55 protein-coding genes and 1 pseudogene (2 of these 56 only partly in view) are annotated in these 56,901 nt (G+C 57.1%); 26 read left to right on the top strand and 30 right to left on the bottom strand.

Features of this window, described 5'->3' with window-relative positions; all coding sequences use genetic code 11:
• The 9 genes from LB462_RS04820 to LB462_RS04780 form a co-directional block, all read right to left on the bottom strand.
• Positions 1 to 562 carry the 5' end (the start) of an MmgE/PrpD family protein gene (locus tag LB462_RS04820; RefSeq protein WP_224506222.1) on the bottom strand. Its footprint begins 860 nt before the window's first position, so 562 of the gene's 1,422 nt are visible here — the first part of the coding sequence; its start codon is at positions 560 to 562; the stop codon falls past the left edge of the window.
• A 138-nt stretch (positions 563 to 700) separates the two neighbouring features.
• Positions 701 to 2,023 (bottom strand): NAD(P)/FAD-dependent oxidoreductase, encoded by a 1,323-nt coding sequence (locus LB462_RS04815; protein ID WP_224506221.1) that lies wholly within the window; start codon positions 2,021 to 2,023, stop codon positions 701 to 703.
• A gap of 13 nt (positions 2,024 to 2,036) precedes the next feature.
• Complete coding sequence (locus LB462_RS04810; protein ID WP_224506220.1) at positions 2,037 to 2,924, bottom strand: ABC transporter permease; 888 nt, start codon at positions 2,922 to 2,924, stop codon at positions 2,037 to 2,039.
• Positions 2,925 to 2,934: 10 nt separating this feature from the next.
• Entirely contained in the window at positions 2,935 to 3,885 is a 951-nt protein-coding gene (locus LB462_RS04805) for an ABC transporter permease (protein ID WP_112551378.1), read from the bottom strand.
• Positions 3,886 to 3,957: 72 nt separating this feature from the next.
• Entirely contained in the window at positions 3,958 to 5,634 is a 1,677-nt protein-coding gene (locus LB462_RS04800; protein WP_224506219.1) for a peptide ABC transporter substrate-binding protein, read from the bottom strand.
• A 107-nt stretch (positions 5,635 to 5,741) separates the two neighbouring features.
• The gene (locus LB462_RS04795; RefSeq protein WP_224506218.1) at positions 5,742 to 7,073 is read right to left on the bottom strand and encodes an NAD(P)/FAD-dependent oxidoreductase; all 1,332 of its coding nucleotides are present in this window, start codon (positions 7,071 to 7,073) and stop codon (positions 5,742 to 5,744) included.
• A complete protein-coding gene (locus tag LB462_RS04790) occupies positions 7,074 to 7,772 on the bottom strand; it encodes an SDR family NAD(P)-dependent oxidoreductase (protein ID WP_224506217.1) in 699 nt (232 codons plus the stop codon).
• A gap of 1 nt (position 7,773) precedes the next feature.
• Entirely contained in the window at positions 7,774 to 8,271 is a 498-nt protein-coding gene (locus LB462_RS04785) for a MarR family winged helix-turn-helix transcriptional regulator (protein ID WP_224506216.1), read from the bottom strand.
• A 214-nt stretch (positions 8,272 to 8,485) separates the two neighbouring features.
• Positions 8,486 to 10,135, bottom strand: coding sequence for an ABC transporter ATP-binding protein (locus LB462_RS04780; protein WP_224506215.1), 1,650 nt, complete (start codon positions 10,133 to 10,135; stop codon positions 8,486 to 8,488).
• 273 nt (positions 10,136 to 10,408) lie between these two features.
• Here LB462_RS04780 and LB462_RS04775 point away from each other — a divergent pair, with 273 nt between their 5' ends.
• The 3 genes from LB462_RS04775 (at position 10,409) to LB462_RS04765 (ending at position 15,793) form a co-directional block, all read left to right on the top strand.
• Positions 10,409 to 12,931 (top strand): EAL domain-containing protein, encoded by a 2,523-nt coding sequence (locus LB462_RS04775; RefSeq protein WP_224506214.1) that lies wholly within the window; start codon positions 10,409 to 10,411, stop codon positions 12,929 to 12,931.
• A gap of 199 nt (positions 12,932 to 13,130) precedes the next feature.
• A complete protein-coding gene (locus tag LB462_RS04770) occupies positions 13,131 to 14,780 on the top strand; it encodes an FAD-binding dehydrogenase (RefSeq protein ID WP_224506213.1) in 1,650 nt (549 codons plus the stop codon).
• Between the two features lie 95 nt (positions 14,781 to 14,875).
• Entirely contained in the window at positions 14,876 to 15,793 is a 918-nt protein-coding gene (locus LB462_RS04765) for a bifunctional helix-turn-helix transcriptional regulator/GNAT family N-acetyltransferase (RefSeq protein WP_224506212.1), read from the top strand.
• Between the two features lie 365 nt (positions 15,794 to 16,158).
• On the opposite strand, the gene LB462_RS04760 is transcribed toward LB462_RS04765, so the two are convergent.
• Complete coding sequence (locus tag LB462_RS04760; protein ID WP_114430524.1) at positions 16,159 to 16,434, bottom strand: helix-turn-helix transcriptional regulator; 276 nt, start codon at positions 16,432 to 16,434, stop codon at positions 16,159 to 16,161.
• Between the two features lie 120 nt (positions 16,435 to 16,554).
• A complete protein-coding gene (locus LB462_RS04755) occupies positions 16,555 to 17,052 on the bottom strand; it encodes an arsenate reductase ArsC (RefSeq protein ID WP_224506211.1) in 498 nt (165 codons plus the stop codon).
• Between the two features lie 279 nt (positions 17,053 to 17,331).
• On the opposite strand from LB462_RS04755, the gene LB462_RS04750 reads away from it, so the two are divergent.
• On the top strand, positions 17,332 to 17,685 hold the full coding sequence (locus LB462_RS04750; RefSeq protein WP_224506210.1) for a hypothetical protein: 354 nt from the start codon (positions 17,332 to 17,334) through the stop codon (positions 17,683 to 17,685).
• 3 nt (positions 17,686 to 17,688) lie between these two features.
• On the opposite strand, the gene LB462_RS04745 is transcribed toward LB462_RS04750, so the two are convergent.
• The 3 genes from LB462_RS04745 to LB462_RS04735 all read right to left on the bottom strand — a co-directional run bounded on the left by LB462_RS04745 (position 17,689) and on the right by LB462_RS04735 (position 20,414).
• Complete coding sequence (locus LB462_RS04745) at positions 17,689 to 19,602, bottom strand: ABC transporter ATP-binding protein (RefSeq protein WP_224506209.1); 1,914 nt, start codon at positions 19,600 to 19,602, stop codon at positions 17,689 to 17,691.
• 90 nt (positions 19,603 to 19,692) lie between these two features.
• Positions 19,693 to 20,055: a DUF6481 family protein gene (locus LB462_RS04740; protein ID WP_114430528.1), complete on the bottom strand. Its 363-nt coding sequence runs from the start codon at positions 20,053 to 20,055 to the stop codon at positions 19,693 to 19,695.
• A 149-nt stretch (positions 20,056 to 20,204) separates the two neighbouring features.
• Positions 20,205 to 20,414 carry a cold-shock protein gene (locus LB462_RS04735; RefSeq protein ID WP_112528883.1) on the bottom strand — a complete coding sequence of 70 codons (210 nt, stop codon included), beginning with the start codon at positions 20,412 to 20,414 and terminating at the stop codon, positions 20,205 to 20,207.
• Between the two features lie 278 nt (positions 20,415 to 20,692).
• On the opposite strand from LB462_RS04735, the gene LB462_RS04730 reads away from it, so the two are divergent.
• From LB462_RS04730 to LB462_RS04705, 6 genes are all read left to right on the top strand, one after another.
• Positions 20,693 to 21,859 (top strand): diphosphate--fructose-6-phosphate 1-phosphotransferase, encoded by a 1,167-nt coding sequence (locus LB462_RS04730; RefSeq protein WP_224506208.1) that lies wholly within the window; start codon positions 20,693 to 20,695, stop codon positions 21,857 to 21,859.
• A 97-nt stretch (positions 21,860 to 21,956) separates the two neighbouring features.
• Positions 21,957 to 22,463, top strand: a complete 507-nt coding sequence (locus LB462_RS04725) for an Lrp/AsnC family transcriptional regulator (protein ID WP_112528879.1) — start codon at positions 21,957 to 21,959, stop codon at positions 22,461 to 22,463.
• A 43-nt stretch (positions 22,464 to 22,506) separates the two neighbouring features.
• Positions 22,507 to 23,298 (top strand): ABC transporter substrate-binding protein, encoded by a 792-nt coding sequence (locus LB462_RS04720; RefSeq protein WP_224506207.1) that lies wholly within the window; start codon positions 22,507 to 22,509, stop codon positions 23,296 to 23,298.
• 76 nt (positions 23,299 to 23,374) lie between these two features.
• Positions 23,375 to 24,052 (top strand): amino acid ABC transporter permease, encoded by a 678-nt coding sequence (locus LB462_RS04715; protein WP_224506206.1) that lies wholly within the window; start codon positions 23,375 to 23,377, stop codon positions 24,050 to 24,052.
• Positions 24,049 to 24,723, top strand: a complete 675-nt coding sequence (locus tag LB462_RS04710; RefSeq protein ID WP_224506205.1) for an amino acid ABC transporter permease — start codon at positions 24,049 to 24,051, stop codon at positions 24,721 to 24,723. The genes LB462_RS04715 and LB462_RS04710 overlap by 4 nt, the downstream gene beginning before the upstream one ends.
• Before the next feature lie 34 nt (positions 24,724 to 24,757).
• Entirely contained in the window at positions 24,758 to 25,486 is a 729-nt protein-coding gene (locus LB462_RS04705) for an amino acid ABC transporter ATP-binding protein (protein WP_224506204.1), read from the top strand.
• Positions 25,487 to 25,539: 53 nt separating this feature from the next.
• Here the strand turns inward: LB462_RS04705 and LB462_RS04700 are convergent, their stop codons facing one another.
• Entirely contained in the window at positions 25,540 to 26,280 is a 741-nt protein-coding gene (locus LB462_RS04700) for an SDR family oxidoreductase (protein ID WP_224506203.1), read from the bottom strand.
• Positions 26,281 to 26,456: 176 nt separating this feature from the next.
• Between LB462_RS04700 and LB462_RS04695 the strand changes: the two genes are divergently transcribed.
• Positions 26,457 to 27,356: a LysR family transcriptional regulator gene (locus tag LB462_RS04695; protein ID WP_224506202.1), complete on the top strand. Its 900-nt coding sequence runs from the start codon at positions 26,457 to 26,459 to the stop codon at positions 27,354 to 27,356.
• Between the two features lie 119 nt (positions 27,357 to 27,475).
• Positions 27,476 to 27,976, top strand: coding sequence for a DedA family protein (locus tag LB462_RS04690; RefSeq protein ID WP_224506367.1), 501 nt, complete (start codon positions 27,476 to 27,478; stop codon positions 27,974 to 27,976).
• A 1-nt stretch (position 27,977) separates the two neighbouring features.
• Here LB462_RS04690 and LB462_RS04685 read toward each other — a convergent pair whose 3' ends face one another.
• The 3 genes from LB462_RS04685 to LB462_RS04675 are packed head-to-tail and all read right to left on the bottom strand — an operon-like array spanning position 27,978 to position 30,680.
• Entirely contained in the window at positions 27,978 to 28,874 is an 897-nt protein-coding gene (locus tag LB462_RS04685) for an NAD-dependent epimerase/dehydratase family protein (RefSeq protein WP_224506201.1), read from the bottom strand.
• Positions 28,875 to 28,895: 21 nt separating this feature from the next.
• Positions 28,896 to 29,894, bottom strand: a complete 999-nt coding sequence (locus LB462_RS04680; RefSeq protein WP_224506200.1) for an ABC transporter permease — start codon at positions 29,892 to 29,894, stop codon at positions 28,896 to 28,898.
• A gap of 42 nt (positions 29,895 to 29,936) precedes the next feature.
• On the bottom strand, positions 29,937 to 30,680 hold the full coding sequence (locus LB462_RS04675; protein WP_114430538.1) for an ATP-binding cassette domain-containing protein: 744 nt from the start codon (positions 30,678 to 30,680) through the stop codon (positions 29,937 to 29,939).
• Between the two features lie 385 nt (positions 30,681 to 31,065).
• On the opposite strand from LB462_RS04675, the gene LB462_RS04670 reads away from it, so the two are divergent.
• Positions 31,066 to 32,055 (top strand): substrate-binding domain-containing protein, encoded by a 990-nt coding sequence (locus LB462_RS04670; RefSeq protein WP_224506199.1) that lies wholly within the window; start codon positions 31,066 to 31,068, stop codon positions 32,053 to 32,055.
• Positions 32,056 to 32,103: 48 nt separating this feature from the next.
• On the opposite strand, the gene LB462_RS04665 is transcribed toward LB462_RS04670, so the two are convergent.
• On the bottom strand, positions 32,104 to 32,868 hold the full coding sequence (locus LB462_RS04665) for a dienelactone hydrolase family protein (protein WP_224506198.1): 765 nt from the start codon (positions 32,866 to 32,868) through the stop codon (positions 32,104 to 32,106).
• 136 nt (positions 32,869 to 33,004) lie between these two features.
• The gene (locus LB462_RS04660) at positions 33,005 to 33,622 is read right to left on the bottom strand and encodes a TetR/AcrR family transcriptional regulator (protein WP_224506197.1); all 618 of its coding nucleotides are present in this window, start codon (positions 33,620 to 33,622) and stop codon (positions 33,005 to 33,007) included.
• Between the two features lie 154 nt (positions 33,623 to 33,776).
• On the opposite strand from LB462_RS04660, the gene LB462_RS04655 reads away from it, so the two are divergent.
• The 5 genes and pseudogenes from LB462_RS04655 to LB462_RS04635 all read left to right on the top strand — a co-directional run bounded on the left by LB462_RS04655 (position 33,777) and on the right by LB462_RS04635 (position 38,009).
• Positions 33,777 to 34,025 carry a hypothetical protein gene (locus LB462_RS04655; RefSeq protein WP_224506196.1) on the top strand — a complete coding sequence of 83 codons (249 nt, stop codon included), beginning with the start codon at positions 33,777 to 33,779 and terminating at the stop codon, positions 34,023 to 34,025.
• Between the two features lie 327 nt (positions 34,026 to 34,352).
• A pseudogene (locus tag LB462_RS04650) lies at positions 34,353 to 36,266 on the top strand (PAS domain-containing sensor histidine kinase); the annotation flags it as partial.
• Positions 36,263 to 36,928, top strand: a complete 666-nt coding sequence (locus LB462_RS04645) for a response regulator transcription factor (protein WP_224506195.1) — start codon at positions 36,263 to 36,265, stop codon at positions 36,926 to 36,928. The pseudogene LB462_RS04650 and the gene LB462_RS04645, both read left to right, overlap by 4 nt.
• Positions 36,907 to 37,284: a response regulator transcription factor gene (locus tag LB462_RS04640; protein ID WP_224506194.1), complete on the top strand. Its 378-nt coding sequence runs from the start codon at positions 36,907 to 36,909 to the stop codon at positions 37,282 to 37,284. Before LB462_RS04645 ends, LB462_RS04640 begins: the two co-directional genes overlap by 22 nt.
• Before the next feature lie 14 nt (positions 37,285 to 37,298).
• Positions 37,299 to 38,009 (top strand): response regulator transcription factor, encoded by a 711-nt coding sequence (locus LB462_RS04635; RefSeq protein WP_224506365.1) that lies wholly within the window; start codon positions 37,299 to 37,301, stop codon positions 38,007 to 38,009.
• Positions 38,010 to 38,033: 24 nt separating this feature from the next.
• Here LB462_RS04635 and LB462_RS04630 read toward each other — a convergent pair whose 3' ends face one another.
• Positions 38,034 to 39,230: an MFS transporter gene (locus LB462_RS04630; RefSeq protein ID WP_224506193.1), complete on the bottom strand. Its 1,197-nt coding sequence runs from the start codon at positions 39,228 to 39,230 to the stop codon at positions 38,034 to 38,036.
• 829 nt (positions 39,231 to 40,059) lie between these two features.
• Between LB462_RS04630 and LB462_RS04625 the strand changes: the two genes are divergently transcribed.
• The gene (locus tag LB462_RS04625) at positions 40,060 to 40,881 is read left to right on the top strand and encodes an alpha/beta fold hydrolase (RefSeq protein WP_224506364.1); all 822 of its coding nucleotides are present in this window, start codon (positions 40,060 to 40,062) and stop codon (positions 40,879 to 40,881) included.
• 143 nt (positions 40,882 to 41,024) lie between these two features.
• Positions 41,025 to 41,792 carry an SDR family NAD(P)-dependent oxidoreductase gene (locus tag LB462_RS04620; protein WP_224506192.1) on the top strand — a complete coding sequence of 256 codons (768 nt, stop codon included), beginning with the start codon at positions 41,025 to 41,027 and terminating at the stop codon, positions 41,790 to 41,792.
• A gap of 180 nt (positions 41,793 to 41,972) precedes the next feature.
• On the opposite strand, the gene LB462_RS04615 is transcribed toward LB462_RS04620, so the two are convergent.
• From LB462_RS04615 to dapA, 6 genes are all read right to left on the bottom strand, one after another.
• A complete protein-coding gene (locus LB462_RS04615) occupies positions 41,973 to 42,503 on the bottom strand; it encodes a hypothetical protein (RefSeq protein ID WP_224506191.1) in 531 nt (176 codons plus the stop codon).
• A 117-nt stretch (positions 42,504 to 42,620) separates the two neighbouring features.
• The gene (locus LB462_RS04610) at positions 42,621 to 43,391 is read right to left on the bottom strand and encodes an amino acid ABC transporter ATP-binding protein (RefSeq protein ID WP_224506190.1); all 771 of its coding nucleotides are present in this window, start codon (positions 43,389 to 43,391) and stop codon (positions 42,621 to 42,623) included.
• Position 43,392: 1 nt separating this feature from the next.
• Positions 43,393 to 44,055, bottom strand: a complete 663-nt coding sequence (locus LB462_RS04605) for an amino acid ABC transporter permease (protein WP_224506189.1) — start codon at positions 44,053 to 44,055, stop codon at positions 43,393 to 43,395.
• Between the two features lie 57 nt (positions 44,056 to 44,112).
• Positions 44,113 to 44,955 carry a transporter substrate-binding domain-containing protein gene (locus LB462_RS04600; protein WP_224506188.1) on the bottom strand — a complete coding sequence of 281 codons (843 nt, stop codon included), beginning with the start codon at positions 44,953 to 44,955 and terminating at the stop codon, positions 44,113 to 44,115.
• A 34-nt stretch (positions 44,956 to 44,989) separates the two neighbouring features.
• The gene (locus tag LB462_RS04595; protein ID WP_224506187.1) at positions 44,990 to 46,408 is read right to left on the bottom strand and encodes an FAD-binding oxidoreductase; all 1,419 of its coding nucleotides are present in this window, start codon (positions 46,406 to 46,408) and stop codon (positions 44,990 to 44,992) included.
• Positions 46,409 to 46,424: 16 nt separating this feature from the next.
• Entirely contained in the window at positions 46,425 to 47,324 is a 900-nt protein-coding gene (dapA, locus tag LB462_RS04590; protein WP_224506186.1) for a 4-hydroxy-tetrahydrodipicolinate synthase, read from the bottom strand.
• A gap of 277 nt (positions 47,325 to 47,601) precedes the next feature.
• Here dapA and LB462_RS04585 point away from each other — a divergent pair, with 277 nt between their 5' ends.
• From LB462_RS04585 to LB462_RS04575, 3 genes are all read left to right on the top strand, one after another.
• Complete coding sequence (locus LB462_RS04585; protein WP_224506185.1) at positions 47,602 to 48,261, top strand: helix-turn-helix domain-containing protein; 660 nt, start codon at positions 47,602 to 47,604, stop codon at positions 48,259 to 48,261.
• Between the two features lie 19 nt (positions 48,262 to 48,280).
• On the top strand, positions 48,281 to 49,465 hold the full coding sequence (locus LB462_RS04580; protein WP_224506184.1) for an alpha-hydroxy acid oxidase: 1,185 nt from the start codon (positions 48,281 to 48,283) through the stop codon (positions 49,463 to 49,465).
• 116 nt (positions 49,466 to 49,581) lie between these two features.
• A complete protein-coding gene (locus tag LB462_RS04575) occupies positions 49,582 to 50,778 on the top strand; it encodes an aromatic ring-hydroxylating oxygenase subunit alpha (protein ID WP_224506183.1) in 1,197 nt (398 codons plus the stop codon).
• A 61-nt stretch (positions 50,779 to 50,839) separates the two neighbouring features.
• Here the strand turns inward: LB462_RS04575 and LB462_RS04570 are convergent, their stop codons facing one another.
• Positions 50,840 to 52,261, bottom strand: coding sequence for an aminotransferase (locus LB462_RS04570; RefSeq protein WP_224506182.1), 1,422 nt, complete (start codon positions 52,259 to 52,261; stop codon positions 50,840 to 50,842).
• 250 nt (positions 52,262 to 52,511) lie between these two features.
• Here LB462_RS04570 and LB462_RS04565 point away from each other — a divergent pair, with 250 nt between their 5' ends.
• Genes LB462_RS04565 through LB462_RS04555 form a run of 3 tightly spaced genes read left to right on the top strand, consistent with a single transcriptional unit; the run spans position 52,512 to position 55,328 of the window.
• Positions 52,512 to 53,429 (top strand): ABC transporter permease, encoded by a 918-nt coding sequence (locus LB462_RS04565; protein WP_224506181.1) that lies wholly within the window; start codon positions 52,512 to 52,514, stop codon positions 53,427 to 53,429.
• Positions 53,426 to 54,247: an ABC transporter permease gene (locus LB462_RS04560; protein ID WP_224506180.1), complete on the top strand. Its 822-nt coding sequence runs from the start codon at positions 53,426 to 53,428 to the stop codon at positions 54,245 to 54,247. The genes LB462_RS04565 and LB462_RS04560 overlap by 4 nt, the downstream gene beginning before the upstream one ends.
• Before the next feature lie 7 nt (positions 54,248 to 54,254).
• Positions 54,255 to 55,328 carry an ABC transporter ATP-binding protein gene (locus LB462_RS04555; RefSeq protein ID WP_224506363.1) on the top strand — a complete coding sequence of 358 codons (1,074 nt, stop codon included), beginning with the start codon at positions 54,255 to 54,257 and terminating at the stop codon, positions 55,326 to 55,328.
• Here the strand turns inward: LB462_RS04555 and LB462_RS04550 are convergent.
• Both LB462_RS04550 and LB462_RS04545 read right to left on the bottom strand, forming a co-directional pair.
• Complete coding sequence (locus LB462_RS04550) at positions 55,292 to 56,602, bottom strand: flavin monoamine oxidase family protein (protein WP_224506179.1); 1,311 nt, start codon at positions 56,600 to 56,602, stop codon at positions 55,292 to 55,294. The two genes, LB462_RS04555 and LB462_RS04550, sit on opposite strands and share 37 nt — an antisense overlap.
• On the bottom strand, positions 56,599 to 56,901 hold the 3' portion of the coding sequence (locus tag LB462_RS04545) for an extracellular solute-binding protein (RefSeq protein WP_224506178.1). 780 nt of this gene lie beyond the right edge of the window; 303 of the gene's 1,083 nt are visible here — the last part of the coding sequence; the start codon falls outside the window, past its right edge; its stop codon occupies positions 56,599 to 56,601. The genes LB462_RS04550 and LB462_RS04545 overlap by 4 nt, the downstream gene beginning before the upstream one ends.

Raw genomic sequence — 56,901 nt, 5'->3', positions numbered from 1 at the left:
CTCCGGCCAATCCTAGAAGCTTGGCAGCGGCAACTGCCGCGCCAAAGGTGCCGACTGTACCGCTCGTATGATGTCCGCGGCGATAGTGACGCGGCTTCATCCACTCGGCAATCTTGCACTCGACTTCAAATCCGAGCTGGAAGGCGAGCATGAGGTCCCGACCATCCACATTGCCTTTTTCACTGGCAATGATCAGCGCAGCGGTAAGGGGTGGAACGGAGGGGTGGGTCAGCAGACCATAGATATGAGCCGGATCACGGGAGACCTGTGTATCGTCCCAATCGTGAGCATGCCCGGCAGTCCCCCAAACGCGAGCGGCCAGTGATGCAGGCACCCTCGCCGATCCGTTGCCCGGCAAAGGCGCATCTTCGCGCCCTCCCTGAGCAAGGGCGTCTTCGATAAGAATGCGCACCGATGCTTCTCGACTGCCGGCGAGATAGAGGCCAACGGTGTCAACCATGCAGCGGCGGCCGACGACAAGCGCTTCTTCCGGCAGGTCCTCATAGGTCGTGCGTTCGATAAAACGTATGGCCTGTGCCGTGATGTCGGAAGATAAATTCACGCGTCTTGTCTCCTGATGAATATGCAAAGTTTGGCGAGATATTGCGCCGTCAGAAAACTAGGATGTAGAATGTAAATTGTCAACAATCATTGTAAATTGTCGACAATTAAGCCCGGCCGAATGCCGATGCGGCCTGCGTCAGGCGTGCGGTGGCAGTGCGGCGCGGTCCCGCTTCGCGGTGAGCCAATCCCTGACGCGGTAATAGCGTAGCGTCAGTTGCGGTCCAAAATTCATGTAAAACGGCGCCGCCGTCAGCGGCTCAAGCTTGAGCGCCAAATCCCTGTCAGGCACACCCAGGGCCCATTCCGACAAAATGCCGCCTAGCATGCTCCCGGTCGGCACGCCGCGCCCGGACAGTCCGGTCAGCGCGACGACACCCGGAGCCAGATCGTAGAGGCGCGGAATGGTGCGGTATTGCATATCGAGTTCGCCAAACCAGAAATAGTCCCAGCGGATGTCTTGATCGATTTGTGGATGAAGCCATTTGAGCCGGTCAGCCATCACCTGCTTGGTATAGGGCATGTCCCTACCCCGTCGCCCCATCGGGAACATCGACGCAACAATGCGGCCTTCGGCGTTGTATTTGTAGACGAAAATGTCGCCGCGCCCATCGTGGATGGTCGTGTTCTGGGGTAGGATGGTTCTACGTGTATCTTCACTCAGGGGCTGTGTCGCGGCCACGAACACCCGCTGAATCTTGAATGTGTTGTCCAAGCCTGGCCAGCCATCGACCGTATAGGCGCCGGTACCAAAGATAACCTTGTCTGCAATGACGCGGCCTCCGGGCGTTTTAACCGCCCATCCTCCACCCTCGCGCTCAACCTTTGCCACAGCCGAATGTGTATAAATCGCACCGCCTTCCGAGATCACGGCGCGTGCCAGTCCACGTGCATATCCAAGTGCATTGAGATGCCCGGCTTCGGAATGAAACCAGCCGCCATGGAACCGCGGGCTGCCAGTGACTGCTTCGACCTCGCGTTTGTCGAGCACGCGAGTCTTCGCACCCACGGTGTTATAGTCCCGCGCCTTTTCTTCGATGGTTGTCATGGCACTCGGCGTATGCGCGCCCATCACGTAGCCATTTTGCTGCCATTCGCAGTCGATGCCATAACGCGAGATCATATCCGCCACGCGATCATTCGCGCGAGTTTGACGCTGTATCAACCGTTCGGCCCAAGGCTCGCCCAGCATCTTGCGAAGTTCCGGCAAGCTATAATGCGTGAACGTCGGGGTACAGTGTCCCGCATTCCGGCCAGAGCCGCCAAACCCGATCTCCTGTGCCTCAAGGAGCACAACCTTCACACCCGAACGCGCAAGTTGCAGCGCGGTCGTCAAGCCCGTGTAACCCCCGCCGACGATGCAAACATCAGCCTTGATTGTGCCCCCCAACTTCGATGTCTCCGGCGCAGGTGCCGCCGTCGCATACCAGAGCGTCGCTTCGAAGGGAGAGAATTTCGGCACTATCCGTCTTCCCCTAGTTCAAGTCGCTGCGGGCATCGAGCGCGTCGCGGAGGCCATCGCCGATGAAATTGAAACTGGTGACCGCGAGCGTTATCGCCACACCCGGGATGATGGCCAGCCAAGGAGCGGACTGCAGATATTGCTGCGCTCCATTGAGCATATTGCCCCAGCTCGGAAGCGGCGGCTGAATGCCATAGCCGAGGAAACTCACATAGGCTTCAAGAAGTATGGCTCTGGCTACGGTCAGCGTAGCGGCGACGATGATCGGTCCCATCGCATTCGGCAGCAACTCGCGAAACATGATCCACCGATTGCTGAGGCCAAGCATCCGTGCGGCCATGATAAAATCGCGCTCACGCAGCGAGCGCACTTCCGCCTCGACGATGCGGGCAACTTCCATCCAGCTGGTGATCGCGATGATCACGGTGATCATGATAGGACTGGGTTTGATGAAAGCAGCCAGCGCCAAAAGCAGAAAGATGCTGGGAAAAGACAGGACCGCATCAACGAACCGCATCAGGACGGTGCCGATCCGCCCACCGTAGTATCCTGCGACGACACCGATCGTTGCGCCAATCATTGTGCTCAGGATCATTGCGGCAAAACCGACAAGCATCGAGATCCTGCCCGCCATCAGAAGGCGCGCAGCAATGTCACGACCCAGCGGGTCCGTGCCGAGAAAATGATAGCCGGTAAGCGGTGGAGAAAAGCGCGCGCGAAGATCGATATAAAGATCATTGTATGGGAGGAGATATGGCCCGATGACGCAGACCAGCGTCAACAGGATCACCATCACGACACCAAGTGCCGCGAGCCGGTGCCGAACGAACCGCCGGAAGGTCCGGCTGTTCCACCAGCCGGATTTTATGGGGCGATTGATGGGTGTTGAGGAAACAGACATCGCGATCTCCCTATGTCAGCCGAATGCGCGGATCGACGAATGCCGTAAGCAAGTCTGCCGCAAGGTTGCTCAGAAGAACGAGAATCGCCGAGAACATCAGCAGCCCCATCACCACCGGGTAATCCTGATAGCCGAGGCTATCGAGGAAAAGGCGTCCCATGCCCGGCCAGGTAAAAACCGTCTCTGTGACGAGCGCTCCGCCGAGGAGCGTTGGAACTTGTAATCCCGCCAAGGTTATCATCGGCAGCAGAGCGTTGCCGACGACATGCTTCATCAATACGCGCCGCGGCGTCATGCCTTTGGCGCGTGCCGTACGGACGAAATCCTGATTGATCACATCGAGCGTCGCGGTGCGCATGTAGCGGCTCCATACCGCCACGTCGACCAAGGCCAGAACCATGGCTGGCATGATCAGATGAATGGCATAATCCAGAAAGGAGCCGTTGCCGATCGTATACATATTGCCCGCCGGCAGCCAACCGAGCTTCAATGAGAAAATGTAGATCGCGACGAGACCGAACCAGAACGTCGGGATGGACAGTGCAACCATGGCGCCGACTGTCGCCGCGTAGTCAAAAATGGAATAGCGCTTGGTCGCTCCCTTGATACCGACCCAGGTCCCGATAGTGACCGAAATCACCGTTGCTGTGCCCATGAGCAGCAAAGTAGCGCCGAAGTGACCACCAATGACATCAAGAACAGGGCGGCTGTCTCTGAACGACCTGCCCCAGTCTCCGCGTAACAGGCGCCAGAACCAGTCCGCATATTGCACGACCAGTGGCCGATCGAGGCCCATTTGCGCAGAGATTCGATCAAGGTCTGCCTGCGTCATGCCAGGCGTCAGCGCAAATTGCGACAACGGACCTCCCGGTGCCAGATTCAGTACGGCGAAGCCGATCATGGATACCAGTACGAGCAGCACAAGGCTTTGTCCGAGCCTGTTCAATATGTAGCGTGTCATTGCGTCGATCTCCGATAGCGGTTCGAAGGCAGGACAGGGCCAGGCAGCGTCGCCGCCCTGGCCCTGCAGATCCTATGCCTGCTCCCAGTACCAGGTCCCGACGTTCCAGGAGTCGATCCGATTGTTCACGTTTGGCGCAAAACCGGTCATGCCCTTCTTGCGGCCTCGGACCGTGGCGTACTGGAAGATCGGCAAAAGAGGCAGATCATTGCGAATGATCTCCTGGATCTTGAGGTAGGCCTTCTTGCGTTCTTCTGGAACGAAGACGCGCCCGCCTTCACCAAGCAGCTTGTCGACTTCCGGACTGGAATATTGCGAGGTGTTCTGGCCTGCACCACCCTTGGCGTTGATGGATGTCGAAAGGAAATAATCCGACGAATCTGGATCTGCTCCGGTAAGGAAATTAATACCGACGACCACGGAATCGAATTTCGATTGCATCCAGTATTCACCCCACATGACCGCAGGCGGCAGATTTGAGATGGTCATCTCGACGCCGATATCCTTGAAGGACTGCTGCATGAACTGCTGGACCTGTTCGCGGATATGGTTGCCAGCCGTCGTCGAATTGGTGAACGAGAGACGCACGCCATCCTTGGCGCGAATACCGTCCTCACCCGGCTTCCAACCGGCATCGTCGAGGAGCTTTTTGGCCTTCTCGATATCAAACTCGTGCTTCGGCAAGTCTGTATTGAAGTAGAAGGATTGCTGCGGCATGTAGGTTTCGGTTGGAGCCGGCAAGCCATAGTAGAGCGCATCGATGATAGTGGTCTTGTCCAGCGCGTAATAAAGCGCCTGACGCACGGCAGGATCCTTGAACTGTGGCTTCTCCATGTTGAACGTGACCGATTCCACAGTGGCGCCTGGAACGACCTGAACCTCCTTGCCTTCCAGCGCTTTCGCCTCGTCGTAGTGATCCGGCGTGATCCATTGCAGGCCGGTCACATCAATATCGCCCGTCTTGAACTGAGTGTAGAGGACGGTGAGATCTGGAATATATTTGTATATGACCCGTTCGAGATAAGGACCGTCGCCATAATAATCCGTGTTGGCCGCAAGCTCGATGTGATCGCCTGCGACGCGTTCGACCCACTTGAATGGTCCTGTACCAACAGGTGCGTTGTTGAACAGTGCGGTGTTCCTGTCCTTTTCCGGCTCCAGGATGTGTTTCGGCACGATAAACGTCGCCGCTAGGATGGAAGCATAAGGCGCGTAAGGCTTTTCCATTCGCCAAGTGATTTCTGTTGGCGAAACAACCTTGATGTCACGTACCTGGTCGTGGCCGGCGCGCCGCGCGCTACGGAAATCCTTGTCGACGACGAGATCGAGCGTGAATTTTACATCGTCGGCGGTGAAGGGCTTGCCGTCATGCCACTTCACGCCGTCGCGGAGTTTCACCTTCCAGTTGAGGCCGTCGGCGGAGATGCCACCATTCTCGACTGTCGGAACTTCAACCGCCAGGGCGGGCGTAAACTTCCCTTCCGGGTCGACGTTGAATAGCGGATCGAAGACGCTGAAATGGATACCCTCATCGACCTCGATATGCAGCATATGCGGATTGAATACTGTAGGTTCCTGCGAGAAGCCGATGATCACCTGTCCCTTGGGTGCTGAGGGCGGAGCGGCATAGGCTTTATCTCTTCCAAGGATCCCCGGCATGACCAGGCCGGTTGCACCAACCATGCCCATCATGGCGAGTGCCTGACGCCGGTTGGGGTGGAGAATTGCATTTCGATGCTTATCAGACATTGTCGTTTCCCTTCTTTATTGGTTTGTGTTCAATGTTCCTGTTTGCATTCTATCTGCCAGTCGGCAGAGCATTCTCATTACGGCGTGGCTCCTCAACCGCGCCGATCTTAGAAACCACTGAGTGGCCGCACCTTCGATCCATCGCTGAAGCGGGAAAAACGAAAATCTGTGGGATCGACGACCGGCGCGCAGCCGGTCACGATATCGGCCATCAGTCGACCTGCCGCCGGACCAATGCCAAAACCATGGCCCGAAAACCCGGTGGCGATGTGAAAGCCCGGTATCTCATCCACTGCGGAAATCACAGGAATTGCATCCGGCGTAACATCGATGTAGCCCGCCCAACGCTGTGCAATCTCCGCCTTGTTGAAGACCGGAAAGGCCGCCTTCAGATTGTTGAAAGCCTTGTTGGACATGTCCAATGAAGGCTTCGGATCCAGCACGCGATTGTATTCGAAAGGGCTGGCCTCATCCATTTTCCAGTGCGTCGGGAGCCGCGCCTCGTCGAAGAAACGGCCACCGAAGCGAAACGACAGCGAACCCCATTCCATCTTGAGCGCCGGAAGGAATTTGAATGCATAGCGAAAAGATTTCGGCACGATGTCGACAATGTTTTCGTGGCCGGAGGCAATCGTATAACCGCCATCCTGGCGTTTCCGTATGGCAAAATCCTTGGACCAAAGCGCCGATTCCGGACCGCCTTCCAGCGGCTTCGTGCGCATGACGGTATTCATCACCTTCAGCTGCGGCAGGTCGATCCCGTAAAGCCCGCAGAAGAGATTGGACCAGGCGCCGCCCGCCAGTACGACAGCGTCGCAGGCGATGCGTCCGCGCTCGGTGACAACACCCGAAACCTTGCCGCCGGTCGTCTCGATGCCTCGCACGGCACATTCCGTCAGGATTGCCGCGCCTTTGTCGCGCGCGGCTTCAGCAACTGCGGGCGCGGCCTTTTGCGGTTCGGCGCGACCATCAGCGGGCGTGTACAAAGCGCCCTTGAGTTTCATGCTACCGCCCGGCAAAAGGTCTTCGAGTTCCTTGCCACTCACCATTCTGCTCGGCAGCTGATAGCCCTCGAGATTGTGGCCCCAACGTTCATGCTCGTCGTAGGACTTATCGTCGGGGCAGGCGAATATGATGCCGGCGCGTTTGTAACCTGTGTCACGGCCGAGCCTTTTGTCGAAGCCTGACCAGATGCGCAGCGCCTCGGCCATGAGCGGTACTTCGCGCGGGTCACGGCGGGAGATGCGCACCCAGCCCCAATTGCGGCTCGACTGTTCCTGACCGATGCCTCCTTTTTCACACAAAGCAACCTTATGACCGCGCTCGGCAAGTTCCAGCGCCGTGGACGTTCCGATAATGCCGCCGCCGATGACAACCACATCGACTTTTTCAGGCAGATTTTCATCGCCGTGCACGCGCACGACATAGGGACCGGGCATTTAATAGGATTCCTCTAACTGGCAGTTGATGGTGAATTCGGCGACGCTCGCCTCATTCGGAAGATCGAGAAGCATTGCCGTGATACGGGCGATGTCGTCGGGATCGGTCAGGAGATTGTCAGCACGGTTGGTAAGAGCTCGCGCCATGTCCGTTGCGACAAATCCGGGACAAAGAGCGGTTGCGCGTATACCGAGGTCCCAACCCGTATGGCGAATGCCATGAGCCAGAGCCACGGCCGCAAACTTGGAGATTGAATAGAGGCTGGCGGTCGAAGATTTCACACGCTTGCCGGACAGCGAGCCAAGGATGATAACGCGTCCTCGCCCGCTTTTGCCAAGCGCGTCCCAAGTCGCGGCCGCGAGCCGGCGCGGCGCCTTCACATTGATTGCAAGCATGGCATCGAGATCAGCATCATCAGCCTCAATCACGTTTTTCGGGATCATGATGCCGGCATTGGCGATGATCGCGTCGATACGGCCGAACCTCGCCAATGCCTGTTCTGTCCATGCGGCTTCTGCCGATGGATCGCTTGCATCGTAGGCAACGACCTGGACACGATCCGGATCAGCCCAGTCGGGCAATTGCGGGCTGCGCATGCCCAGTGACAACCGCCATCCAGCAGCACCAAGAAAGCGCGCAATCGCCTCCCCTATTCCTCTGTTTGCCCCCGATATCAGGACGACACGTTCTTCCGTCATATCAACAACGTTTCTCCCCGGTCATGCCGACCATCTTCCGGTATGCCCGGCGCAAGATATCCATCACCTGAGCCTGCTCTTCTTCCGCAATGAACGAGAAAAAATCCTTAGACTGCTTCGTGACAATTGGCCGGATCACGGCAGCAAGCTCAGCACCTTTCGGAGTAACGTAGAGCTCCTGCGCCCGCCGTTCACTGGCAGAGGTTTGCCGCCTGAGAAGATCATGTTCAATCATCTGCTCTATGAGACGTCCCATTGCCGAGCGGTCTTTCATGATGATCTGCGCGATTACGGACGGGCGGATTCCCGGGTGACTATCCACGAGCAGCAGCGTTGTAATCTTGCCGGTTCCACGCGCCACGTCGCATCCGTCGAGACGAGCATCAAGATCGCGGGAAACCGCAATGTTCATGGTGCGGATGTAGAAGCTCAACGTGTCTTCGAGCACGTCGAGATTGACATGTTCAATCGTGGTCGGCTTCGACATCATCTTCGGCATTCGGGCAAATTCCTTCCGCCCCCGATACGATGCATTGCGCCGGGGTTCCAAGGCTTCTGAATTTGTTATGCAGCTTTCAATTTTGCATGCTTCGGCAAATAGTGGACAAATGCAACTATTTTTTTATGTGAGATTGCAGGAATACCGAGCAAACAAAGAAATTGCCCGTTTGACGAGCCAAACGGGCATCAAAAAAGCACTCCAAGCCCAAAAATCAGGCAGCGGGTTCCCACTGGCTGCCTGGAATTGCCGAGACCAGTCGTTGAGTATACGCGTGCGCCGGACTGCGGAAGATTTGCGAGGGCGGTCCGAATTCTACGATCTCGCCGCGATACATGACTGCGATGTCATCGCAGATCTGGCTGGCTACGCGCAAATCATGGGTGATGAAGATCATCGCCACGTGGAGGAGTTTTTGAATTTTCGTCAGTAGTTCCAGGATTTGAGCCTGGATAGAAACATCAAGCGCCGACACCGCCTCATCTGCGACCAGAAGCACTGGATCGAACATCAGGGCGCGGGCGATGCCGATGCGTTGTCTCTGCCCGCCTGAAAACTCATGCGGGTAGCGATCGTACGCGCCTTCATCCAAGCCAACAAGTTCAAGGAGTTGCACCGCCTTCGCCCTTGCATCTGCGGCGCTGACACCGTGCGCCATCGGTCCGACGACCAATATTTGTCCGATGGTGTGGCGGGGATTGAGCGACGCAAAGGGATCCTGGAAAATCATCTGGATATAGGGGCGCATCGACCGGAATTCCTTGGCGTCGAGCGGTGCGATATCCTGACCGTTGAACAATATCTTGCCGCCATCGGCATCCATCAGCTTGAGCAGCACCCGCCCAAGAGAGGACTTTCCAGAACCGGACTCTCCGACGACGCCGAGCGTACGGCCCTTGCGGATCGTAAAACTTACGTCATTGACCGCATGCACCGTGCGGCCCTTCGTAAAGAAGCTCCCGCCGCTCGTATAGATTTTGTTCAGCTTTTGCACGTCGAGCACGACCGGGGTTTCTGTATTGCTCGCTCTGTCCTTGTCGCGCATTCGCGGCACAGCTGCTGTAAGGCGCTGCGTATAGGGATGCGATGGATGGTTGAGCACGTCGTCGGCTTTGCCCTGCTCGACTATCTTGCCCTTTTCCATGACGACGACACGATCGGCAATCTCTGCCACGACACCGAAGTCGTGCGTGATGAACATGACGCTCATGTGCTTGTCGCGCTGAATCTTGCGGATCAATTCCAGGATCTGCGCCTGCGTTGTCACATCGAGTGCCGTCGTCGGTTCATCGGCAATCAATACATCAGGACCAAGAGCCAGGGCGATCGCGATCATCACACGCTGTCGCTGTCCGCCGGACAGCCGAAAAGGATATTGGTGCTGCATAAGCAGTGGGTCTGGCAGACCTACCTCATCGAGCAGATCCAGCACCGCTTTTGCCCGCGTTTCGGGAGTGCCGATATTGTGCACTTCCATGACCTCGGCGATCTGCGCGCCGACCGTCATCAAGGGATTGAGCGCAGAGAGAGGATCCTGGAAGATGATCGAAACAGCACGCCCGCGCAATCCGCGCACATATTCGTCCTTGGCCTCAAGGATATTGACGCCTTTGAAGCGGATCGCGCCTTTGCTTGCTCGAATGGACGATGGCAGCAGGCCCATGATTGCGTTTGCGGTGACGGACTTTCCCGATCCAGACTCGCCGATGATGCAGAGAATTTCGCCAGGTCGCAGTTCAAAAGAAATATCTTCCACAGCGTAGCGCCGCTCCATGCCCAGCGGCAGATCCACCGTCAGATTTTCAACGGAAAGAATTGCATCTCCATTGACGACTGTGCTTCCTTTTTCAACTGCGCTTGTCATAACACCAGCGATCCTTCCGGCTTTGAAACATCAATTCAGTCATCTTTCCATTCGATGTCTGCAATGACAAGCAAGCAATTTCGATGCCAGCTCAACCTGAGACACTTGCCTTAGGCCACGGATCGCGAAGATCCCATTATTGGTGGATACATCTTTTTACTGGCTATAATATTGGAGCTGAAGCCGATAATTGTCTCCAATGACGAACACTTCGAGCCGTATTCCTGCGAAGACATTAACTGTATTTTTCTGCTTTTCATGTTAGCTTCAGGCATGACAGACGTTCGGAATATGCGCCTGCACTCAAGACCTTCCTTAACGCCCGCCGATGCCGAGGCCAACCGGTGGAGCTTCGCGCTTGAATCCGCCGGCCTCGGTGTTTGGGATTCCAATCTTACCACCGGACAGTGCTATTATTCGGCTACATGGAAGAAAATGCTGGGCTATCGTGAAGACGAGCTCGGCGATAGCAGCGATCTTTGGCTGGCACTCATACATCCTGATGACAAACAGCGTGCCATCGAAAGCGGTGAACGGCATATTTCCGGCGAAACATCGCAGATTGAGACCGAGTTCAGACTGCGCCACAAGGATGGTCACTGGGTGTGGGTTCTCGACCGAGGCCGTGTTGTCGAATGGGACAAAAATGGTCACCCATCGAGAATGATCGGCGTCCAGACGGACATAACCGATCAGAAGAACGCCGAACTGGAACTGACATTGCTGAACGAGCGCATTCAACTCGCGCTCGACGCTGGCCAGGTTGGGCTATGGCATTTCAACAGCGAGACCGAGATCGTCTTATGGGATCGCCGCATGCGCGAGATCTTCGGTATAGGCCCAGGTCCCGATGAAGTACCCCGCGCCACGTGGCACAATCTTTTGCACCCGGACGATGCTGCGAGAGCCGAGCGTGAGATAGAATCCACGTTTGAGACCGGCGAGCCCATGAAGACGAGCTACCGCATCATCAAACCTGATGGTCAAATCCGCCATGTGTTCGCTCTGGCGCGGCGTGTCCGTCACGAAACGATGCCCGACATGTTGATGGGCAGCATCTGGGACATAACAGAAGAGGTCCTGAACGCAGAGGCGCTTGCCCGGGAAAAGGACCTCTATCGCATTACACTCCAATCCATTGGTGATGCGGTTCTTACTACTGATGTTGAGAACAATATTACGTTTGCCAATCCAGCGGCGGAACGATTACTGTTGCTTAATACTCAGGAACTCATCGGTTCACGACTGGAAGATGTACTCAATCTCATCGATGAAGGAACCGGCACGACGCTTCTCTCTACGACCAGCCGTGCAATGCAAATTGGCCAGACAGTGGAGAGCGCTGAAAACGCGCTCTTTGTCCGGTCGGATGGAGGACGGCGTTCTCTGAGGGATATCGCCTCCCCGCTCTTCGATCTGACAGGCGCGATAACCGGATCTGTGCTGGTGATCCAGGATGTCACGAGCGCTCGAAACCTTCAAAGAGAGCTTTCCCACGCGGCAACCCATGATGCATTGACGGGCCTTTTGAACCGGACGGCATTCGAATCGGCGGTGTCGGCGCTGATCGAAAAAAGCGGCGACAGAGCTCCGCATGTGCTGCTTTACATAGACCTCGACCGCTTCAAGATGGTCAATGATACGCTTGGTCATGCGGCCGGCGATGCTTTGCTGAAAATGGCAACGTCCAGCATGAACAATGCTTTGCCCGAATCCGCCATCATTGGACGGCTGGGAGGCGATGAATTCGCCGTTCTCCTTCCGATCGACAAATTTGAGGAGGCAGAAGAGGCCGCCGAGCGCTTGATAAGCGAGATCAGAACCATTCAGCTGCCTTGGGACGGGAAAATCCAGAACATTGGCGCCAGCGTTGGAATAGCGGCACTCGATGAACCGGGCGTCACCCTCGCCGAGGCAATCGCCCGCGCCGATGCTGCCTGTTACGCCGCAAAGGCGGAAGGCCGCAATCGCAGCGCCATCTACAATATCAATACTGGCGCGGCCCGACAGAATCTTGCAAGTATTCAGGCCGCCTCTGGAATTCTGGAAGCATTGTCCGAAGGAAGACTTCAAGTTTACGGCCAGGAAATCAGAGCAATCTCCAATACAGACGACCACAGCATCTGCATCGAAATACTATCGAGGATGACCGGAATAAACGGGGAAATCATTGCGCCCGCCGAGTTCATTCCCGCTGCGGAACGCTTCGGCCTCATGGGTATAGTCGACCGCTGGATTATCCAGCACACGCTCGAGACCTACGGCCCAAAATTGATGCAGATGAAGAATGTGTCGCTCGCAATAAATCTGTCGGCGAATACAATAAGCGATCCCACACTCTGGCCATTTTTACAGTCAACGATTGAAAAAACCAAAGTTTCTCCGTCTCGCTTGATATTCGAGATTACGGAAACGACTGCCGTCAATAATTACGAGGCGGCAGAACACTTCGTTAGGGAGGCACGCGCAGCCGGATGCCGTATAAGTCTCGATGATTTTGGCACCGGCCTCAGTTCATTCGGATACTTACATCATTTCAAGGTGGACAGTATCAAGATAGACGGGGCATTTATCGAGAAATTGTCCAAAAGCCGGCTCGATCAAGCGGTTGTTGCTTCCATTAACGGTATCGCGCGCGAACTTGGTGTCGATGTTATTGCCGAACATATCGAGGATCTGCAGGCGGTCGACATTCTTAAGTCGCTTGGTATCGGCTATGGTCAAGGCTTTCTGTTTCATCGTCCCCAACCGCTTCAAGCCCTGTTACAGAGTTTGGAAAAGGTGGAAGTCCGATAGCTCGACCAACCAAAACAACCAGCTACACGTAATTTTCAATCTACAGTAGACAAAACCATCCCGGAATCGACGACTCTTGTGCAGGAATCGAAGGTTCTTGCGCCAGATCGGCCTCTTTTTGTCCAAAACTCTTCCGCGATGACAATTTAGCTTTCCCGTTTTTTCTGCTACGCGAATACGCTCGGGAGGAAAGTCGGCAATGGGTTACGATGCGGATGCGATCATCATTGGCGCGGGTCTCGCCGGGCTCGTTGCGGCAACCGAACTCATCGATGCCGGCAAGAAGGTGATCATCCTCGATCAGGAACCGGAACAGACACTCGGGGGCCAGGCCTGGCGATCCTTCGGCGGATTGTTCTTCATCAACTCCCCCGAGCAGCGCCGTCTGCGTATCAAAGATTCGCGTGAACTCGCATTGCAGGACTGGATGGGCTCGGCGGGTTTCGACCGGCCTGAAGATCACTGGCCGCGCAAATGGGCGGAAGCCTATATCGATTTTGCGGCCGGTGAAAAACGCGCATGGCTGTACGCCCAGGGCATGCGCTGGTTTCCGGTCGTCGGCTGGGCGGAACGCGGCGGATCGCTGGCCACAGGACATGGCAATTCCGTTCCGCGCTTTCATATCACCTGGGGCACAGGGCTTGGCGTGGTTGAGCCGTTTATTCGCCGGGCTCGCGAAGCCGAGCAAAAAGGTCTCCTCACTTTTCGCTTCCGGCACCGCGTCACGGCGCTGGTCAAAACCGCCGGGATCCTCGACGGGGTCGAAGGCGAAGTCCTCCAGCCGAGCGAAGTCAGGCGTAGCGAACCGAGTTCCCGCATTGCCACCGGATCGTTCGCCCTGAAGGCACAGGCGATTATTATCTGCAGCGGCGGTATCGGCGGCAATCACGATCTGGTGCGCAAGAACTGGCCGGCGCGGCTCGGAACGCCGAAGCACCTCATCAGCGGCGTGCCGGACCATGTCGACGGGTTGATGCTGGGCGTCGCCGAGAAAGCAGGAGCCCATCTCATCAATGAAGACCGCATGTGGCACTATGTCGAGGGCGTCAACAATTGGGATCCGATCTGGTCCAAGCACGCCATTCGCATTCTGCCCGGGCCCTCCTCGCTATGGTTCGACGCGCGCGGCGACCGCCTGCCCGCGCCATGCCTGCCCGGTTTCGATACGCTGTCCACGCTCAGCCATATCATGAAAAGCGGCTATGATTATTCCTGGTTCGTGCTGAACCAGACGATCGCCAAGAAAGAAATAACGCTTTCCGGCTCGGAACAGAATCCGGACTTCACATCGAAGAGCTGGATGCAGGTGCTGAAGCGCGCGCTAGGCGGTGTCCCCGCTCCCGTGCAGGCCTTCCTCGACAATGGCGAGGACTTCATCGTCGAAAGGGACCTCTCCACACTTGTCCGCCGCATGAACGCGCTGACTGGTGACAATCTGATCCATGAAGACAAGTTGCAGGCGCAGATCATGGCCCGCGACCGCGAAGTCGACAATCCCTATACCAAGGATGCGCAGATCACGGCGATCCGCGGCGCCCGCAACTATATCGGCGATCGCCTCGTTCGCGTGGTGCCGCCGCACAGGATACTCGACCCGAAACATGGCCCCCTGATCGCGGTGCGCCTGAGCATCCTTACTCGGAAATCGCTTGGCGGCATCGAGACGGATTTGAGTGCGCGTGTCTTGAAGGCTGACGGCGAACCGATGGCCGGGGTCTATGCAGCCGGCGAGGCAGCCGGCTTCGGTGGCGGCGGCATGCATGGTTATAATTCGCTCGAAGGAACCTTCCTCGGCGGCTCTATCTTCTCGGGCCGGACAGCCGGCAGGGCAGCGGCGAAGGCCACGTAGTCCTCTTCCCCATTCGTCGTCGTCATCACATTTCCATCTTGCGACCCCAAGTGAAATGCCTATAATGTTGTCACTGACAACATAGAGCGGATAACATGAACGCAGTTGACGAATTTCGTAGTTTCAATCGCTTTTTTACAAGGGAAATCGGACTGCTCGACAAGCACCTGCTTGCCAGCGACTACACTTTGGCAGAGGGCCGCGTATTATATGAACTTGCCAACAATGGCGAACAGACGGCCGCCGATATCGGCCGCAGTCTGCACATGGACAAGGCCCATCTCAGCCGCATCGTCTCACGCTTCGAAAAGCGCAAGCTCGTGCGCGTTCGTGCCAGCTCAACACATGGACGGCAGCGTCTCATAACGCTGACCCCGGCGGGCCAAGAGGTCTTTTCCGGCCTCAATCTGCGCTCGCAGCTTCAGATGGAGCAAATCCTTGCACCCCTGGATGACGATGCCCGCAGGCAGCTGGTATCGTCCATGCGTCAGATCAGAAACCTTATCGATGCCGAAAACCATGTGCCGGACGAGGTGAAATATCGTGGCCTCCAGCCCGGCGATCTCGGCTGGGTCATCCACCGGCAGGCAGTGCTTTATTATCAGGAATATGGCCTGGACTGGACCTATGAAGCGCTGGTCGCTGAAATCCTGTCGAAATTCGTCACCAATTTCAATCCGGAACGCGAAGCAGCGTGGATTGCCGAACATGCCGGTTCGATCGCCGGGTCCATATTCCTCGTCCAGAGCGAGGATCCTGAAGTCGCGAAGCTGCGCCTTCTCTATGTCGAACAGAGCGCGCGCGGTCTTGGTATCGGTCGAACGCTCGTTGCAACCTGTATCGAGCGTGCGAGGGAGGCCGGCTACCGGCAGATCAAACTATGGACAAATGACGTCCTCGTCTCGGCGCGCCGCATATACGAGGCAGCCGGATTTCGCCTGATCGATGAGGAAAAGCATCATTCCTTCGGCCAGGATCTGGTGGGGCAGACATGGGTACGCGATCTTCAATAGTTTGGAGTGGGCTTAATCACCAGAGCACCACCCAATCGTGTGCTGATGCAACCAATGGGCGCTAAACACGTTGCATCTAGACTGATTGCATCAATCTGGCGCTTTGCGCTGCCGCAGCCAACCCATGGACTGCGTCAAATTTCATACAATTTTTTTATAACGAAACCTTAGCCAACGTGGATCCCTTGCGAATCTGCACGGGGGACTGTTCATGAGGAATGACGAAAAAAATTGCGCAGCCGACTATGCGCCTTATCTAACGCCGGTAATGCCATACATAACCCTGCTGATAGTGTGGGTTGCGCTCGTGCTTTGGGCAGGAAAGGCCTACCACTCCTGGCATATCGTGATGTGACGGAGCAAGGCTACGCCGAAGCCTGAAATGTTTCCTGATAGCGCAGCCATCTGGACTGAAGCACAAACCAGAGCTCGGGCATGATGCCAAGCGTTCTGTCGATGCGTGTCGCAATGTCCAGCGTAATCGGATGCTGGCCGGCAATGATGGCGTCGATGATTGCCACGGGCATCTCGACGCGCCGCGCAAAGTCTTCGGTCGAAAGACCGTTGCATTCGATGCACTGACGCAAATGCTCGCCAGGGTGGATCGCCCAGTGCGGCGTCCAGCGATTTGCTGTGTTCATGTGCTTTACCGATCAGGTTTGATTCGCGTACCCGAAAGATAATGGGCGGCCATGTCAGACGGATGAAAAATTCATGGCGCAAAAGCGGCGGCAGCTTTCCGCAAGTCACATTGTGGTTAGTTATGTCGACTTGCCGATTTCATCGACGTGATGCTGGATGCTCATGCGATCGAGCGATTTGAGCGGAAGGTTGACGAAAATCTTCAACCGGCGATCAAGTTCCATCATCGTGCGGGAAAATGCCTGCTTGCGCTCCCACGGCTCACCGGTAGCCTGGACAGGATCGGACGACTCCCAATGGGCCGTGACCGGGACGCCCGGCCATTCAGGCATGGGCTCTCCTGCGGCTTGATCATTCAATGTGAAGACAAAATCGAGGTCACGCGCACCTTCAAGGCCGAACTCGCGATAATGCTTGGGATGCAGGCCATCCACCGTAAAGCCGGTCTGCTCAAGCAATTCCTTCGTTTCAGGATCAATCGCCTCCCCGGGCTCCGTGCCGGCGCTATAGGCTACGAAGTGGGGCTTTCCGATGCGATTGAGAATCGCCTCGGCCATCATGCTCCTTGCAGAATTGCGATGCGAGAGAAACAGGACGTGGAAGACTTTATCATTCACGGCGGGATCTCCTTGTTCTGATTGAAGGCCAGATATTTAACACAGTATGATTCAAAAATGTGACAACCGTCCGCCGAAACGTGCCCGACACTGCGTGAAGGACGACCTCATGCTGGTTAAATGCCCGGATTCGTGTATGATTCGCCAAGTTGTCAAGCGTGCCTGCGTCATGGTTAATCATGGGGGAACAGCATGCCCGACAGACATGAATTTCATAGAGTGGAAATTTGCGGCCGTATCTTCACAGGATCCATTTCTGCTGAGGGTCCGTGTCTGAAAATGCTTGAGAACCGCACCTATGGTCGCGGTGTACCCTTGGGCGCGGCGCTTTCGATCTCCAAAGGTACCGGCAGAACCTATTATGCGATCTGCAAATATACTGAACCGCATATCCTGCTGCCGCGCTTTTCCGATGAAGACATCGAAATTGTCGCCCGGGAATTCGGTATCCCGATTTCGGGAAGGATCCGTCCGCGGTCATTCACGGAAAGTCCCGCCTGGATCGCTTTGAGAAAATGGGCGAAAGAACATCCAGGCATTGCCCGGGCGTGCTCCCATACGGACAGCTACGTCCCAGGGTGGTACAGCATGGTCTCCAGGGAAAACAGCGCAGGCTTGCTGCAGCGCGTTTAGAGGCTAACGGTACCCTGCGGCCTGCAACTCGAAAAGCTCGGCATAGCGCCCGGCCTGCGCGACAAGTTCCTCATGCGTGCCGGCAGCTTCGACCTTGCCATCAGCGAGAACGAGAATACGGTCGGCCATGCGCACACTGGAGAAACGGTGCGAGATGAGAATCGCCGTCTTGCCTTCGCTGAGCTCCTTGAAACGCCGGAACACCTCGAACTCGGAGCGGGCGTCGAGCGCTGCTGTCGGCTCATCGAGGATCAGTACCTCGGCCTCGCGCATATAGGCTCTGGCGATGGCAATTTTCTGCCACTCGCCGCCCGATAGCTCAACGCCGTTCTTGAAACGCTTGCCGATCATCTGCTCGTACTGACCGGGAAGCTTGGCGATGACACCATCAGCCTGGCTGCGCGACGCCGCTTGCGCGATGCGGGGATGATCGTCCCGGTAAGCGATCCTGCCAACCGCAATATTATCGGAAGCACTGAGATTGTAGCGCACGAAATCCTGGAAGATCACACCCATATTGCCCCGTAGCGCCTCAAGATCATATTCGCGCAGATCATGGCCATCGAGCAGGATCCGGCCTTCATCCGGGTCGTAGAGGCGGGTCAGAAGCTTCACCAGGGTCGTCTTGCCAGCGCCATTTTCACCGACAAGCGCCACCACTTCGCCCGCATGCAGGGTGAAGCTGAGGTGGCGGACGGCCCAGCGCTCCGCGCCGGGATAGATGAACCCGACATCGTCGAACACGAAGCCCTGACGGATCGGATGCGGGAAAGGACGTGGATTTTCCGGCGAGAGGATTTCCGGTTTGACCTCGAAGAAGGCGAACAGATCATCAAGATAGAGCGCTTGTCCCGCCGTACTTGAAAAGCTTGTCAGAAGCCCTTCGAGCAGGGTGCGCAGGCGCCGGAACGAGCCGGCGAGGAAGGTCAGATCGCCGATGGAAAACTCGCCGCCCAGCGTGCGCAGGACGATATAGGCGTAGGCAAGATAGTAGCCGACAGTACCCATCGCGGTGAAGAGACCGCCCCAGCTGGCACGGCGCAGCGCGAGTATGCGATTGGCAGCATAGAAATCGGTGGCGAGACGCACGTAGCGGTCTATCAGGAAACTGTGCAGCCCGAAGATCTTGACTTCCTTGGCGGTCTCGACGCTGGCTGCGGTCTGCCGCACATAATCGAGTTCGCGCCGCTCCGGCGTGCGGACAAAATCGAGCGAATAGCTTTGGGCGTTGAAGTGCGCCTCGCCCAGAAAGGCCGGAACCAGAGCCAGAAACAACAGGACGATGAGCCAGGGTGCATAGACGATCAGCCCGGCGGCAAAGCTCGCAACCGTCACCATGTCCTGTGCCTGGCTGAGCAATTGCCCCATCAGCGTCATGCGCCCGCTCGACTGGCGACGGGCTCGCTCGAGCTGATCCTGAAACTCGGCGTCCTCGAAATCCTCCAGATCAAGCGTTGCCGCATGCTGCATCAGGCGAACGCTTGAGCTATTGGACACGCGCTCCGATAGCAGGCTGTCGATCAGGGATACGACCCGCCCAAGAATATCCGACAGAACCGCCAGCGCGAATTCGGCAAGAAGCAGCAGGCCCAGCCAGTTCAGGAGGCCGCTGTTCAGCCACTGCGACAGAGTTTCCGGCTTGTTCGGCGTTTGCACCAGCAAGACCACATCGTCGATGATGAGCTTGCCGACGAACAGCGTTATAACGGGCAGGAGCGCCCGGCCCAGACGCAGGACGAGCGATGCCGCAGTCAGCTGCGGACTTGTCCGCCATACCATCAACAGGAATGGCCAAAGGTTCTTCAGAGCCCCGAAACGTTCCCGGAGGGTATGGACCTCTGGCAAGGGCGGCCCTCCCAGGGCTCGCCCGGGTGCCCCTCGCGGAACCCGTCCGCCACTGCTGTAAGTCCTCGGCATACGAGATAATCCTGTTTTCCGGCGGCTGTTGTCAATCGCGCGAAATTGGGGAGCAAACGGCCAGGGAACTTGGTGAAAAGTAGTCGCGTCTCAGCGTTGCTTCGCCTTGCGGGCAGCATAACGCCGGTCGCGTTCCGCCTTGCGCTCAGCTTCATCGGCAAGGACACGTGCGACATGTCTGTTTGCTTCGACCTTGGCGGCTTCCGCTTCGGCCAAGGCGGCCTCGGCCAGCGCATCGGCTTCTGCCTGCTTGCGGGCCAGTTCTTCTTGCGCCAACCGCTCTTTTTCCGCACGCCGCGCTTCACGCGCCGCTGCGATTGCCTCCCGCTCGGCTCGTTTTGCCTGCATCTCGGGATCAGTCGGCTTGGGTGCACTATCGAACTTCTTGAGAAGCAGTTTCTTCGCCTCGGCTGCAGCAGTGCGGCGCTCAGCCAATTCTTTGAGATTTTTCAACCGGTGGTCATCCTTGTTCGTATATTGAGCGAGCTGCTTGCGCTCGCGACGTCAATTCCATTGAAAAGGCCAGGCATCGGCCTGGCCTCCGTCATATATTTCAGTTTACGCCATGGTCACCCTCTTGGCGACCACAAACTGAACGCTGATCAGGCAGCGCTCAATTGATCGGCTGACATCTTGCCCGACTTCTTGTCGCGCACCAGCTCGTAATTGATCTTCTGGCCATCATTGAGGCTGCGCAATCCGGCGCGCTCAACAGCAGAGATATGCACGAACACATCCGCGCCGCCGTCCTCAGGTTGAATAAAACCAAAACCTTTTGTGGAATTGAACCATTTAACTGTGCCTGTGGCCATATTAAGCCCTCCCTGCCAACTTCAACCTGGATATCGTACACATGCACGATAACCGTTTCTATCGAGTTTTGAAGGAGAAGGTAGAAGCGCTTGCACGCGAAAAACTTCGACAATCAAAAATTCAACGCAGCTTTTATAGAATTGAATTCGAATTGTTTCAACTCGCTTCACGCAAAACAATTTAGGTGAGAAAATTTACGCATGCGGCCAAATATTGTTATCATCCGGTCCAACCCGGCCATCTGGCTTCCGGAAACACGCAAACCGAAAGAATTGATATGACCGAGACGTTCGTAATTGCGCAGGGCGGCGGGCCGACTGCCGTTATAAACCAGACACTGGCAGGCGCCGCGATCGAGATCCGCAAGCGTCACAAGGATGCACGCGTTCTTGGCGCGCTACATGGCGTGCGCGGTATACGCGACGGGAATTTCGTCGATCTTTCCGCTTTGAGCGAACAGGACCTCCGCCGAATCGCCGCAACGCCGAGCGCAGCCTTGGGAAGTACGCGCGACAAACCTGACGCCGCCTACTGCGAGGTCATCCTCAAAGGCCTCCATAAGGCCGGCGCGACCGCGTTCATTTATATCGGCGGTAATGATACGGCCGGTACGCAGCAAATTCTGGCCGACGCCGCCGGCAAGGACATCGCTTTTGTCCACGCCCCGAAGACGATAGACAATGACCTTGTCGAAAACGACCATACGCCCGGATTCATCTCCGCAGCCGAGTTGGTTGCAGGGGCCTTTTTGAGCGTCGATCTCGATTTTCGCGCCTTGCCGGGAATCTATGTCGGCATCGTCATGGGCCGTCATGCTGGTTTTCTCACCACGGCAGCCGCCGCATGGCAGCTTGACGAAGAGAGTGGACCGCATCTTCTCTACGTGCCCGAGCGGGCGTTCTCGCCGGAACGATTCATCGACGACGTGCGCGAAGCCACCTCGCGCCATGGACGCTGCATCGTGGCAATGTCAGAGGGTGTGACGGCCGAAGATGGACGATCGGTCGTCGAAAACCTCGTTCTACCCGACCGGCTCGAGCGCGATGCACATGGGAACGTGCGCCTTTCGGGTGGCGATCTCGGAATGACAATCGAGGAGTTGATCCGAACCGGGCTGCCCGGGGCTCGGGCTCGCGTCGATACATTCGGCTATTTGCCGCGTGGCAATATCGCAACCATCAACGAGACGGACGCGCGCGAAGCTTTTGAAGCCGGTGTTTTTGCGGTGGAAGCTGCGGCCCGCGGGGGTGGATCAGTTGCCTTGCAGTATGAAAATGGAAAAACCAGTCCGCAACTAATACCGCTCGCCAATGTCGCCGGAAAGACGAAGCATCTGCCGGATGATTTCATGCTGCCCGATACAAACCAGATCTCAACGCAAGGCCGAGCCTATCTGGAAAGACTGCTTCCTCGCAAGTTCGACCCGGCAAAGCCATTTGTTTGAGTTTCAAAACCCTTGTGTTCTGCAAAAGTACCGCATAGGATATTCCATATCGGTAAAAATTATCGCTGTATTTTCTCTTTTGTGAAAGTCTAGCCGCTTGCGGGAACATCTGGATCAGACGGATAGGCGGCTTGTCAAACAGCTTTCGCAGGATGCGCAGCCTGGGTTGACGCGTCTTGCTGAAACGATGGCGATGTCCGTGCCAACGGTACGCACCCGCCTTCGCAACTTGCTGGATCGAAACCTCCTGAAGATCGTCGGACTGCTCAACCTGACGGAACGTCCCGAGCTGATCTCGGCCATCGTCGGTGTCAATACACAGGGGCGCGGCCGCGTACGCGAGATCGCGGAACGGATTGCAGCGCTCCCCTTCGTCACGTCGGCATGTGTCGTAACCGGACGGTTCGACATCATCGTCGATGTGGTCATCGCAGGCGACATTGCCGATCTTTACCGGGTTACCAGCGAGTTGATACCCGGGGTCGGCGACCTCGGAGAGATCGTACGAAGCGAGACCTTTGTGGTCATGGCATCGTGCAACAAATGGGTGAGCTTGCCGGAGGGATGCTGGACTGATCCGGCAATGGCACCAAAAACGAATTAAAGAGCCCAATAAAGGGCGGGGAATACCAACGGAGGACACAAGAATGAAAGTTACTCGACTATTCGTCGCAGGGATTGCCCTGCTCGGCATGACTGTCGCAGCAAATGCCGGAACACTCGACGAGATCACCAAGCGCGGCGAACTGCGCGTCGCGGTTCAGACGCAGGGCCCGCCCTTCTCCATGGTCGATGCGGCTGGCAAGCGCACGGGAAGCTCGGTCGAGCTTGCCGAACTGATGGCGAAGGAAATGGGCGTAAAAATCACGTTCCAGGATTATGACTGGGATGGTCTGATCCCGGCACTGCTTTCCGGCAAGGCCGATCTGCTGGTCGCAGACATGACGCCGACGCTGGCACGGGCGATGAAAGTCGCTTTCACCAAGCCTTTCATGTACACGGGAAGCGCTGTCTTTGCCAAGACTGACAGCAAATTCGGCACCATGGATGCTTGCAAGGCCAAGGGCACGAAGATCGCCGTGCTCCTTGGAGCAACGGGCGAAAAAGTGGCAAAGGAGACTTTCCCCGATGCCGAAATCAAGAGCTACAAGGGCGGCGGTCCGCTCCTGCTCGATGCTGTCAACAACGGCCAGGCCGATTGCGGCGTAAACGATGTCTCGGCGGTCAAGGGTCAGCAGGCCGCTTATCCGGCTGGAAGCTTCACCATCATGCCGGAAGTCCTGTCGAAAGAGCCGCTGGCATTCGCCACACGCTATGACGAGCAGGACCTTCTCGTCTGGATGAACCTGTTCCTCGATCAGGTCGCGCTTGACGGCCGTCTGCAGAAGAACCTGGATTACTGGGTCAATTCTGAAGCCTGGAAGAAAGACCATCAATAGCATGTTCTGGGCGTCGCGCGTGGAGCGAAATTTGCTCCACGCATGCCGTCCGGCCGCTTTTTGATAGCTTCCCGGCATGCTTGAAAACTTCAGCTTTCGCACCATCGTCGAATATCTGCCCCTTTTCGGGCAGGGATTTGCTGCGACGCTGTGGCTGTCGATTGTTTCGTTCGCCGGCGCGCTTGCCGTTGGCATCATCCTGTGTGCGATGAACCTGCAGCGCTCGCGGCTTTTACAGCTTCCGGCAAAAATATACATAGACGCGATCCGCGCGACACCGCTGCTGGCACAACTCTATTTCCTATATTTTGGCCTGCCTCGGCTCGGAGTCGTCTTGCCAGAACTCATCGTCGGCATTCTCGCTTTGGCTTTGAATAGCGGCGCCTATATCGCCGAGATCATCCGCGCCGGCATTCTCTCGATTTCGCGTGGACAGGTGGAGGCCGGCATTGCGTCCGGGATGACGTATTCCCAGCGCATGCGCCTGGTGATCCTGCCGCAGGCCATCCGGGTAACCATTCCACCGCTGCTCGGGCAAGCCATCGTTCTGGTAAAGGACTCGGCGTTACTGTCGTTGATTTCCGTTGCCGAACTGACGCGGGCGGGCCAATTGCTGGCGTCGGACAGGTTCATGCCAGCTGAAGGTTTCCTTACGACTGCCGCGTGCTATCTCGTCCTCTACTACGGGCTGAAGTCCCTGGCGGTTTTGTCGGCGCGCTGGCTCGGTGTGCGCCCGATCGGGAGCCGCACATGATCTGGTTTCAGCTCCAAAGCCTGATGGGCAGCTATCCACTGGCATTGCGCGGTCTCGGCATGACCATTGCCCTGTCTGGAATAAGCCTGGTGCTCGGCACCATCCTCGGCTTTGCGCTTGGTGTCTTGCGCACGAGTGGCAGTCGCTTGCTGGATTCTATAATCGGATTGTGGGTCGACCTCATTCGCGGAACGCCATTCCTCGTACAGATATTCCTGATCTTTTTTATCCTTCCTGAACTCGGTGTTGAGCTCGACGCCTTCACCGCAGGGATCATAGCGTTGACCAACCTCGCAGCCTGCTTCATTTGCGAGATCGTCGCAGCCGGCATCCGTTCGGTACCGACCGGGCAGGTCGAGGCGGCGCTCGCGTCCGGCTTGTCGCAGTGGCAGCGGATGCGTCAGGTGGTGCTGCCGCAAGCGATGCGTGTCTCCCTGCCGCCGCTTGTTGGCCAATATGTGCTTCTCATCAAGGATTCGTCGGTCGTCTCCGCTATCGGCCTGACAGATCTTACCCGGGTCGGCTGGCTGGTGGTTCAGCGGGTACCCAATGGGTTGCTCGTGTTCGCCATCGTCGGCATCGGTTATTTTGTCGTGTGCTATCCGCTCATCCTGCTCGCCCGCCGTCTGGAGAGACGCATGAGCGCCGCCCATGGCGAGGTGCAATTGTGATGCATTTCCGTCCCATCAACGAAGGCAGCCAGATATGATCGAGTTTCGCGGCGTCAACAAATGGTTCGGCGCGCTTCATGTTCTCAAAGATATCACGCTCAGTGTAGAGCCACGCGAAGTCGTCGTTGTGTGCGGCCCCAGCGGTTCGGGCAAGAGCACGCTGATCCGCTGCATCAATGGCCTCGAGACCATCAAGGACGGCGATCTTGTCGTCGATGGGCAGCGTCTCGGCGACCGCGCCACCAACATGACCGAACTGCGTACCGAAATCGGCTTCGTCTTTCAGGCTTTCAATCTCTATCCGCACAAGACGGCACTCGAAAACGTCACGCTTGCACCGATCCATGTGCGAAAAATCGCTCGCGGTGAGGCCGAGGCGTCGGGCCGCGAGATGCTGGCGAAAGTCGGCCTCGGCGATAAGTTCAATGCTTATCCTTCCGAGCTGTCCGGTGGTCAGCAGCAACGTGTTGCCATCGCGCGTTGCCTGTGCATGCGCCCGAAAATCATGCTTTTCGACGAGCCCACGTCAGCTCTCGATCCCGAGATGATCAGCGAGGTACTGGACGTGATGGTCGGCGTCGCCGAAGAGGGCATGACCATGATGGTGGTGACGCATGAGATGGGTTTTGCCCGCAAAGTGGCGCAGCGGGTCGTCTTCATGGATGCCGGCGCCGTCGTTGAAACCGGCACGCCCGAAGAGTTTTTCTCCGATCCCAAGACCGATCGAAGCCGCGCCTTCCTGAGCAAGATTCTGCGGCATTGACCGTACCGGTGTGTGATCAAGCGAGAGATCAACCCTCGGCCTGATCACTGAAATCAGGCGACGCCGCCATTGGCGCGCAGGACCTGGCCATTGACCCAGCCGCCGTCAGGACCGACGAGGAACGAGACCACACCGACGATATCATTGGGCTGACCGAGGCGTTCGAGCGGCGGCATTTTGGCAAACGTCGCAATCACTTCCTCGGTTTTGCCCTTGAGAAAGAGGTCCGTAGCGATAGGTCCAGGAGCGACCGCGTTGACCGTAATGTTCCTGCCACGAAGTTCCTTGGAGAGCACATGGGTGAAGGCTTCAACCGCTGCCTTTGTACCATTATAGAGAGCATAGCCAGGCAATTTGATTGCTACGCTCGTCGACGAGAAGTTGACGATCCGTCCACCATCCCTCAAACGCTTGGCTGCTTCACGTAACGTGTTGAAAGTACCCTTGGTATTGATGGCGAAGTGGCGATCGAATTCTTCATCGCTCGTGTCAGCCAGCGGGATCGTCTTCAAAACGCCGGCATTGTTGATCAGGACGTCTACACCCCCGAAAGCCGCTTCAGCGGAATCGAACATGCGCCGCACTGCTGCAGCGTCGGCGACATTCGCCTGTGCAGTCACCGCCTTGCCACCGCTGGCTTCGATCTTGTCAACCAGCTCCTGAGCCTCTTTGGCGCTGCCCGCATAATTTACGACCACGGTAAAGCCATCGCTGGCCAGCCGTTCTGCGATTGCTGCGCCAATACCGCGAGATGCTCCGGTGACGATTGCAACCTTGTTTGTCTGTTGAGTCATGGTCTTGATCCTCTTCATGGGCTGTTCAATGACGAAACAATGCATCATTGCGAAGCGCGGATAATCGTCCATTTCTTGGCATCACTATTCGGAAAATACGAACAATTGTCTTGCGGAAGCTATGCTGGCGTTTCATGATGCTATCCCAGCCGAACTCCAGTAACCGGGACTGCCGAATGGATAGATTTGAAGCGATGCGCGTCTTCGTCCGGGTTGTCGAACGGCGCAGTTTCACGCTCGCCGCCAACGATCTTGGCCTGCCGCGCTCGACCGTGACCGATGCGGTGAAACAGCTGGAAGCGCGGCTCGGTGTGCGGCTGCTGGAACGGACCACACGGCAGGTCAGTCCGACCCTTGACGGCGAGGCTCACCACCGGCGATGCGTCTCGATCATCGCCGATCTCGAGGATGCGGAAGGGGCGTTCGGAGCGGCAAGGCCCAAGGGTTTGCTGCGCCTCGAGGTTCAGGGCACGCTGGCGCGGCACTTCCTGTTACCGGGTCTGCCGACTTTTTTCGAGAAATATCCCGATATTGAAATCAGCATGAGCGAAGGCGAGCGGTGGATCGACCTTATCCGCGAGGGCGTAGACTGCGTGCTGCGGTTCGGCATCCTGCCGGACAGCGACATGATTGCCCGGCGCGTCGCGACGCTGGAGCGATTGACATGTGCAGCGCCCATATATCTCGACCGGTTCGGCACGCCGGCAAGCTGGGATGCGCTGGACGGCCATCGCATGATCGGGCTCCGGTCGCTGACGACGGGTGTCGTGCGGCCACTGGATTTCATGATCGGCGAGCGACTGGAAAATGTGACGCTACCGACAACGATTTCCGTGACTGGCACAGAGAGCTATCTTGCAACCGCACGACTGGGACTCGGTCTCGTTCAGGTGCCGCGCTTCCATGCCGTTGACGATCTTGCACGAGGCACGCTCATCCAGCTTCTGAGCGATTGTCCGCCACGCCCGATGCCAGTCTCCCTGCTCTATCCCCGGAATCGTCAACTTTCACCACGCGTTCGGGTGTTTCTCGATTGGGTGGCGCAGGAGGTGGCATCGAAAAATGCCATGACTTGAACGTTCAGCACGACCAAATATCCTGCATACGTGAGAATCATAATAATTTCGTGCCAATAGGTATGGCGTCCAGCAACGCGTCAACAGAAAGCAAAGCCGTGGAATTCCTGCACACCGGCATTACATTCCTGGAACCGTACATCCAGCAATATGGGCTCTATGCGATCTTCGTCATCATATACCTGGAATCCTTCGGCGCGCCGCTTCCGGGCGAAAGTGCGCTTGTCGCATCGTCGCTCCTCGCGGTGCGTGGTGATCTCTCCGTAACAGACCTGTTTTTCACCGTCTGGATTGCCGCAGTGCTCGGCGACGGTACCGGCTATGCTATCGGGCATTTCGGTGGACGGCCCCTGCTGAAGCGATATGGCTGGCTCGTCAAACTCACCCCTGAACGTCTGGAGAAGCTGGAAGACCTTTTCCGGCACCGCGGACCGATCATCGTCGTCGGCGCACGCTTCGTCGTTGTGCTGCGGCAATTGAATGGACTGGTTGCCGGCTCGGTCGGGATGCCGTGGCACAGTTTCTTTCTGGCAAACCTCCTCGGGGCCGCTTTATGGGCGGCCGTCTGGAGCTTTGGTCCCTACTATTTCGGCGGATTATTCCACGAGTACTGGCGCTAGATCACTTCTGCGGCACATATTTGCGCCAGTCGTGCTCCTCGCGGAAACCAAGCACCTCGCGCGTCTTGCGATTGGAAAGAGGCGCTTCAAATTCACCGAGCTCGCGCCGGATCGGAACGCCGGGACAATATTTCTCGAGGAATTCCCGCGTCGGAAGCTTCGCGGTGATCGTGTCGTTGACGGCATTGAATACCTGGAAGCCAAGGCCATCCTTGCGGATCGCAAGATCGACGATCTGTCCGAGGTCGCGCGCATCGATATAGCTCCAGGCGTTGCGCTTGCGCGACATCGGGTCGGCGAGGAAAGCTGGAAACCGGTCGTACTCGTGCGGTTCGATGACATTGCCGATGCGCAGAGCGTAGATATCGGCGCCATAACGCATGGCAAAGGCGCGCGCGGTCTTCTCGTTCAACACTTTGGAGAGCCCATAGCTGTCCATCGGGTCGGTATCGTAGTCTTCCTCAAGCGGGAAATGATGGAAGTCTTTGTCACCTTCGGCAAAGCACACGCCATAGGTGGTCTCGCTCGACGCAACGATGATCTTCTTTATCCCGAGCTTGACCGCGGCCTCGATGACATTATAGGTCCCGATCGTATTGATGCGGAATGTCTCGTTGTCTGGCTTGATCAACACGCGCGGCACCGCTGCAAAATGCACGACTGCATCGATCGGGGCGGGACCTATGCCGGTCTCGTAGCCCTCGAAACCAAAGTGGCTGGAGAGTACGTCGAACATCTGGCCGCTGTCAGCGATATCGGCATTGATGGTGTTGACGCCGGGATAGTCGAGCGGGGCGAGATCGACGTTCAGGACCTCGTAACCCTTGTCGACGAGATAAGGAACCACGTGACGGCCGGCTTTACCGGTACCGCCTGTGAATACGATCCGCTTCTTCATTTTTGCATTCTCCTTAGGAAATCATTCACTCTGGCGGAATTTGCGCACCCGGTCGAACAGCACCGCGAACAGGATGGCGCCGCCAATGAAACAGCCTTGCCAGAAGGCATTGATGCCAAGCAATCCAAGACTGTTGCGGATCACTTCGATCAATGCCGCCCCGACGATTGCCCCGAGGGCCGTACCCACGCCGCCCGCAAGAGCCGCACCACCGATGACGGCAGCGGCAATGACCTGCAGCTCGAGGCCGGTACCGATATTGGTGGTGATCGCGCCGAGCCAGCCGGTCTGGATGATACCGGCGATGCCAGCCGAAAGCGACGAGATCATATAGACCGCCACCTTGATCTGGCGAACCGGCACGCCGGTAAGGATCGCCGCGTGCTCATTGCCGCCAATGGCATAGATGTACCGTCCGAATCGCGTCCAACGCAAGATAAAGCCAGTAATCAAGGCCAGCACGACCATGTAAACCACGGGGTTGGCGATACCGAAGAACCATGCACCGCCGCCAAGCGCCAAGAGTTTGTCGTGGTCCGGCCCGAACTGGAAAACAACCGTATTGCCGGAGGCAACCATGGCCAAACTGCGTGCGATCGACAGCGTCGCGAGTGTCACAACGAATGGCGGCATGCCTATGTAGGCTATAAGCAGACCATGGCACGCGCCGATGACCAGTGCTGTGGCGATGGACGCTGCTATACCGACTTCGATACTGTAACCGGCATGCATGACGACGCCGAGAATCATGCTGCAAAGACAAAGCACCGAGCCAACGGACAGATCAATGCCGCCTGTGATGATCACGAGCGTCATGCCGAGCGCAATGATCGCGACGAAGGTGACGTTGCGGGTGATGTTGTAGAGGTTTTTAGAGGTCGCGAAGGAATCCGTTGCGAACGACAAGAAGATGCACGCAAGAATGACGGCGACCAGAACCCAGAAAGTCTGGCTGCTCAGTTTTTCCGCAAGCCAGCTCTGCTGCTTGTGCGCAATGGTCTGGTCAAGTGTAATTGCCATAGTCGACCTTCTACCTATCTCTTAGCTTTGCCGACATGCCGGCTACGCAACCTGTTCGATGGCACCGGTGATGAGGCCGGTGACTTCTTCGGGGGAACTCGCCGCAATCCGCTTGTCTGCAACCTTGCGCCCCCGGCGCATCACAATGACCCGGTCGGCAACATCGAAAACATCCGGCATGCGGTGGCTGATGAGCACGACGGCAATGCCCTGATCGCGCAGGTGGCGAATCAAATTCAGCACCTCGGCAACCTGACGCACCGAAATCGCCGCCGTCGGTTCGTCCATGAGCACGATCTTGGCCTCGGAGAGCCTGGTCCTCGCAATCGCCACCGCCTGCCGCTGCCCGCCGGACATCTGCTTGACGAGGTCACGAGGGCGGGTCTCGGATTTCAGCTCGGCGAAAATCTGGCCGGCACGCTTATACATCGACGCGTAGTCGAGAATGCGGAAGGGCCCGACGCCGCGGCGAATCTCGCGACCAAGGAACACATTTGCCGCAGCCGTGAGGTTATCGCAGAGCGCCAGATCCTGGTGAACGATCTCGATGCCGTGACGGCGCGCCTCGACCGGCTTGTTGAGGACAAGCTCGGCCCCATCCATGCGCATGGTGCCATGGCTGGGACTGAAATTGCCCGCAATCATTTTGACGAGCGTCGATTTACCCGCGCCATTGTCGCCCATGAGGCCAACGACTTCGCCCGCCTCGATGGAAAATGAAACATCATTGACAGCCTGGATGGCGCCGAAATGTTTTGAAATGTTGGTGAGTTCCAGAACTGCCACCAGCCGTATGCCTCCCGTGCATGTTTGCTCGCGCTACTCGCATTCTCATTGAGACACGAGGCTTTTTTGCGATCCCGCCCTTCCCTCCCAGGAAGAGCCGTGAAGGGCATTTACGCAAACGCCGCGCGGGGCGTCAATCGGCTTTCCGCCGAATCCGGTCACCATAACGATGAAAAGTCGTTTTATATGACAAATACCCATTGACGGGTGAACTTTGCCAATATTAGCTGGCGATCGGAGGAATGTATTTGTCCGTGGCGCAGCGGATAAAGTTCGGAGGGGACCCAAAATCTGCAGGTTTCAACACCGGCCCTTGCGCACCTATCAACGGTAGAAGACTGAATGGCGGGCATTTCATGTCCGTTTGTTTCCAAGGGAGGAATAAATGAGAAAGTCACTATTGTTAGTCGCCGCGGCCGCTCTTGCACTTGGTGCGGGACCTGCTCTGGCAAAAAAACAGGTCGTCATCGTCGTTAAGGGTCTCGACAATCCGTTTTTCGAGGCAATCAATCAAGGTTGCCAGAAGTGGAACAGCGAGAACGCGAGCTCGGAATATGAATGCTTCTACACCGGCCCCGCATCGACATCGGATGAAGCCGGCGAAGCGCAGATCGTCCAGGATATGCTCGGCAAGGCCGACACGGCGGCGATCGCGATCTCGCCGTCGAACGCCAAGCTGATTGCCCAGACGATCAAGACGGCCAATCCATCGGTTCCGGTGATGACGCTCGACGCTGATCTCGCCGCTGAAGACGCTGCCTTGCGCAAGACCTATCTCGGCACAGACAACTATCTGATGGGTTTCAAGATCGGCGAATATATCAAGAAGGGCAAGCCAAAGGGCGGTACGATCTGCACGATCGAAGGCAATACCGGCGCAGATAATATCCTTCGCCGGGCTCAAGGCATGCGCGATGCCCTGACCGGTCAAAAGGGCCTGGCAGCGCTCAAGGGCGAAGGCGGCTGGACGGAAGTTGCGGGTTGCCCTGTCTTCACCAATGACGACGGCGCCAAGGGCGTTCAGGCAATGACCGACATCCTTGCAGCCAATCCGAAGCTCGACGCCTTCGGGATCATGGGCGGCTGGCCGCTGTTCGGCGCACCACAGCCTTACCGCGACCTGTTTGGTCCCTACAAGGAAAAGATCGCCAGCAATGAATTCGTCATCGGCGCAGCCGATACGATCGGTGATGAAGTGGCGATTGCCGGCGAAGGCCTGGTTACCGCACTCGTTGGCCAGCGGCCTTTCGAGATGGGCTACAAGGCACCTTCGGTCATGATCAATCTGATCGAAGGCAAGCCCGTTGAAGATCCGGTCTTCACCGGCCTCGACGAATGCACCAAGGATACGGTTTCGACCTGCATCCAGAAGTAAGTCCAAAATTTGGGAGCGCCCGACAAAAGGGCGCTTCCAAACACTGAACTATCGCAAATTGCCATGGCTCAACGCCTCATTGAAGAATGTCTTCAGCCGCTTCCAGTGCCTCTCACCGCCGACCGCGTTGTAAACGCCGTGATCCGGCACCGCCCAGCCATGGGCCATGCCTACATAATTCTCGATGATGTGGTCGACTCCGGCGGTCCTTAACGCTTCGGCGAGGCGCGCTGATTGCTCAGGTGGAAAGCTGCCATCAACCCCTGCAACGCCCACATAGACGCGGCCTTTGATGCCGCCTGCCAAACGATGCGGGCTGTCTTCAGCGTCACTGGCGAGATTGCCGCCATGAAAGCTCGCCGCTGCCGCGACCCTGTCCGGAAAGGCACCTGCAGCGGTAACGGCTCGTCCGCCGCCCATGCAATAACCGACGGCGCCAACGGGACCGGTTGCGCCAGCTGCCGCCAGCGTATTGAGAAACGACGCCGTATCCCGCTTGGTCATTTCCTGGGTGGTGCCGCGCACCATGGTCATGATCTGTGCCTTGGCTGTTTCGTCGGAAAAGGATGTTCCGGTAAAAGGGCCATAGGCTCCGAACCGATAGAACAGATCCGGCAGAAGAACCACATAGCCGAAATCTGCAAGACGCTGGGCCATGCCATCCAGTGCAGCCCTCGGACCCATCGCATCCATGTAGAACACCACACCGCGCTCGGCACCGCTGGTCTTTGATGGCGCCGCCGAGGGATCGGCGCGAAAGATCGCCGCTTTGGCTGTGCCATCAGCGGTCTTGATTTCAATGTTCTGTTTCATGGATCTGTCCTGTCGTTTCGGTTCAGACGCCTCCAATCATACGAGGCGCCAGCTCCTCAATATCGATCATCGACAGCCAGGCACAAACACAATCACTTGAATGCTTCGCATTCAGGAATTGTTTCAGAAACATTTATCAGGGTTTGGAAAATGCATCGATCAAGGCTTCGGAGGTCTGCTTCAGCCGCTGTTGCGGGCCTTCGATACCGATGCTCTGACCACAGACGCGCGCACCTTCGACGAGGAGTACGAGCGCCTGAGCGAGCTGTTCGTACTGCTGAACGCCCGCCCTGCGGCAAAGCTCGACCAAATGTTGCACATGCGCTTTCTTAGCGTCCATGATGACTCTTTGGGCCGGATGGCCGGCTTCTTTTAGTTCTACCGCCGCATTGACGAGATCGCAGCCACGCAAATCATTGAAGATACGTTGGGCAGCTTCATCGACCCAACCCCGCAACTGCCTGGCCGGATCACCGGGATAGGCGTCTTCCAGATCGACCCAGATACGCTCCTTTTCGCTCGACACCTGTTTCAGGCACTCGCAAACCAGATCGTCCTTGCAGCCAAAGTGACGATAGAGCGTCATCTTGTTGGAGCCGGCAGCCTCGGCAATAGCATCGACACCGACGCCCTTGATCCCATGCTGGCGAAACAGCTCTATGGCGCTCTTCACGATCCGTTCACGAGGACGTTCCAGCGTGGTCACGAGCTTGTCAGAATTATCTGCTATTGTTTTCGAAGGGGTACTTGACATTGATGTTACCGCTTAGTAACTATTGGGACGTTACTGACCGGTAACACACATTGAATGCCGAAGTCAATTCACTCGTTCGCCACCCTGCCCGTAACCCCCAACGCCGTAATTTTGATCCAATACAGTTTTACTGGTCATCGAGAAGGAGACCAATATGTCCCAGTTTTATTCCGACCTTACCCAGTCACAAGTCCTTTCGGACCCGCTGATCAACGCTGTGATGCGTGCCGATCGCGTCAGCCGAAAAGAGCTCGAGCTCCTTATGACGACAGTGGCGACCAAGAATTTCAGTGATGAGACCGTCAGCGAATGGCGCCGTCCGTTACCGGCTTTCGTCTCAGCGCAGCCGCTGAAAGGCAGCACGGACCTTTTGAGCAAGATGTGCCAAGGGGCTGCTTGCTAACGACTGATTGAGACTCGATCAAAAAACTGCGGTCCTTCTCGGAAGGGCCGCAGTTTTTCGTTTGAGCTCTATCCACGGCTGTCCGGTTGCCTTCTCTCGGAAACTCTCACTGGCGTTCGCCATTCAAGTGGCATGGGGACATATGGCTCATCATGGTTTTCCATGAGGTGCGGCAGGCGCATGGCTGAATTAAACTATCGTATGATTTCGCCAAGCCAGACATCGATTGAGGGTGGTATAAGAAGCGTAGAGGGTCCCAAGGTTTGCTTTGCCGGGCAGGAGCAGCTGATTATGCCAATAGAAATCGAAGACCACAAACCGGTCGAGGAGACGCTGCGCGATCGGGAGCGGGAGCTTTCGCAGCTCATCGACATGGTTCCGAGCCACCTGTGGCGCCTGACTCCGGAGGGGGAGCCGACTTTCTTCAACAAGCGCATGGTCGACTTCCTTGGCCTCGACGTTCCGGATATGGATAAACCGGGTGTCAGCCGATTGGAGGCGATCATTGAGACCGTCCATCCGCGCGATGCAGCGGAGTTCAGGGACACGCTTAACCGCTGCCTCGTCACCGGCGAGCATTTTACCATGAGGTATCGCTTGCGACGCGCCGACGGTGTTTATCGTTGGATGTCGAGCCGCGCCGAGCCGATGCGGGGTCCGGATGGACGCATTATCCAGTGGTACGGCCTCTGTCACGACATCGACGACCAGATGCACGCCGAAGAGGCGTTGCGGCAAAGCGAGCGGCAGCTTCAGCAGATGATCGACGCCGTGCCTCTCCGCATCTGGAGCGTAACATCCATGGATGGGCCGGTGTACTTCAACAAGCGATACCAGGACCATTTCCGCGCCGTGATCGCCGACTTCGAAGCCATCGAGGAGCCGCGCATCGAAACATTGCTGCAAGAACTGATCTATCCCGAAGATGCACCTGAAGTGCAGCGAACATTGCTGAATTGTTTTGAATCTGGCCGCGGCACCGTCATGCGGTTTCGTTGGCTTGAGAAAGATGGCGCCTATCGGTGGGCGGAGTGCAGGGTGGAGCCCCGTCGTGATCAAGACGGAACGATTGTGCAATGGTACGGCGTTTCTCTCGACATTGACGATGAAGTGCGCGCGCAGGAGGCGCTGCGCAATCGGGAACGGGAGCTCTCGTTGCTCGTGGACATGGTTCCCAGTAACCTTTGGCGTCTGACCCCGGACGGGGAGACCACCCTTGCCAACAAGCACATGGCAGACTTTCTCGGTGTGGACCTGGAGGACAAGCGCCAGCTGGCGGTGGTGTTCGACGCCATCTTCCATCCGGACGACGTGGACGCGGTGTCGGATGTTCTCGGGCACAGTCTCAGGACGGGCGAGATCTTCTCCATGAAATATCGTCTGCGCCGGCACGACGGTGTCTACCGCTGGATGTCGGGCCGGGCCGAGCCGCTGCGCGCTCCGGACGGACGCATCGCCCAGTGGTTCGGCCTCTGTCACGACATAGACGATCAGGTGCATGCGGAAGAGGCTCTGCGACGCGCATCCGAGCAACTCGCGCGGGCTACTCAAGCGGCCAGCCTGGCCGAGCTTTCCGCCTCGATTGCGCACGAAGTGAACCAGCCGCTGGCGGCTATCGTCGCCAATTCCCACGCATGTCACCGTTGGCTGTCCGCCGAGCCCCCGAACGTAGAGCGCGCGAAGATTACGGCCGAGCGCATCACCCGCGACGCCAATTCGGCGGCGGATGTCGTCAGTCGCATCCGCGCCCTTTTCCGTCAGGCACCTCGAGCCAGGTCGTCTGAAAATATCAACCACTTGATTGGCGAAGTCTGCCAACTGATGGCTGATGGGACCGCGGCGAAAGGCATCCGCATCGAAACGAATCTCGAGCCGGACCTGCCGTCCGTCGCGCTCGATCGCGTCCAGGTACAGCAGGTGTTTGTGAACCTGGTGCGGAATGGGGTCGAGGCGATGGACAGCGCCATGGTCGACGGCGCGCGTGCGCTCCAGATAAGCTCGCTCCGTGACGGTATTGACGCGATCCGCATCGAGGTTCGCGACGCCGGAACTGGCTTCGAGGAAGCCGAGCGCGTTTTCCAGCCGTTCTTCACAACCAAGCAGCACGGGATGGGTATGGGGCTCGCCATCTGCCGTTCAATCATCGAATCGCATGGGGGCCGACTCTGGATGGCCAACAACGAGACCCGTGGGGCGACTGTCGCTTTCACGCTTCCGTTGGAGGCAAGCGAGGCGCCATGAGCCAGCGCAAGGAGATGGTCTTCGTGGTGGATGATGATGCCAGGGTGCGCGAGGCAATCAGCGAACTATTGGAGTCCTTGGGGTGGCAGGCCGAGACGTTCGCTGCGGCCGCGGACTATGTCGCTTACGCGAAGCCCGATCTCCCTGCGTGCCTGATCCTCGATGTCGAGCTGCCCGACATCAACGGTCTGGAATTCCAGAAGCAGCTATCCGACGATGTCCATCCCCCGATCGTATTTATAACGGGGCATGGCGACATTCCATCGTCGGTACGGGCCATTCAAGGAGGTGCCGTCGACTTTCTGACCAAGCCGGTCGGAGAGAACGATCTGGTTGCGGCCGTTCGGGCGGCGATCGACCGGGATCGCATTCAACGATCGGTGCGCGCGGAGCTGTCCGAGCTTGCTCGCCGCTTGGCGGCTCTTACCCCGCGGGAACGTGAGGTATTGCCGCTCGTGGTCAGCGGCCTGCTGAACAAACAGGCCGCCGCAGAGCTCGGCATCAGTGAGATTACCCTTGAAATCCACCGCAGCAAGATCATGCACAAAATGCGGGCGGAATCGCTCGCCGACCTGGTGCGGATCGCTGAAAAGCTGCGGATTCCAATCACTCATTCCAGACGTTCAGGAAGCTTGCAAGAATGCCCAACCCGCAGTCCGTGATAGCGATCGTCGATGACGACCAGCGCCTGCTCGAATCGCTTGAGAATCTTCTTGAGTCAGCGGGGCACGTCGTGCGGGCATTCTCCTCGGCTCAGACCCTGCTCGACAGTAATACAGTCCCGGAGATAGATTGTCTGATCACAGATATCGGCATGCCCGGCATGGACGGCTTCGAGTTGCAGCGCTTGATGAGCGAGAGACGCCCCGACTTGCCAGTGATCCTGATTACCGCCCGCCATGAAGTAATTGAGCTGTTGCAGGCGAAGCACAACTGGTTCTTCCGCAAGCCTTTCGACGGGCAAGCGTTGCTTGCAGCGATTGGTGACGCTTTGACTGGAAAGGAGAATTCACGATGAGTGTGAGTTATCATATGAGTGAGAGCTACAAGAGCAGCGTGCTCAACAGATCTCAGTCCGCAGGCAACTGGGCCGAAGCGGATCGCCCGCTGGTCATCCTCGTGGACGACGACGCCAGCCTCCGCGAGGCGCTCCAGGAGCTCATGCATTCGGTGGGCATCGACACGATCAGCTTCGCCTCCACGGGCGAACTGCTCGAGGCTGAACTCCCGGATCGGCCAGGCTGCCTCGTCACCGATGTACGGATGCCTGGCCTAAGCGGCTTGGATCTCCAATATCGGCTAGCCGAGAGCGGCGAGGCCAAACCGATCATCTTTCTCACGGCCCATGGCGACATCCCCATGTCGGTGCAAGCGATGAAAGCGGGAGCGGTCGACTTCCTCACCAAGCCGGTGCGCGACCAGACGCTGCTCGATGCAATCGCCGCAGGCATTGAACTTGATATCCAGCGGCGGGCGCACTCTCGGATCCTGAAGGAATACCTAAGCAAGTTCGCGCTGCTCACTCCGCGCGAACGTCAGGTCCTACGCGAAGTCGCGGCTGGCCGGCTGAACAAGCAGATCGCTTTCTACCTCGGCATTAGCGATATTACAGTCAAGCTCCATCGCTGCAACGTCATGCGCAAGATGCAACTGACTTCCGTCGGCGAACTCGTTCGCGTCTGGGAGATGTTGCCTGCCGAGGTACGCAAGACTGTGGAGGCCGCACCGCTTCAAACGCATTGACCGAGCTAAGAAATCATGGGCGGTTCATGCCGGAACGTCGGTAAAGTGCGAGGCACGGCCGATTCCGCTGAGGCGCCGAATAACGACCATGGCGAGCCCCCATGCGGCCGCCGTGATCGCGACGCAGACGGCAGCGAGGCCTGCGTAGCCTACCGCCGCAATCACGGAGCCGGCCATCAGAGGGCCGGCGGCGAAGCCAAACAGATAGGCCGACCCTGCCGCCGCGGCCCAACGCCCGCTGCGGTCGAGCGCGGCGGCAAGGCCGAAAAGGTAGGGAATCGAGAAGTAATAAATGACACCCGACGCGACAAGAGCGACAAGGTAGACTGTCGGATTGCGCGAGAGACAGAGCACCAGGGCGACGAGTGTGAGGCCGACGCAGAACCCCGAGAAAGGAATTGTTCGTCCCCAGCGCACGTTGAGCGCGGTCGCGGCTCCTGCACCTGCAAGACCGACCAAGGTGGTGATCGTCAGCGCATAGCCCACCGCAGTCGTGTCGAGGCCTGCGCGCTCGCCCAAGGGCGTGCTGAACGCGTAAACCGCGGCAGAGACGGTAAGATAAAGCGCGATCGACGCGATTGTCATGACGCCAAGTACCGGGGAAGTCCGCGCCGTGTCCCTAGCAACTCGGCTGTTGCTCTTGTCTCGGGCGTCCGGAATGAGAAGCAGGAGTGGCGCGAGTACGAGGATCACGCCCGCAATCAGCGCGAAGACGCCGCGATGCGCGAAAGCGGCGGTGAGGTGCCCGCCCATGGTAAAGAGAGCGACGCTGGTCAAGGCCCAGACGACCTGAAAGTAGCCGTAGACCTTGTCGGGGTTGCTGGAACGGGAGCAGACGATGGAGAGTGACACGGCGTAAAGCGCGCCCTCACCGATACCAGCGAGGCCACGCAGCAGGGCAAGTGACATCGCTGACGCACTAAAGATCGATACGCTTTGGGCAAGCAACGTCAGTACGACGGCGAAGAGGGCGACGCGCCGATAGGCGAACCGGGGCAGAACGGGTGCAATTGCGATCGCGGTGACGGCGAGGGCAAGGAGTTCAATGGAGGCGATGAGGCCAGCCTCGCGTTCCGACAGCGAGAGACCGGCCATCAACCCGCCAATCACAAAAGGCGACATCTGCGGAACCAGCCCGCCGATCACCTGCGCGGCGGTCGCACCGACAACGAGGGACACAGGATCGCGAGGCATCGAAGAATGGCGAGCGGTTTCCGTCATGGTTCGGCTGCGGTCCCTGCAGTCTGGTGATCATTTAATGTTGAGCAACGCATCCGCTGAACGGGCTGGCGCCAGCGTTTGGGGGCGTTACAACCAGGATGGTATCACTGGTTGTTCAGCTACGTCGAGTGTCATTCAGATTGACAGGAACACGAAGGCAGTGTTTCGCGAAACTAGCCGCTCGCTGCACGAACGAGTTCGGCAACCACTACGTAAAATCGTCCGAAATGCTGTCGTGTCCCGTCAGCGGGATGGCTGTGTCACCGCCCCTTCAAAGGTGCGGGCCATCGTGCTGAGGACGGGTGCATTCAATACCATAGTATGTGGTTTCCTGAGTAAGGGACTGTAGCGGACTGTCATTGCCGCCGAAAGAAACCATCGATCGGTCCCACTGGATAACCCCCGGAGATTATGAAAAGCACCATTGACGGTCACCAGTTCCTCTCGCCTTCATTTCAATTGCGTGTTGTGACCTTCGGTATGTGTTCCCCCAACCAATGGATGGGATGTCTGAGTTCGACATCGGCGTTAATTCTGATGTGCGAGCCGTGTTAACCGGACGCGACAGAGATGGTGAATGCAGGAGTTTTTCCGGTTTCTTCCTGCAGCCAACGAATTGGCAGACGAGCATCTTACCTGTCCGGCTCCAACTCAAGGAGATCTCCGCATGAACGGACATACACCGTTTGAAACGATCGATGCGTCTCGCCGCGACCTTCTTCTGCTTGGGGCGAGTGCGACGGTTTTCGCTGCAATGCCTTCACTGGCGTTCAGCGCCCCATCTCTTTCACCAACCAATTCCAACAACCGAAGCGAAAGGCCTAATGACATGGGCATACTTAAAATCAAGGACGGTACGGAGATCTTTTACAAGGATTGGGGAACGGGGCAGCCGATCGTCTTCCATCACGGTTGGCCCCTCTCCAGCGACGATTGGGATACGCAAATGCTCTTCTTCCTGGATAAAGGCTACCGCGTCATCGCTCACGACCGTCGTGGCCACGGGCGCTCAACCCAAACCGCAACTGGCAACGACATGGACACCTATGCCGCCGACTTTGCCGAACTGGCGGCGGCGCTCGACCTGCGGGACGCCATACATGTGGGACATTCGACCGGCGGCGGCGAAGCTGCTCACTACGTCGCACGTCATGGCAAGGACCGCGTGGCCAAACTGGTCTTGATAAGCGCCGTTCCGCCGATCATGGTGAAAACCGCCGCAAACCCCGGTGGCTTGCCGATCGAAGTCTTGGACGGCTTGCGTGCTCAGCTCGCTGCAAACCGATCGGCGTTCTATTGGGATTTCCCGATCCCGTTCTACGGTTTCAATCGCGAGGGCGCAGCCATATCCGACCCAATCCGTACCAACTGGTGGCGGCAGGGCATGATGGGCGGCGCGAAGGCACACTACGACTGCATCAAAGCCTTCTCGGAAACGGATTTTACGGAAGACCTGAAAATCATCGACATTCCAACGCTTGTGATGCACGGCGACGACGATCAGATCGTTCCCATTGCGGACTCCGCGCTTCTGTCAGTGAAACTCCTGAAGAATGGAACGTTGAAGGTCTATGAGACATATCCGCATGGCATGTGCACGACCCATGCGGACGTCATCAACGCCGATCTTCTTGCGTTCATAAGAAGTTGAGAGATGTCTGCGGCTGGTGACCATCATGGCATCGGCAAGACCAAATTATATCGAACCGGAGCGGCGACTACCGACACTCTTCTTTGTCGACGACTCCGGGACGGCCCTGACGATCGACGACAATGCGTCGTCAAGAAAGTGAGATGAGGCTAACTGCTATGGAAAACTTCCAGGAAAAAGTTGTCATCATTACAGGTGGCAGCAGCGGTATAGGATTGGCTGCAGCCCAGCAATTTGCGTCGCAGGGTGCGAAGGTCCTTGTCACAGGACGGCGCGCTGAAGTGCTGGCAGAGATTGCCGCTGCAAATCCCAACATCCATGGCTTTGTCGCGGACGCAGCCGACCCTGAAGCAGCGCGTAACACGATTGATTCTGCCATCAAACTTTGGGGCCGCCTCGATATCCTGGTCAACAATGCCGGTGCTGGTGCAATCCGATCCCTGATGGAGAGCGATGCGAATACCATCTCGAATATATACGCGGTGAACGTGACTGGACCAATCCTTCTGGCTGCCGCAGCAGTTCCGCATCTCGCAAAGACAAGGGGCACCATCGTCAACATGTCGAGTACATTCGGCAGCAAGGCAGCACCAGAGCTTTCGGTTTACGGTTCGAGCAAGGCCGCTGTGGAGCACCTGACACGCTGTTGGGCATTGGAACTTGCGCCCCGAGGAATTCGAGTGAATGCCATAGCGCCTGGACCTGTGGAGACAGATTTTTTGCGCGACCGTATGGGTTTGTCTTCGGATCAGATTGCCGCCGTGACAGAACAAGAGCGCAAGCTTATCCCGTTAGGTCGCCGTGGTGTACCGGAAGACGTTGCGACGTGGATTTTGAACGTCGCCGATCCCCGCGCGACGTGGATCACAGGACAGGTCATTGCCGTTGACGGAGGACTCGTCACAGCCTAGTTGCGAGGATGGGCTCTGATAACCACAGCCAAGCGACAAATGCCGAGGATAATATCATGCTCTGTCCCTTGCGAGTGCACGTGCCATTCGAGAGGAGTCTCCCCAGGTTGACAGCCAAATCAAACAGTCGGTGGCAAAAGAGATCACTTAAAAGCCTCCGTTCGCGGCCACTCCTGATCGCTAGCGGTCGGGAAGCTCTGTCCAGAGTTTCTTGGCGAAGCCGCGCTCATCGAGTTTCCACGCACTGCTGACGATCTCCGCCCGCCCACTACGGCATTTGTATGAGAAGACGGCGTCATGGCCGATCGCAAAAGCTGGAACATTGTCCTCGTTCTGATGCTGCCGGCAGAACTCATCTGCTCCCGGGTTATTGCGGGCATTGTTCATTTTCACGCAAGGCAGGTTCGCACCGACGAAGCAGACCATGATCTTGCCGTTCATACAGCGATATTGTGCCTGCGTTTTCAGCTCTGCCTCGTCCGGGGCGGCCGTGGCCGCCGGGAACAGTTTCTTGAAGGCTTCCACCGTCCCATTATAGAGAGCATGTGAGTATTCGCGTATCGTGTCGTCGTTGCGCACCTCGCTGCACAATTGGTGAAGATCAGGGCCAGGCGCCGCAGCAGCAACACCAGTCGTATAGAAGATCGCAAGGATTCCGAGAAGCATTGCCGACAAGGCGAACCCGATATTCGAATAGCGGAATACAGTCATTGCAACCTCCTTAGAACATGCGCAGGGAACCTCTCGGTAGGCATCTGAGCATACTAGGCGCGCCACTACATTGACTAGGGGCAGGGTATCGGTGCTTTGGCCGATATCCGTACGTGCCTAGCTACGGGTATGAAAATGCCTCAGGAAAGACCGTGTGCCCTCCTGTTTCGGTGTGTCGATGACCTCGCGTGCCGGCCCTTCTTCCACGATAACACCATCGCGCATGAAGACGACTATGTCCGCAACTTCCCGTGCAAAGGCAATTTCATGCGTGACAATGATCATTGTCATACCTTCCGCGGCAAGATCCCGCATTACGGACAGCACCTCGGAAACAAGTTCCGGATCGAGCGCAGACGTGACTTCATCGAAGAGCATCACCTCGGGTTCCATTGCCAACGCCCGGGCAATCGCGACACGCTGCTTCTGTCCACCCGAGAGCCTTTGCGGATAAACGTCAGCCTTGTCGACCAGTCCAACTTTGGCAAGCAATTTGCGCGCCAGAACTGCGGCCTCGGCTTTCGGCATATTCTTCGCGGAGACCGGTCCTTCCATGACGTTTTGCAAAACCGTCATGTGAGGAAACAGATTGAAATGCTGGAACACCATGCCTGCCCCGCGACGGAAGCGGGCCTGCTCGCGCGCCGAAGGAAGACTCGTTCCATGTCCGAACTTGAACGCGTCGTTACCGATGCGGATACTGCCGTCGTCCGGGATGACCAGCAGGTTCATGCAGCGGAGCAGTGTGGATTTACCGGATCCTGAAGGCCCAATGAGTGCAATGACGGCGCCAGGAGCAATCTTCAAATTGATGTCGCGCAAAACGACCAGATCACCGAACTGCTTTTTGAGCGAACTGATCTCGATCTTATAGTTCTCGGCAATCATTTTAGTCACTTTCCCGAAGAGCCTTCTCGCTCTTCTTCACGATGGCCGTCAGTGGCACGAGTACGACAAAATAGATGATCGCAATCACCGTATAGACTTCGAGCGGACGGTATGTTTCGGTCGCGGCTGATTGCCCTTGGTAAAGGAGATCAGGCACAGCCAGAACGGAAACCAGCGATGTATTCTTGAACTGGATGATCGACTGATTCATGAGTGGAGGGATCATTTGTTTGATCGCCTGCGGCAGAATAATGCGACGCATCACCCGCGCTGGCGTCAGGCCGAGTGCCAGACCGGCTTCACGTTGACCGGCGTCAATCGTAACGATGCCACCGCGGATTACCTCGGCATAGAACGATCCGCCATACAACGACAGGGTGAGAACAGCCGCTGTGATGGCGCTCATCTCGATGCCCGTCAAAATTGGCAGTGCATAGTAAAACCACAGGAGTTGGACAAGGAGAGGCGTGCAACGAAAAAGTTCGATATACGCCCAGGACACCCATCTTAGAAACGCGAACCGGGAAATCTGCGCCAGACCGGCAATCAGCCCCATCAGCAGCCCTAAAACGACGATACTGGCCGTGAGGGCAATAGTGACGAGCGTTCCTTCAAATAGCAGCCAACGGTAGCTCCAAAGGATGTTGAAATCCCAATTGTACATATCACGACTTCCTGTGTTCCGGTTCGGTGCCCACCAAAGGCAGGCACCGAAACATCATTAAAAGGTAACGCCGGCGGGAATGTCGTCGAGGGTGATATCGACCTTCGCGAGACTGGACACGACGGCCTCCCGGACCAGGCCGAGGCCCTGCGCATAGACGATCCAGGTATTCAGGAAATCGCGGAGGGTCTTGTCTTCCTCTCGTCGCACGGCCGCGTTGGACGTCGAACCGAAGATCGGCGTCGGAGCGACGACCTTTCCCAGGCGCGGATCGCGCTTGACGGCACGAACACCTCCCATCCAGAAGATGCACTGCGCATCGACGCGGCCCGTTGAGAGCGCCAGCGTCGCCTCGTCGAGCGATTTCAGCCGCACGATCGTCGCATTGGGACACAGGCGCGAAGCACCCTGGTCGTGCGCGGAACCCATGTCGACTGCGATCCTGACTTCGGGCTTGTTGAGGTCTGTCCACGTTTTCGGTTCGAAACCTGTCTTCGCGATGACAACGAGAGCGCTGTTATAGACCGGGACAGTGAAGTCCACGGCCAGGGCGCGTTTCGGTGTTGGGTTCATCCCGAACATGACATCGATCTTGTTGGCCTGCAGGTCGAGGATGGCGTTGCCCCAAGTCGTCTCCACGACCTCAAGTTCGACTTCCATGTCCGTGGCAAGAGCCTTGCCGATGTCATAGAACTGACCACCCCACTGGCCGCTCTCCTTGTCCTTGACTGTCCAGGGCGCACCGCTTGCCACGCCGCCGATACGCAGCTTCTTCGAGTTGATGACCTGCTGAAACGAGTTCTGTGACGGGGCTTGCGCCGCAGCCGAGCTTGCGCCGGCTAAGGTCGCTGCGATTGCACCTCCTCCGAGGAGGCCTGCGAATTCTCTTCTGGAAACCATGTTATTCCCCTTTCTTCTTTCGGTTAGTAGTTCACTACGATTTGAGCAGAACACCCGGGTTTATCCTGCCATGCGGATCGAGAACGTGTTTAATTTGCTGCATCAGTTCGTAGCGGATCGGGTCACACAACCGCTCCAGTTCCGCGGGCAGTTTGCGGCCCACTCCGTGTTCCGCACTGAATGTGCCGCCGTATTGAACGCCGACATCATGAATCGCCCTTTCGACGCAGAGTGCGAACTCGTCTTGGTCGTCAATAGTGTTCCAATAGTCGTGCGAGAACATCAGGATATAGTGAACGTTGCCATCGCCGAGATGGCACACGACCTGCGTGGTGGCCTCGGGAAATCGTTCCGCGGCCACTTTGTCCGCCGCATCGATGAACGCGGGAACGAAAGAGGTCCGTACCGCTATATCATGAACGATACCAATGCCTTCCTTCTTGTTGGCTTCCGATACCGAGTGGCGCACATGCCAGATCTCTTCTGCCTGTTGATTGGATGCAGCAACCACAGCATCGCGAATCAGACCGGCCGCAAAACCCTCCTCGAGCAGGCGGCCGAGCATGGCATCCAGGTCCGTGTAACTGTCGGATGTGCTGAGTTCCACCATCAGTGACCATGCAGGCAACTCGGCGAATGGTATGCGAACCCGATCCACGTGCCGGCGGACGAGCTCGAACTGAGAGGAGGATACCAGCTCAAAGGCCTCGATGAATGAACCTGCGGTGGCGCGAAACCGAGCGAGAAGTTGAACGGCATCCGCTGGCGACGCCACGTCGATCCAAGCGTGTGCACTCTTTGAGAGCTTTGGAAATAGTCTCAGCGCCGCGCCTGTAATGATACCCAACGTTCCTTCCGCACCGATGAAGAGTTGCCGTAGCATATAGCCGGTGTTGTCTTTGCGCAGAGCCGCGAGGTCGTTGACGATGCGGCCGTCCGCCAGGACCAATTCCAGCCCAGCAACCAGGTCGCGCATCGGCCCATATCGGACGACTGCGGTGCCGCCTGCGTTGGTCGAGATGAGCCCGCCAACCTGTGCGCTGCCTTCACTACCAAGACGCAGAGGGAACTGGCGACCGATTCTGTCGGCCGCCTGATGGATTTCAGCAAGTATGACCCCGGCATCCACAGTGATAATATCTGACACGGTATCGATGTCCCGGATCCGGTGCATGCGGCGAAGCGAGAGGACGATACCGAGCTTTTCGACATCGTCACTTTCGGGTACCGCTCCATAACACAGCCCCGTATTGCCGCCGAGGGGGAAAACCGGCTGCCTTTCTTCCGCAGCCACACGCATTACCGCTGCGACCTCGTCTGTCGAGGCGGGCAAAACCACGCAAACGGCCCTGCCCTGCTTTCGACCACGCCAATCCGTGAGATAAGGCGTCATCTCCGAAGGGTCGCTAATTATTCCTTTGGAACCAACGATGTCGCGCAGCCGATCAATCACGGATTTAAGCCTTTCTTTAAGCGAGATTCACGAGCTTGGCCTGATTGGCGACTTCCTTCAGTTTTGCCAGAGTTGCCTCACTCGGGTCCTGTAACGGCAGCCTGACGCTTCCAACAGGCATACCGGCCAGAGCCATATATTTTTTCAGAGGACCGGGATTGGTTTCCAGGAAAATTGCCTCGACGACGGAGTCGATCGGTGCCTGAATTCGCAAGGCCTCATGGAGCTTACCCTCCTGCGCAAGCTGGAAGATTTTAAGCCAGACCTTAGGATATATCGACGCGGACGCCAGAACGCCACCGCGAGCGCCAAGTGCGACATGGGTCGCGAAAAGAGGCTCTTCGCCGCTCAATATGGCAATTTGATTACCGACAAACCTGATCGTCTTGATAAACTCCGGCACGTCATAGGACGAGTACTTCATGCCGATTATGGAACGATCTTCGACCATCCCCTGTATGCACTCAGCAGTGACGGCAACATTCGTGCGACGCGGGATTTGGTAAAGCATAACAGGCACATCAACCTCTTGGCGATAGGCCCGGAAGTAGTCACGCATCGCCTCCTGGGTGCCCGAAGCGTAATAAGGAGTAACCGTCATTACGGCAGAAGCGCCGGCGGCGGCGAAATCCTGTCCAGCCTCGACAGCATCCTTGAAACCAGTGGACAGGACACCGGGGATGACCGGCTTGCCGTCCGACGCTTCAACACACGCTTCCACAATCGTCCTGCGCTCGGATCGCGAAAAAGCCGTATATTCGCCAGTGCCACCGATCGGAACGACCCCGGCCGCGCCACTTTCCAGCTGGAAGCGGGTAAGCTTGCGCAGGCCGTCGAGATCGACGGTCCGGTCTTCCTTCATCGGAGTGACTATGGCCGTGTAAAGGCCACTGATTTCATTGGCAGAAAGAGTCATGAATGCATGTCCTATAGTCGGAGGACAGGCGCGATCGTCCACGGTTTCCCAGTGTGATCGCGACCGTTCCCGTTTTATTTTCTAGTTGCGTTGATCGCCTCACAGATGAGATAATTTATGAGCATTCAACACATGTCAATATTTTTATCAAAAAAATCCACTATAGGAAAAATTTTGGCTTTAGCGTATTTTTCTTTCCAGAGTTAATGATTTGCGATAGCGGATGAGAAAGTCCGCAACAGCAAAGCGATTGGGACAGCAACTGATGGAGAAGGTTATGGCCAGCCAGTCAATCAGCGATCAGGGCGTACTGCTCCATGATGTCATTCGCCGCAAGAGCGACGAACACGCCAGCAGCATTGCAGATGCCGCGCCATCCGAGATGAACATCGGCGCGCGATTGCATCAGATTCGCAAGGACAGAAACCTGACGTTGCAGAGTGTTAGCAAAGCGACGGGCGTATCTGCCTCGGCATTTTCGAAAATCGAACGCAATGAACTTTCCCCGACAATCGGAACGCTGCAGCGAATCGCCGTTGGCCTCGGAATTGATTTGATGGAATTGCTGAATGCGCAAAATACATCGCCAAGCGGCTATGGCCGCCGCAGCGTTACTCGGGCTGGAAGCGGCAAAGCTCATGACACGGATACGTGTGCCAACAACTTCCTATGTTCGGATCTACGCAACAAAAAAATGACACCGATTATGACGAGCGTTTCGGCACGTTCACCCGATGACTATAAGATCTGGGCAAAATCGGGGGCCGAAATCTTCCTGACCGTCCTGGAAGGCACTCTTGTCGTCCACAGCAAGCTATATGAGCCGCTTGTGTTGAACGAGGGAGATTCGATCTACTACGATGCCAATGCCGAGCACGTGTGGACATCCGCCGGCGAGCGCGACGCTAAAGTGCTTTGGGTCCTCGCCGTCTCATGATCTGCGAAGGCAAATGAAAATGCAGAGACTTTTGAACGCCGGGGACTTTCGCGACGCCGCCCGGAGAGCTCTTCCCAAGGCGCTCTTCGAATATATCGATCGTGGAACTGAAGATGAGAATGCCCTGCGAAGCCTTCGAAATAGTCTCGATTCTATCAAGCTCATTCCAAGTGTGCTGACTGGCCACCCTGAGCGCGAACTGAGAACCGAAATTCTCGGTGAAACGACAGCGATGCCGTTGGTTGTGGCGCCGACGGCCCTGGCTGGACTGGTCTCACACAATGGCGAGATCAAACTTGCCCGAGCGGCTGAGCGGATGGGCATCCCGGTTTGCATCTCCACACAATCCATCACGACCATCGAAGAGATCCGCGCCGGAGCGCCTCGAGCCAGCCTTTGGTTTCAACTTTACATGTGGAAGGATAGAAACCTGTCGCGCGCGCTTCTCGAACGTGTGGAAAAGGCAGGTGTGACGACACTGGTCGTGACGGCCGATACCCCCGCAAGTCCGAAGCGGGAATACAACCATCGGAACGGTTTTTCGATCCCGATAAAGTATTCACTGCGGCTTGGCCTGGATGTGGCGCTCCATCCGCGTTGGCTATGTGGGGTCCTGCTTCGCTATCTCCTCGCAACTGGTATGCCCACCTATGGCCATTATCCGCAGGAATTCCGTAGCGCAGTCACCCGACTTTCCATCGCCGAAGCCGTCCGCCTGGAGAACCTTCTGAACTGGGACGACATCCATCAGCTTCGACGCTGGTGGAAAGGTAAACTTGTCATCAAGGGTGTTCTTGGCGTTCACGATGCCTATCTAGCAAAGGCTGCTGGAGCCGACGGGATCGTGGTGTCCGCTCACGGTGCCCGCAATCTTGATATTGCACCCGCGCCGATCGACGTTCTTCCGGGAATCGCAGATGCTGTTGGCCACGATCTTGACGTTCTTGCGGATAGTGGCGTGAAGCGCGGAAGCGACGTCCTGAAGTATATCGCAAATGGCGCCAAGTCAGTAATGATTGGTCGGCTGCCGCTATGGGGGCTCGCCACAAATGGTGAGGCGGGAGCCGAGGATCTACTTGCCATGCTCCGAGATGAAATCGATGTCACTTTGACAATGCTCGGGCTTCGGCAGCCAAGTGAATGTGGTGCGGCGCTGCAACGAAATGCGGAGTCTGGCGCCCGCCGTCTCCGATACATAGTATGATTGCCTTGACGAATCCAAACCGCTAACGCAATTTGAGGCTTGCTAATCTAACAGATTGCAAACAAACGATGTTTGTGCTTATATTGAATGAACATTCAATAAGTAAGAGCGAATTTATGCAGGTTAATCAGCGCGATTTGACGATTCCGAACAACTGGGACCGCCGGGGATTGCCGGCCTGGAGCTACAGCAGTCCGGCCTTGCTCGAGCTCGAGAAGGAATACGTATTTCGAAGCCATTGGCAGATAGCCGGGCATGTCTGCGATGTGCCGAATGTCGGCGACTACGTCGCGCTTGATATCGTGGGCGAGCGGGCTCTGATCGTGCGTGGCAAGGACGGCGAAATCCGTGCCTTTCACAATATCTGCCGTCACCGGGGATCTCGCGTCGTCACCGACAACAAGGGAACATGCAACAACGCGCTGGTCTGTCCCTTCCATGGCTGGGTTTATAACCTCGACGGCACCCTCAGAGGCGCGTCGCGTCCGCGCTCTTTCCCGGAGATGGACAAAAACGAATTCGGTCTGTTGCCACTCGAACTTGAAATCTGGATGGGTTTTATCTTCATCCGTTTTCTCGAGAGCGCGCAGCCATCGGTTGCGACATTGATGAAGCCGTTCGAAGCGGAAATTGCAAACTACAAGATCGCGGATATGGTTTCCGCGGGTTACTGGACGCAGAAATCGCCCGTCAATTGGAAGTCGGTGCGCGATGTCGACAATGAAGGCTACCACGTGGCAATGGCACATCCGGCGCTCCAGGATCTCTACGGCTCGACCTATTACGACGAGCCATTCGTCAATGGCGTGTCGCGATCTTTCGCCAGCTATAATCCCCATGCGGGACGGCGCTGGAGTGTGCGCAACTATATCAATCTGGCACCGGAGGCGACGCATCTGCCCGAGGACCTGCGCAACGCGTGGATCTATTACGGGATTTTCCCGAATTCTGTGATCTCGGTTACGCCTGAAGGAGCGCAGTATTATCAGGAGTTTCCGTTGTCGACGGGCGAGACCCTGTTGCGCGGCGCTGTATTCCGCCACAAGGATGAGACACGGCAGCAGCGGGCCGCCCGTTATCTCGCCTCGCGCATCGATCGCGAGACGAGTTCGGAAGATGTTCAGCTGACGAAATGGTCAAATGAATCGATGCTGTCGAAATCGTTCTCGGGATTCTATCTCTCGGACCTCGAATATGGCGTGCGTTCGCATCACGATCACCTGCGCAATGTGCTGCCCATACTGAGGGTCGAGAAGGCGCCGGCAGAGGCCGACGTGCCGTTGCTCAATGCGCAACTGGCTGCGCAGAGCTAATTGCCGACAACGCGCAATAAAAAACCCGGCGTAGTTGCCGGGTTATTTGTCGTTAGCCGGATTATCCTTGCCAGACGCCCTCATGCCGCAGATCGTCCATCGTGCGCGAAATCCCTTCGCGCAGAATACCGACCATATCGTCGATCTGTTCGCGGGTAATCACCAGCGGCGGCGACATCACGCACATATTAATGAGCGGTCGCACCAGAAGGCCGAGTTCATGACAATGTGCGTCGATGCGCATTCCGACATTCGTATCAAGCTGGAGCGGATTCTTGCTCTCGCGGTCGGCAACACACTCGACGCAGGCCATCAAACCTATCCCGCGAACCTCACCAACCAGGGGCAATTCCTCAAGCGTCTTCAGTTGCTGCTGAAAATAGGGCGCTACGGACTGCGTGTGCGCAAGGATGCCATCCTCGAGCAGATCGAGATTGGTGAGAGCCACAGCGCAGCCCACAGGATGGCTGGTGTAGGTCAGTCCATGCGCATACATCGCTGTCGGGTGGTTCGAACGGCGCAGTTCTTCAAGAAGACGCTCTGAAATGACCATGCCGCCGAGCGGAAAATAGCCGGAGGTGACACCCTTTGCAAAGGTGATGATGTCCGGATCGATATCGAATACATCCTCGGAAGCGAAGACATGCCCAAGTCTGCCAAAGGCCGTGACCACTTCGTCAGCGATAAACAGTATTTCATTGTCCCGGCATATCTTGCGGATGCGCGGCAGATAGTTTTCGGGCGGTAGAATGACGCCGCCTGAAGCCTGGACCGGCTCGCCAATGAAAGCGCCGATCTTGTCGGCACCTACGCGGCGGACCGTCTCCTCGAACTCGGCGACCAGCATGTCCGAGAATGCAGCTATACTCATGCCTTCGGGACGGCGGAATGCATTCGGGGATGACAATTTGACGACGAGTTCGTCTGCCCCATCCATCCAGTCGCGATCCCGCGGACGCCCATTCAACGACGCCGAAAGATAGGTAGAACCATGATAGGCGCCGCCCCGCGACAGGATCAGCTTTTTCTCCTGCCGGCCGCGTGCATTGTTGAAAAACTGCATGAAGCGAAGTGCGCTTTCGACAGCTGTTGACCCGCCCGTGGTGAAGAAGACGTGATTGAGGTCGCTGGGAGCATAGGCAGCGATGCGCTCCGCGAGCACCGCCGAAGGCTCGTTCATCGTATACCAGGGCGTGTTGTAGGAAAGCTGCATGGCCTGGTCGTACATGACGCGCGCCAGCTCCTCGCGGCGGTGTCCGATATTGACACACCACATGCCTGCAGGCCCGTCGATAAGCCGCTTGCCCTCGCCGTCGGTGATGTAAATTCCCTCGCCGCCGCTGATCAGCGATCTGGCCTCGGCGCCGATTTCTCCGGCCCAGGGCCATGGCTGAACAAGATGCCGCTTGGCCAGATCGATCGTCTCGTGATTTGCCCGCGCCGCTGCCACCCCGGCTGCCCGTATCTGTTTCACCGCCGCCATTGTTCCCTCGCCCTATTGCCGGGGTTTCCCGGTTTAAAATCATATTCAATTATCGGAAATCAATAAGATTTCTCTCATCATATTGAATGTTCGTTCAATCAATATGTCAGAAATAGCACTTGATTTCAATCCACGGATAGGCGCATGATGCAAGAAAGATGGCACCAAAGGGAACGTGCCGCGTGAACCGAATGAATGGGAACAATATGCTCCGGTACCTGATGGCATATCACGCGCGTGGTCCGTTCGAATGACGGCACCGGCGGAAGGGATCGCCGCACTGCCTGTTGTGCGCAAACAAAGAAATCCTGTTCTGCAATCAGAAGCTGCGCGTGGTCTCGGGCTGATCAGCCCGACGTTTATTTATGCGGTGATCTTCCTGGTCATTCCAATTGTTCTAGTCATTGCCAACAGTTTCTGGACACAAAACTACCTGACGATCGACCGGACCTTCACCCTCGAAAATTATCGCGTGGCGCTGACCGATCCCATCTACCGCGATCTTCTGATGCGATCGCTGTGGATTTCCCTTCTGGTCAGCTTCTTTACATTCGTCCTAGCTTATCCCATCGCTTTCTTTATCTCGTTCCATGGCGGCAAGCATAAGGGCCTCTGGCTGTTCCTGATCACCATTCCGTTCTGGACAAGCTATCTGCTGCGGGTGATGTCGTGGAAGGTCATCCTTGGTTATAACGGCGTTCTCAATGCTACGTTGATGGGTCTGGGAATCACCAATGGCCCGTCGGATGCATTCCTTTACAACACCAGTGCAGTCGTGATCACGTTGACCCACGCGTGGGCAACATTCGCGGTGCTGCCGATCTTCGTCTCGCTGGAAAAAATCGACCGCTCGCTTGTCGAGGCGGCGACCGATCTCGGCGATGGGCCATTGCGGCGGTTCCTGCGAATAACCTTACCCCTGTCGGCGCCTGGGATCATCTCTGCAACACTCATCGTGATGATCCCGACCGTCGGCGACTTCGTGACGCCGCGTCTCGTCGGCGGCAAAGACGGTGTGATGATTGCCAATGCCATCCAGGCTCAGTTCGGCAAAGCCGCAAACTGGCCGCTCGGCGCAGCGCTCTCGGTGACCACCATGGCGGTGGTGACTGCCATGGCCGCCTCTGTTGTTCTCGTGATCCGCATGGCAGCGAGGCGAATCCGATGAAGACATTGCGGAACTTTGCACCAAGCTGGCTGAAAACTTATGCTTTTCTATATGTCATCTTCCTTTATCTGCCGGTGATTTTTCTGCCGATCTTTTCGATCAACACGTCGGCGACACCGAAGTTTCCCCTGAGCGGTTTCACCTTCAAATGGTATGGCGACCTCACCCGCACACCGGCACTAACCGATGCGGCATGGAACAGCTTGCTCGTCGGCGTCTCTGCGTCCCTGTTGAGCACCATACTCGGCATATGCGCCGCGCGCGCCATTACGCGCTACCGCTTTCCCGGCAGGCGCACGATCAATGGCCTGCTCATGGCACCACTGGTCCTGCCAGAGATTATCGTCGCAGTCTCGATGCTGCTTGTCATGCTTCAACTCGGTCTTAGCCTATCATTGATCACAGTCGTATTCGGTCATGTCCTCATCTGCATCCCATATTCGCTGAGTGTGCTGACTTCAGGTTTCGAAGGTTTCGACAGGAGCCTTGAGGAAGCCTCCTCGGACCTTGGCGAGAGCGCCTTCGGAACGTTCCGGCGTGTGACGCTGCCTATGGTTTCGCCTGCAATCATTTCGAGCCTGCTTGTCTCCTTCACTATCTCGCTCGACGAGTTCATCATGGCATTCTTCCTGACCGGAACCGAAGCAACTTTGCCAGTCTACATCTGGGGTCAGTTGCGATTTGCCGCCAAACTGCCGGGCGTCCTCGCGCTTGGTACACTCCTCCTCGCTGGTTCGATTATCCTTTTGACCATCGCAGAAATCGTGCGACGCCGCGCAAGCAATCGCACCCAGAATATGGGAGGCATGATTGCCTGAACGCTCTATGATCGAGATTTCGCGTGTGACGCGCAGCTACGGGGCCTTCAAGGCGCTCGATGAGACGTCCCTGACAATCCGCGAGGGTGAGTTCTTCTCGCTTCTCGGCCCTTCCGGGTGTGGCAAGACCACGCTGCTCCGTATGATCGCGGGCTTCGACACGCCGACAAGCGGATCAATCTCGGTCGATGGCCAACCGATGGACGGCATTCCCGCCAATCGGCGGCCGACCAATATGGTGTTTCAGAGCTACGCCATCTTTCCGCATCTCAATGTCGAACAGAACGTGTGCTACGGGCTGAAACGGCTCCGCCTTGGAGCAGACGAAGAAAAGCGCCGTGTCGAAGAAGCGCTGTCGCAAGTATCACTGACCGGGCTTGGGAAGCGCGGTGCGACCGAACTGTCCGGTGGACAGCGCCAGCGTGTTGCGCTCGCCCGCGCGCTCGTCATGCGCCCGAAGGTGCTCCTCCTTGACGAGCCTCTTTCAGCCCTCGACAAGAAGTTGCGCGAGCAGATGCAGGTCGAATTGCGGCGGCTGCAGCAGGCCGTCGGCATCACATTCATTCTCGTCACACACGATCAATATGAAGCGTTGGCGATGTCCGATCGCATCGCGGTCATGTTCGGCGGGAAGATCGCGCAGGTCGCATCGCCGAAAGAGATCTATCAGCGGCCGGTCAACTGCCAGGTAGCCGACTTTCTCGGTGGCATGAACTTCGTCAAAGCTGAGATTGTCGAGGAGAATGGCGCTTCGATGATCTTGGATACGCCAGGCTTCGGGCGGGTGAAAACCGATAAGCCGGCTGCCTTTGTCAGCAACGGCAAAGGCGCGACGCTAGGGATAAGGCCAGAGCGCCTGCGCGTCCTGTGGGATGATGCGACAGACAAATACGAGGTGGCCGGCAAGGTGGTCGATCGGCACTACTTCGGCGAGATAACGCATCTGGTCATCGAGATACCGGGTTTTGACAAACCGCTCTCGGTGACGGAAACCAATAATTTTGGCGCTGACGACATTCCTGTGGGCGCCCCGATCCGTCTTGCCTACGACCCCGACGCGTTGGTGGCACTCGCCGACTGAAATCGCTCGATGATGGGCTGGGCCGCCAAGCGGCCAGCAATGATCGCTCCTTCGATATAGCCGGGAAACGATGGCGAGAGTTCCGACGAGGCAAAGGTGATGCCGGCGGCGCCGCGGCGCAGCGTGTTTTCGGATTCCGTCGCGTTCATGACCTCGACAATGTCCGAATAGCCACCACCACTCCACGTGTCGTCGATCCAGTTGCGAAGCAGGATGTCCAGCGGCGCGCCAGCCTCTGGTCCAAGCGCCACCACCAGTCTCGACACCACCTCCTGTTTAAGCGCCGCTTCACCCTGGCTTGACCACTCGACAGCGATGGGTCCTCCGACGAACACCACAAGCGCCGGGTGCTGGTCATCATGGCTTGCATCGCAAGCATAGAGCCCGCGCGGATCGACCCAGATGACACTGCCGCTGAGGCCCGTCCTCCGCCAGAACGGTTGGGAATATCGTATGAGCAACTTGACGACTGTGCCGCTCTTCCAGGAGGCAAGCGCGTTGTTTATTGCCTCCGGCAACGAGGGATGAAAGATGATCCTGCTCGCCATTACAGGCGGCACAGCAATGATGACCTCGTTGGCCGAATAAGCCCCGGAGACAGTGCGGACCGTGAAGCCGGATGCAGTCGTCTCGACACTGTTGACGGGCTCACTCAATAGCAGCGATTTCCCCAGCGACCGCGCCATATCCGCTGCCAGCGAATGCATCGTTTCCTTGAGGAAATACTGAAGTTCGGAGACTTTGTTGGTGATACGCCGGTCGTTATCGACAATAAACCACAATGGAACAAGCTCAGCCGGTACGCACCATAGACCTTCGATCAACGACAGAAATCGCATTTTTGCGGCGGGGTCGGCCTGTTGGCTGTTGACCCATGCGCGGACGGTCAAACCAGACAGCGCTGGATCGGTCGGATCCAGCTTCCGCAGGCGGCGACGCAGAGCCATCGATCCTGCGGAAACTTTTTCCGCATCATGCCTGCCGTGCGGCGGCGGTTGGGCGACGGTGTCACCGCGTGTAGATGTCTCAACCAACGTCTTGCCGTGGGTCCGCGCCAAGGCCATGATCTCGGGCATGTCATCGCAGATGAACTGACCTCCCGTATCGTAGAGGTCATCGAGGTCGTTCATTTTTGCCTCGACGCGGCCGCCAACCCTGTCTCGCGCCTCAAGCAGGACAAAGTCGATGCCCGCGCGTTCCAACTCCGTCGCCGCCGACAGGCCGGTAAAGCCTGCACCGACGACGACAACGCGCGAGGGAATGTCAGCGCTCAATACCCAGCCTTGATCTTCTCGAATTCAGCGATCATCTTCGCCTTCAACTCGTTGGGAAGCGGCGACTGGAACAAGGTATTCTCGGCGGATTTATCGTTGTTGGCATAGCCTTTTTCCTCCAGCAGTTTCGGATCGACCGATGCCATGCCCTTGGCGTTCGCCATGCCATATCCCCAGTCGTTCACCATATAGGTCGCGATTGCCGGATCATTGACCGCATTGAGAAAATCATAGGCTTTTGCTTCGGATCCGGGCGCATCCTTGAAGCGGACATAACCGCAAACCCAGGTTGAATTGCC

Source organism: Phyllobacterium chamaecytisi (assembly GCF_020164455.1).
GTDB lineage: Bacteria > Pseudomonadota > Alphaproteobacteria > Rhizobiales > Rhizobiaceae > Phyllobacterium > Phyllobacterium chamaecytisi.
This window is presented reverse-complemented; position numbering and strand designations above follow the sequence as displayed.

What these genes read in the sequence shown, in the direction of transcription:
- LB462_RS04635 (WP_224506365.1), top strand. Translation starts at nt 37,299, where the DNA reads ATGAGTGAGAGCTACAAGAGCAGCGTGCTCAACAGATCTCAGTCCGCA.
- LB462_RS04555 (WP_224506363.1), top strand. Translation starts at nt 54,255, where the DNA reads ATGATCGAGATTTCGCGTGTGACGCGCAGCTACGGGGCCTTCAAGGCG.
- LB462_RS04620 (WP_224506192.1), top strand. Translation starts at nt 41,025, where the DNA reads ATGAGGCTAACTGCTATGGAAAACTTCCAGGAAAAAGTTGTCATCATT.
- LB462_RS04745 (WP_224506209.1), bottom strand. Translation starts at nt 19,602, where the DNA reads ATGCCGAGGACTTACAGCAGTGGCGGACGGGTTCCGCGAGGGGCACCC.
- LB462_RS04780 (WP_224506215.1), bottom strand. Translation starts at nt 10,135, where the DNA reads ATGACAAGCGCAGTTGAAAAAGGAAGCACAGTCGTCAATGGAGATGCA.
- LB462_RS04795 (WP_224506218.1), bottom strand. Translation starts at nt 7,073, where the DNA reads ATGCCCGGTCCCTATGTCGTGCGCGTGCACGGCGATGAAAATCTGCCT.
- LB462_RS04730 (WP_224506208.1), top strand. Translation starts at nt 20,693, where the DNA reads ATGACCGAGACGTTCGTAATTGCGCAGGGCGGCGGGCCGACTGCCGTT.
- LB462_RS04560 (WP_224506180.1), top strand. Translation starts at nt 53,426, where the DNA reads ATGAAGACATTGCGGAACTTTGCACCAAGCTGGCTGAAAACTTATGCT.
- LB462_RS04765 (WP_224506212.1), top strand. Translation starts at nt 14,876, where the DNA reads ATGAACGCAGTTGACGAATTTCGTAGTTTCAATCGCTTTTTTACAAGG.
- LB462_RS04615 (WP_224506191.1), bottom strand. Translation starts at nt 42,503, where the DNA reads ATGACTGTATTCCGCTATTCGAATATCGGGTTCGCCTTGTCGGCAATG.
- LB462_RS04805 (WP_112551378.1), bottom strand. Translation starts at nt 3,885, where the DNA reads ATGACACGCTACATATTGAACAGGCTCGGACAAAGCCTTGTGCTGCTC.
- LB462_RS04750 (WP_224506210.1), top strand. Translation starts at nt 17,332, where the DNA reads ATGCTTGAGAACCGCACCTATGGTCGCGGTGTACCCTTGGGCGCGGCG.
- LB462_RS04575 (WP_224506183.1), top strand. Translation starts at nt 49,582, where the DNA reads ATGCAGGTTAATCAGCGCGATTTGACGATTCCGAACAACTGGGACCGC.
- LB462_RS04605 (WP_224506189.1), bottom strand. Translation starts at nt 44,055, where the DNA reads ATGTACAATTGGGATTTCAACATCCTTTGGAGCTACCGTTGGCTGCTA.
- LB462_RS04710 (WP_224506205.1), top strand. Translation starts at nt 24,049, where the DNA reads ATGATCTGGTTTCAGCTCCAAAGCCTGATGGGCAGCTATCCACTGGCA.
- LB462_RS04585 (WP_224506185.1), top strand. Translation starts at nt 47,602, where the DNA reads ATGGCCAGCCAGTCAATCAGCGATCAGGGCGTACTGCTCCATGATGTC.
- LB462_RS04660 (WP_224506197.1), bottom strand. Translation starts at nt 33,622, where the DNA reads ATGTCAAGTACCCCTTCGAAAACAATAGCAGATAATTCTGACAAGCTC.
- LB462_RS04670 (WP_224506199.1), top strand. Translation starts at nt 31,066, where the DNA reads ATGAGAAAGTCACTATTGTTAGTCGCCGCGGCCGCTCTTGCACTTGGT.
- LB462_RS04770 (WP_224506213.1), top strand. Translation starts at nt 13,131, where the DNA reads ATGGGTTACGATGCGGATGCGATCATCATTGGCGCGGGTCTCGCCGGG.
- LB462_RS04680 (WP_224506200.1), bottom strand. Translation starts at nt 29,894, where the DNA reads ATGGCAATTACACTTGACCAGACCATTGCGCACAAGCAGCAGAGCTGG.
- dapA (WP_224506186.1), bottom strand. Translation starts at nt 47,324, where the DNA reads ATGACTCTTTCTGCCAATGAAATCAGTGGCCTTTACACGGCCATAGTC.
- LB462_RS04655 (WP_224506196.1), top strand. Translation starts at nt 33,777, where the DNA reads ATGTCCCAGTTTTATTCCGACCTTACCCAGTCACAAGTCCTTTCGGAC.
- LB462_RS04775 (WP_224506214.1), top strand. Translation starts at nt 10,409, where the DNA reads ATGACAGACGTTCGGAATATGCGCCTGCACTCAAGACCTTCCTTAACG.
- LB462_RS04715 (WP_224506206.1), top strand. Translation starts at nt 23,375, where the DNA reads ATGCTTGAAAACTTCAGCTTTCGCACCATCGTCGAATATCTGCCCCTT.
- LB462_RS04570 (WP_224506182.1), bottom strand. Translation starts at nt 52,261, where the DNA reads ATGGCGGCGGTGAAACAGATACGGGCAGCCGGGGTGGCAGCGGCGCGG.
- LB462_RS04630 (WP_224506193.1), bottom strand. Translation starts at nt 39,230, where the DNA reads ATGACGGAAACCGCTCGCCATTCTTCGATGCCTCGCGATCCTGTGTCC.
- LB462_RS04800 (WP_224506219.1), bottom strand. Translation starts at nt 5,634, where the DNA reads ATGTCTGATAAGCATCGAAATGCAATTCTCCACCCCAACCGGCGTCAG.
- LB462_RS04600 (WP_224506188.1), bottom strand. Translation starts at nt 44,955, where the DNA reads ATGGTTTCCAGAAGAGAATTCGCAGGCCTCCTCGGAGGAGGTGCAATC.
- LB462_RS04790 (WP_224506217.1), bottom strand. Translation starts at nt 7,772, where the DNA reads ATGACGGAAGAACGTGTCGTCCTGATATCGGGGGCAAACAGAGGAATA.
- LB462_RS04705 (WP_224506204.1), top strand. Translation starts at nt 24,758, where the DNA reads ATGATCGAGTTTCGCGGCGTCAACAAATGGTTCGGCGCGCTTCATGTT.
- LB462_RS04735 (WP_112528883.1), bottom strand. Translation starts at nt 20,414, where the DNA reads ATGGCCACAGGCACAGTTAAATGGTTCAATTCCACAAAAGGTTTTGGT.
- LB462_RS04810 (WP_224506220.1), bottom strand. Translation starts at nt 2,924, where the DNA reads ATGTCTGTTTCCTCAACACCCATCAATCGCCCCATAAAATCCGGCTGG.
- LB462_RS04700 (WP_224506203.1), bottom strand. Translation starts at nt 26,280, where the DNA reads ATGACTCAACAGACAAACAAGGTTGCAATCGTCACCGGAGCATCTCGC.
- LB462_RS04645 (WP_224506195.1), top strand. Translation starts at nt 36,263, where the DNA reads ATGAGCCAGCGCAAGGAGATGGTCTTCGTGGTGGATGATGATGCCAGG.
- LB462_RS04565 (WP_224506181.1), top strand. Translation starts at nt 52,512, where the DNA reads ATGACGGCACCGGCGGAAGGGATCGCCGCACTGCCTGTTGTGCGCAAA.
- LB462_RS04580 (WP_224506184.1), top strand. Translation starts at nt 48,281, where the DNA reads ATGCAGAGACTTTTGAACGCCGGGGACTTTCGCGACGCCGCCCGGAGA.
- LB462_RS04610 (WP_224506190.1), bottom strand. Translation starts at nt 43,391, where the DNA reads ATGATTGCCGAGAACTATAAGATCGAGATCAGTTCGCTCAAAAAGCAG.
- LB462_RS04720 (WP_224506207.1), top strand. Translation starts at nt 22,507, where the DNA reads ATGAAAGTTACTCGACTATTCGTCGCAGGGATTGCCCTGCTCGGCATG.
- LB462_RS04685 (WP_224506201.1), bottom strand. Translation starts at nt 28,874, where the DNA reads ATGAAGAAGCGGATCGTATTCACAGGCGGTACCGGTAAAGCCGGCCGT.
- LB462_RS04665 (WP_224506198.1), bottom strand. Translation starts at nt 32,868, where the DNA reads ATGAAACAGAACATTGAAATCAAGACCGCTGATGGCACAGCCAAAGCG.
- LB462_RS04640 (WP_224506194.1), top strand. Translation starts at nt 36,907, where the DNA reads ATGCCCAACCCGCAGTCCGTGATAGCGATCGTCGATGACGACCAGCGC.
- LB462_RS04760 (WP_114430524.1), bottom strand. Translation starts at nt 16,434, where the DNA reads ATGAACACAGCAAATCGCTGGACGCCGCACTGGGCGATCCACCCTGGC.
- LB462_RS04625 (WP_224506364.1), top strand. Translation starts at nt 40,060, where the DNA reads ATGGGCATACTTAAAATCAAGGACGGTACGGAGATCTTTTACAAGGAT.
- LB462_RS04785 (WP_224506216.1), bottom strand. Translation starts at nt 8,271, where the DNA reads ATGCCGAAGATGATGTCGAAGCCGACCACGATTGAACATGTCAATCTC.
- LB462_RS04695 (WP_224506202.1), top strand. Translation starts at nt 26,457, where the DNA reads ATGGATAGATTTGAAGCGATGCGCGTCTTCGTCCGGGTTGTCGAACGG.